The 57,671-nt window shown below is 40.1% G+C and carries 55 protein-coding genes, 2 tRNA genes, 3 rRNA genes and 2 pseudogenes (2 of these 62 cut by a window edge); 23 read left to right on the forward strand and 39 right to left on the reverse strand.

All coding sequences use genetic code 11. The features are described from left to right. The 5 genes from parC to F935_RS14305 all read right to left on the reverse strand — a co-directional run. A protein-coding gene (parC, locus tag F935_RS14285; protein ID WP_016139539.1) for a DNA topoisomerase IV subunit A crosses the window boundary here: on the reverse strand, positions 1-280 show its 5' portion. 1,940 nt of this gene lie to the left of the window's left edge; only the first 280 of its 2,220 coding nucleotides appear in the window; its start codon is at positions 278-280; its stop codon lies off the left edge, out of view. Positions 281-432: 152 nt separating this feature from the next. After that, a complete protein-coding gene (locus F935_RS14290; protein ID WP_016139540.1) occupies positions 433-1,752 on the reverse strand; it encodes a niacin transporter NiaP in 1,320 nt (439 codons plus the stop codon). 79 nt (positions 1,753-1,831) lie between these two features. Next, positions 1,832-2,476, reverse strand: a complete 645-nt coding sequence (locus tag F935_RS14295) for a trimeric intracellular cation channel family protein (RefSeq protein ID WP_016139541.1) — start codon at positions 2,474-2,476, stop codon at positions 1,832-1,834. Positions 2,477-2,521: 45 nt separating this feature from the next. Continuing rightward, a complete protein-coding gene (locus F935_RS14300; protein ID WP_016139542.1) occupies positions 2,522-2,989 on the reverse strand; it encodes a YchJ family protein in 468 nt (155 codons plus the stop codon). A gap of 71 nt (positions 2,990-3,060) precedes the next feature. Further along, a complete protein-coding gene (locus tag F935_RS14305) occupies positions 3,061-4,653 on the reverse strand; it encodes a TerC family protein (protein ID WP_016139543.1) in 1,593 nt (530 codons plus the stop codon). Between the two features lie 326 nt (positions 4,654-4,979). On the opposite strand from F935_RS14305, the gene F935_RS14310 reads away from it, so the two are divergent. From F935_RS14310 to dinB, 4 genes are all read left to right on the forward strand, one after another. Beyond that, a complete protein-coding gene (locus tag F935_RS14310) occupies positions 4,980-5,603 on the forward strand; it encodes an LOG family protein (RefSeq protein ID WP_016139544.1) in 624 nt (207 codons plus the stop codon). 170 nt (positions 5,604-5,773) lie between these two features. Continuing rightward, positions 5,774-7,165: a multidrug transporter subunit MdtD gene (mdtD, locus tag F935_RS14315; RefSeq protein ID WP_016139545.1), complete on the forward strand. Its 1,392-nt coding sequence runs from the start codon at positions 5,774-5,776 to the stop codon at positions 7,163-7,165. 76 nt (positions 7,166-7,241) lie between these two features. Further along, positions 7,242-8,000: a glycoside hydrolase family 25 protein gene (locus tag F935_RS14320; RefSeq protein ID WP_016139546.1), complete on the forward strand. Its 759-nt coding sequence runs from the start codon at positions 7,242-7,244 to the stop codon at positions 7,998-8,000. Between the two features lies 1 nt (position 8,001). Beyond that, complete coding sequence (gene dinB / locus F935_RS14325) at positions 8,002-9,057, forward strand: DNA polymerase IV (RefSeq protein WP_016139547.1); 1,056 nt, start codon at positions 8,002-8,004, stop codon at positions 9,055-9,057. A 4-nt stretch (positions 9,058-9,061) separates the two neighbouring features. On the opposite strand, the pseudogene F935_RS18860 reads toward dinB, so the two are convergent. Next, positions 9,062-9,148 (reverse strand): annotated as a pseudogene (locus tag F935_RS18860) (hypothetical protein). A gap of 224 nt (positions 9,149-9,372) precedes the next feature. Between F935_RS18860 and F935_RS14330 the strand changes: the two are divergent. Then, positions 9,373-9,726 (forward strand): RidA family protein, encoded by a 354-nt coding sequence (locus F935_RS14330; RefSeq protein WP_016139548.1) that lies wholly within the window; start codon positions 9,373-9,375, stop codon positions 9,724-9,726. Between the two features lie 147 nt (positions 9,727-9,873). Here F935_RS14330 and F935_RS14335 read toward each other — a convergent pair whose 3' ends face one another. The 4 genes from F935_RS14335 to F935_RS14350 form a co-directional block, all read right to left on the reverse strand. Next, on the reverse strand, positions 9,874-10,374 hold the full coding sequence (locus F935_RS14335; RefSeq protein ID WP_016139549.1) for a DUF2726 domain-containing protein: 501 nt from the start codon (positions 10,372-10,374) through the stop codon (positions 9,874-9,876). A 312-nt stretch (positions 10,375-10,686) separates the two neighbouring features. Further along, positions 10,687-13,068: a YgiQ family radical SAM protein gene (locus F935_RS14340; RefSeq protein ID WP_035366314.1), complete on the reverse strand. Its 2,382-nt coding sequence runs from the start codon at positions 13,066-13,068 to the stop codon at positions 10,687-10,689. 212 nt (positions 13,069-13,280) lie between these two features. Then, a complete protein-coding gene (locus F935_RS14345; RefSeq protein WP_016139551.1) occupies positions 13,281-14,540 on the reverse strand; it encodes an esterase-like activity of phytase family protein in 1,260 nt (419 codons plus the stop codon). Between the two features lie 147 nt (positions 14,541-14,687). Beyond that, positions 14,688-15,092, reverse strand: coding sequence for a helix-turn-helix domain-containing protein (locus F935_RS14350; protein WP_016139552.1), 405 nt, complete (start codon positions 15,090-15,092; stop codon positions 14,688-14,690). A gap of 81 nt (positions 15,093-15,173) precedes the next feature. On the opposite strand from F935_RS14350, the gene F935_RS14355 reads away from it, so the two are divergent. The 4 genes from F935_RS14355 (at position 15,174) to F935_RS14370 (ending at position 17,361) form a co-directional block, all read left to right on the forward strand. Beyond that, positions 15,174-15,659, forward strand: coding sequence for a DUF2938 domain-containing protein (locus F935_RS14355; protein ID WP_016139553.1), 486 nt, complete (start codon positions 15,174-15,176; stop codon positions 15,657-15,659). Between the two features lie 18 nt (positions 15,660-15,677). Continuing rightward, entirely contained in the window at positions 15,678-16,244 is a 567-nt protein-coding gene (locus tag F935_RS14360) for a flavodoxin family protein (RefSeq protein ID WP_016139554.1), read from the forward strand. Positions 16,245-16,248: 4 nt separating this feature from the next. After that, on the forward strand, positions 16,249-16,461 hold the full coding sequence (locus F935_RS14365) for a DUF2798 domain-containing protein (protein ID WP_035366541.1): 213 nt from the start codon (positions 16,249-16,251) through the stop codon (positions 16,459-16,461). A gap of 291 nt (positions 16,462-16,752) precedes the next feature. Next, a complete protein-coding gene (locus F935_RS14370) occupies positions 16,753-17,361 on the forward strand; it encodes a lytic transglycosylase domain-containing protein (protein ID WP_080645622.1) in 609 nt (202 codons plus the stop codon). A gap of 52 nt (positions 17,362-17,413) precedes the next feature. Here F935_RS14370 and cysK read toward each other — a convergent pair whose 3' ends face one another. The 8 genes and pseudogenes from cysK to F935_RS14410 form a co-directional block, all read right to left on the reverse strand. Then, entirely contained in the window at positions 17,414-18,412 is a 999-nt protein-coding gene (cysK, locus tag F935_RS14375) for a cysteine synthase A (protein ID WP_016139556.1), read from the reverse strand. A 280-nt stretch (positions 18,413-18,692) separates the two neighbouring features. Beyond that, positions 18,693-19,235: a GNAT family N-acetyltransferase gene (locus tag F935_RS14380; RefSeq protein ID WP_016139557.1), complete on the reverse strand. Its 543-nt coding sequence runs from the start codon at positions 19,233-19,235 to the stop codon at positions 18,693-18,695. Between the two features lie 140 nt (positions 19,236-19,375). Beyond that, a 5S ribosomal RNA gene (gene rrf / locus F935_RS14385) occupies positions 19,376-19,490 on the reverse strand. Positions 19,491-19,668: 178 nt separating this feature from the next. Further along, positions 19,669-22,562 (reverse strand): 23S ribosomal RNA (locus F935_RS14390). A 361-nt stretch (positions 22,563-22,923) separates the two neighbouring features. Next, positions 22,924-22,999 (reverse strand) — tRNA-Ala (locus tag F935_RS14395). Between the two features lie 56 nt (positions 23,000-23,055). Further along, a tRNA-Ile gene (locus F935_RS14400) sits at positions 23,056-23,132 on the reverse strand. 59 nt (positions 23,133-23,191) lie between these two features. Further along, positions 23,192-24,729: ribosomal RNA gene (locus tag F935_RS14405) — 16S ribosomal RNA — on the reverse strand. Together the 16S, 23S and 5S rRNA genes with 2 tRNA genes alongside form the textbook arrangement of a ribosomal RNA operon. 520 nt (positions 24,730-25,249) lie before the next feature. Next, positions 25,250-25,820 (reverse strand): annotated as a pseudogene (locus F935_RS14410) (TetR/AcrR family transcriptional regulator). A gap of 88 nt (positions 25,821-25,908) precedes the next feature. Here F935_RS14410 and F935_RS14415 point away from each other — a divergent pair. Further along, positions 25,909-27,123: an oxygenase MpaB family protein gene (locus F935_RS14415; protein WP_016139559.1), complete on the forward strand. Its 1,215-nt coding sequence runs from the start codon at positions 25,909-25,911 to the stop codon at positions 27,121-27,123. Positions 27,124-27,189: 66 nt separating this feature from the next. On the opposite strand, the gene F935_RS14420 is transcribed toward F935_RS14415, so the two are convergent. The 4 genes from F935_RS14420 to def form a co-directional block, all read right to left on the reverse strand. Beyond that, a complete protein-coding gene (locus F935_RS14420) occupies positions 27,190-27,396 on the reverse strand; it encodes a hypothetical protein (RefSeq protein ID WP_016139560.1) in 207 nt (68 codons plus the stop codon). 49 nt (positions 27,397-27,445) lie between these two features. After that, complete coding sequence (locus tag F935_RS14425) at positions 27,446-29,560, reverse strand: TonB-dependent copper receptor (protein WP_016139561.1); 2,115 nt, start codon at positions 29,558-29,560, stop codon at positions 27,446-27,448. Positions 29,561-29,632: 72 nt separating this feature from the next. Continuing rightward, entirely contained in the window at positions 29,633-30,058 is a 426-nt protein-coding gene (locus F935_RS14430; protein ID WP_016139562.1) for a DUF2946 family protein, read from the reverse strand. Positions 30,059-30,101: 43 nt separating this feature from the next. After that, positions 30,102-30,632: a peptide deformylase gene (gene def / locus F935_RS14435; protein WP_004795267.1), complete on the reverse strand. Its 531-nt coding sequence runs from the start codon at positions 30,630-30,632 to the stop codon at positions 30,102-30,104. Positions 30,633-30,754: 122 nt separating this feature from the next. On the opposite strand from def, the gene F935_RS14440 reads away from it, so the two are divergent. From F935_RS14440 to F935_RS14450, 3 genes are read left to right on the forward strand one after another with little or no spacing between them, the layout of a single operon-like run. Beyond that, a complete protein-coding gene (locus tag F935_RS14440) occupies positions 30,755-31,909 on the forward strand; it encodes a LysM peptidoglycan-binding domain-containing protein (RefSeq protein ID WP_016139563.1) in 1,155 nt (384 codons plus the stop codon). 20 nt (positions 31,910-31,929) lie between these two features. Continuing rightward, entirely contained in the window at positions 31,930-33,063 is a 1,134-nt protein-coding gene (gene dprA / locus F935_RS14445) for a DNA-processing protein DprA (protein ID WP_016139564.1), read from the forward strand. Positions 33,064-33,114: 51 nt separating this feature from the next. Next, the gene (locus F935_RS14450; protein ID WP_016139565.1) at positions 33,115-33,684 is read left to right on the forward strand and encodes an L-threonylcarbamoyladenylate synthase type 1 TsaC; all 570 of its coding nucleotides are present in this window, start codon (positions 33,115-33,117) and stop codon (positions 33,682-33,684) included. 390 nt (positions 33,685-34,074) lie between these two features. On the opposite strand, the gene F935_RS14455 is transcribed toward F935_RS14450, so the two are convergent. Together F935_RS14455 and F935_RS14460 are read right to left on the reverse strand one after the other, a co-directional pair. Next, entirely contained in the window at positions 34,075-34,995 is a 921-nt protein-coding gene (locus tag F935_RS14455) for a DMT family transporter (RefSeq protein WP_080645623.1), read from the reverse strand. A 111-nt stretch (positions 34,996-35,106) separates the two neighbouring features. Then, entirely contained in the window at positions 35,107-35,760 is a 654-nt protein-coding gene (locus F935_RS14460; protein WP_080645624.1) for a TetR/AcrR family transcriptional regulator, read from the reverse strand. Positions 35,761-35,895: 135 nt separating this feature from the next. On the opposite strand from F935_RS14460, the gene F935_RS14465 reads away from it, so the two are divergent. The 4 genes from F935_RS14465 (at position 35,896) to F935_RS14480 (ending at position 39,301) form a co-directional block, all read left to right on the forward strand. Next, positions 35,896-37,110 (forward strand): MFS transporter, encoded by a 1,215-nt coding sequence (locus F935_RS14465; RefSeq protein ID WP_016139568.1) that lies wholly within the window; start codon positions 35,896-35,898, stop codon positions 37,108-37,110. A gap of 21 nt (positions 37,111-37,131) precedes the next feature. Continuing rightward, complete coding sequence (locus F935_RS14470) at positions 37,132-37,896, forward strand: AraC family transcriptional regulator (RefSeq protein ID WP_016139569.1); 765 nt, start codon at positions 37,132-37,134, stop codon at positions 37,894-37,896. A gap of 120 nt (positions 37,897-38,016) precedes the next feature. Then, the gene (locus F935_RS14475; RefSeq protein ID WP_016139570.1) at positions 38,017-38,562 is read left to right on the forward strand and encodes a glutathione peroxidase; all 546 of its coding nucleotides are present in this window, start codon (positions 38,017-38,019) and stop codon (positions 38,560-38,562) included. 142 nt (positions 38,563-38,704) lie between these two features. Then, positions 38,705-39,301, forward strand: coding sequence for a hypothetical protein (locus F935_RS14480; protein ID WP_080645785.1), 597 nt, complete (start codon positions 38,705-38,707; stop codon positions 39,299-39,301). Positions 39,302-39,351: 50 nt separating this feature from the next. Here the strand turns inward: F935_RS14480 and F935_RS14485 are convergent, their stop codons facing one another. The 11 genes from F935_RS14485 to F935_RS14535 form a co-directional block, all read right to left on the reverse strand. After that, complete coding sequence (locus tag F935_RS14485) at positions 39,352-39,834, reverse strand: DUF2846 domain-containing protein (RefSeq protein WP_016139572.1); 483 nt, start codon at positions 39,832-39,834, stop codon at positions 39,352-39,354. A 155-nt stretch (positions 39,835-39,989) separates the two neighbouring features. Then, positions 39,990-40,409: a F0F1 ATP synthase subunit epsilon gene (locus F935_RS14490; RefSeq protein ID WP_016139573.1), complete on the reverse strand. Its 420-nt coding sequence runs from the start codon at positions 40,407-40,409 to the stop codon at positions 39,990-39,992. Between the two features lie 17 nt (positions 40,410-40,426). After that, complete coding sequence (gene atpD, locus F935_RS14495; RefSeq protein ID WP_003655528.1) at positions 40,427-41,821, reverse strand: F0F1 ATP synthase subunit beta; 1,395 nt, start codon at positions 41,819-41,821, stop codon at positions 40,427-40,429. 30 nt (positions 41,822-41,851) lie between these two features. Continuing rightward, positions 41,852-42,721: a F0F1 ATP synthase subunit gamma gene (gene atpG / locus F935_RS14500; protein WP_016139574.1), complete on the reverse strand. Its 870-nt coding sequence runs from the start codon at positions 42,719-42,721 to the stop codon at positions 41,852-41,854. Positions 42,722-42,798: 77 nt separating this feature from the next. Then, complete coding sequence (gene atpA, locus F935_RS14505) at positions 42,799-44,343, reverse strand: F0F1 ATP synthase subunit alpha (RefSeq protein WP_016139575.1); 1,545 nt, start codon at positions 44,341-44,343, stop codon at positions 42,799-42,801. A 46-nt stretch (positions 44,344-44,389) separates the two neighbouring features. Beyond that, the gene (locus F935_RS14510) at positions 44,390-44,926 is read right to left on the reverse strand and encodes a F0F1 ATP synthase subunit delta (RefSeq protein ID WP_016139576.1); all 537 of its coding nucleotides are present in this window, start codon (positions 44,924-44,926) and stop codon (positions 44,390-44,392) included. A 12-nt stretch (positions 44,927-44,938) separates the two neighbouring features. Continuing rightward, the gene (locus tag F935_RS14515; RefSeq protein ID WP_016139577.1) at positions 44,939-45,409 is read right to left on the reverse strand and encodes a F0F1 ATP synthase subunit B; all 471 of its coding nucleotides are present in this window, start codon (positions 45,407-45,409) and stop codon (positions 44,939-44,941) included. 38 nt (positions 45,410-45,447) lie between these two features. Then, positions 45,448-45,693: a F0F1 ATP synthase subunit C gene (gene atpE / locus F935_RS14520; protein WP_000424060.1), complete on the reverse strand. Its 246-nt coding sequence runs from the start codon at positions 45,691-45,693 to the stop codon at positions 45,448-45,450. Between the two features lie 84 nt (positions 45,694-45,777). Beyond that, complete coding sequence (atpB, locus tag F935_RS14525) at positions 45,778-46,653, reverse strand: F0F1 ATP synthase subunit A (RefSeq protein ID WP_016139578.1); 876 nt, start codon at positions 46,651-46,653, stop codon at positions 45,778-45,780. A 104-nt stretch (positions 46,654-46,757) separates the two neighbouring features. Continuing rightward, on the reverse strand, positions 46,758-47,156 hold the full coding sequence (locus F935_RS14530) for an ATP synthase subunit I (protein WP_016139579.1): 399 nt from the start codon (positions 47,154-47,156) through the stop codon (positions 46,758-46,760). A 170-nt stretch (positions 47,157-47,326) separates the two neighbouring features. Beyond that, positions 47,327-48,166: a metal ABC transporter solute-binding protein, Zn/Mn family gene (locus F935_RS14535; RefSeq protein WP_016139580.1), complete on the reverse strand. Its 840-nt coding sequence runs from the start codon at positions 48,164-48,166 to the stop codon at positions 47,327-47,329. Positions 48,167-48,293: 127 nt separating this feature from the next. Between F935_RS14535 and F935_RS14540 the strand changes: the two genes are divergently transcribed. Genes F935_RS14540 through znuB form a run of 3 tightly spaced genes read left to right on the forward strand, consistent with a single transcriptional unit; the run spans position 48,294 to position 50,365 of the window. Then, on the forward strand, positions 48,294-48,791 hold the full coding sequence (locus tag F935_RS14540) for a transcriptional repressor (RefSeq protein WP_005309148.1): 498 nt from the start codon (positions 48,294-48,296) through the stop codon (positions 48,789-48,791). Beyond that, positions 48,764-49,552, forward strand: coding sequence for a zinc ABC transporter ATP-binding protein ZnuC (znuC, locus tag F935_RS14545; RefSeq protein ID WP_035366323.1), 789 nt, complete (start codon positions 48,764-48,766; stop codon positions 49,550-49,552). Before F935_RS14540 ends, znuC begins: the two co-directional genes overlap by 28 nt. A gap of 3 nt (positions 49,553-49,555) precedes the next feature. Next, positions 49,556-50,365, forward strand: a complete 810-nt coding sequence (znuB, locus tag F935_RS14550) for a zinc ABC transporter permease subunit ZnuB (RefSeq protein WP_016139582.1) — start codon at positions 49,556-49,558, stop codon at positions 50,363-50,365. A gap of 1 nt (position 50,366) precedes the next feature. Here the strand turns inward: znuB and F935_RS14555 are convergent, their stop codons facing one another. Then, complete coding sequence (locus F935_RS14555) at positions 50,367-50,993, reverse strand: LysE family transporter (protein WP_016139583.1); 627 nt, start codon at positions 50,991-50,993, stop codon at positions 50,367-50,369. Between the two features lie 159 nt (positions 50,994-51,152). On the opposite strand from F935_RS14555, the gene F935_RS14560 reads away from it, so the two are divergent. After that, positions 51,153-52,073: a Dyp-type peroxidase gene (locus F935_RS14560; protein ID WP_016139584.1), complete on the forward strand. Its 921-nt coding sequence runs from the start codon at positions 51,153-51,155 to the stop codon at positions 52,071-52,073. 136 nt (positions 52,074-52,209) lie between these two features. On the opposite strand, the gene F935_RS14565 is transcribed toward F935_RS14560, so the two are convergent. Then, positions 52,210-52,662 carry a hypothetical protein gene (locus F935_RS14565; protein WP_016139585.1) on the reverse strand — a complete coding sequence of 151 codons (453 nt, stop codon included), beginning with the start codon at positions 52,660-52,662 and terminating at the stop codon, positions 52,210-52,212. Between the two features lie 88 nt (positions 52,663-52,750). Beyond that, positions 52,751-54,448 (reverse strand): NAD-dependent malic enzyme, encoded by a 1,698-nt coding sequence (locus F935_RS14570; RefSeq protein ID WP_016139586.1) that lies wholly within the window; start codon positions 54,446-54,448, stop codon positions 52,751-52,753. A gap of 495 nt (positions 54,449-54,943) precedes the next feature. Here F935_RS14570 and argS point away from each other — a divergent pair, with 495 nt between their 5' ends. Further along, positions 54,944-56,734 (forward strand): arginine--tRNA ligase, encoded by a 1,791-nt coding sequence (gene argS / locus F935_RS14575; RefSeq protein ID WP_016139587.1) that lies wholly within the window; start codon positions 54,944-54,946, stop codon positions 56,732-56,734. Between the two features lie 155 nt (positions 56,735-56,889). Then, positions 56,890-57,504 carry an SPOR domain-containing protein gene (locus F935_RS14580; protein WP_016139588.1) on the forward strand — a complete coding sequence of 205 codons (615 nt, stop codon included), beginning with the start codon at positions 56,890-56,892 and terminating at the stop codon, positions 57,502-57,504. Positions 57,505-57,544: 40 nt separating this feature from the next. On the opposite strand, the gene F935_RS14585 is transcribed toward F935_RS14580, so the two are convergent. Beyond that, positions 57,545-57,671: the final stretch of a glutathione S-transferase family protein gene (locus F935_RS14585; protein ID WP_016139589.1), read on the reverse strand. The gene runs 542 nt beyond the window's last position; the window shows 127 of its 669 coding nt (coding positions 543-669); its start codon lies beyond the right edge, outside the window; the stop codon is at positions 57,545-57,547.

Below are 57,671 nucleotides of genomic sequence, written 5' to 3' on the forward strand. Positions count from 1 at the left end.
CCATCAAGACCATCGCCTCATAACATGCCGAGTCACCATGAGGATGGTATTTACCTAGCACATCACCTACTGTACGTGCTGATTTTTTTGGCTTACCACTATTTTTTAAGCCTAGCTCGCTCATGGCAAAGACAATACGGCGCTGTACAGGCTTTAAGCCATCACTGATATGCGGCAATGCACGATCCATAATGACGTACATGGCATAATTCAGGTAAGCCTGTTCAGTAAATTCGGCTACAGAGCGGTTTTCTGTCGCTTGATGCGCAAGGCTGGTCATAGTCAGCTTATCTTCCAAATCAGTCGTTATTTTAAATGAGTCTTATGCTAAGTGGGCTATGTTACAGACACAAGAGGGAGTCTGTCACCTGAGCGTCAAATTATGTCTCATCTCTCTATATTTTTAGTTACTTGCTATAAAGTTAGGCAAAACTAGAGACCTATCGACTCTAGTCTTTTCCCTTGGGTTTCTTCACCTAATATTAAAATTACAGCTGCGACCAAAAGTAAAACAACAGTAAACATCATAAAAACATGGCTAAACCCATGCTTTGCAACCATCATATGGGTAACCACAATCGGCGCTAAAATTCCACCTAAACGCCCCATTGCCGATGCCCAGCCCGAACCAAAAGCTCGAATATTGGCTGGATATTGTTCTGGTGTATAGGTATATAACACTCCCCATGCCCCTAAATTGAAGAACGACATGAGGCAGCCCCAAAACATAATGCTGTTTACGCTGTCAGCTTGTCCAAAGAAATATGCAGACAATGCACAAAACCCGATAAATGAAGCGAGTGTAATTTTTCTACCCAATCGTTCTACAAACCATGCCGCTGCCAAGTAACCTGGTAGTTGTGCCAAAATCATCAGCAAAACATATTCAAAAGATTTAACAATGTCATAGCCCTGTTTTACCAATAAACTTGGCAACCACGTAAAGATACCGTAGTAGGAATATACGATTCCAAACCAGATGAGCCAAAGCATTAAACTACGGCGTGCAAAAGGGCCACTCCAAAGTTGTTTAAAAGAGACCTTTTGTTGTATAGCGACAGGCACAACTTCAATGTGATGAACAATTTGAACACCTGCCTGAGCTTCTAGTTTTTGTACCAATGCATGCGCTTCTTCGATACGACCACGGTTAATCAGGTACGGTATCGATTCGGGCAGTTTTTTCCAAATCACTAGAATATAAATCAGAGGGAAGCCGCCCATTAGAAATGCAATATGCCAGCCAAATTTAGGAATAATAAAATAAGAAATTAACGCAGCAACTAACCAGCCTAAACCCCAAAAACTTTCAAGTAATACAATAAAACGACCACGTACATGTGAGGGTATATATTCACTCACTAATGTCACCGCAACAGGTAGCTGCCCACCAAGTCCAAGGCCAACAATAAAACGAAAAATCAATAACCATTTCAAATCTGGAGCAAAAGCACATAAGGCAGTCGCAATACTATAAATTGCCATGGTCGTGGCAAATATTGTCTTTCGACCAAACCGATCTGCTAAAGCCCCCGAGCAAACTGCTCCAATAGCCATTCCTACAAAGCCAATACTGACAATCCAACCGCTTTGGGCTGGTGTTAATGCCCAGTCTTTAACAAGCGTTGTCATGATAAAAGCAATGATACCGGTGTCCATCGCATCAAACATCCAACCTAACCCAACCACCCACAATAATGTGTAGTGGAATTTGCCAATTGGAAGATTTTGTATACGTGAAACCAGATCCATAAGAAAACTCTACTGGAAAGAATAAGTGAGCAATACAATATTTAATTGTTATAGCATGCTCACATCGCATTCTGCATAATTAATGTTCATCGGTTGATGAAGCTGATTCTGCATCGTCATCTTTATAAATAAACTTAGGCATTTCTAAGCCGAAATAGATCGCAATCAGACGCAGGGTAAAACCGAAAATTAAGGTTGAAACAACAGTTAACTCTAAACTGAATCCCAAATCTAAGCATACCCAGTAGCAAATGACTGCTACAAAAGCAATACTCGCATAAAGTTCGCGACGGAAAACGAATGGGACATCGTTACATAAAATGTCACGTAAAATACCGCCAGAAACTCCAGTTAACACCCCTGCTACAGCCGATACCACAAAACCATGCCCCATTTGCAAGGCAATCTGACAACCAATAATGGTAAATCCGATTAGACCTAAGGCATCGAGCACCAAAAAGATGTTATGTAAGTGACGCATCCATTTGGCGATAATAATTGTGACAAATGCAGCACAACACGTCAGAACCAAATATTCAGGATGTTTTACCCAAGTTAAAGGATAGTGGCCGAGTAATACATCACGTACCGATCCGCCCCCTAAAGCAGTCACACAGGCAATCAGTACGACACCGAACCAGTCCATACTCCGTCGCCCAGCAGACAATGCGCCTGTCATGGCTTCAGCAGTAATCGCAATAATATAAATAACGGTGAGTAACATCGCCCTTTCCCTCAGGCCAAACGGTGCGGGTATTTTAAGGTAAAGTTATATGAATTGTGCACAGCATTGTTTAAATTTTTTTCCAGAGCCACATACACAAGGTTGTTTCATCGTGACATGCATATCTACCGTAGGATCAAGAAAAAAACATTGTTGTTGCTGATATACAAAATGTGAAACTTCATGATGAACCTGAGCTTTTTGCCCATCATGATAATGTGCCTTGAATTCAACCTGTGCATGGGTTTTATCTAGTTTTTCTTTGGTATTAACGACCTCTAAACCCAACCATTGATTTTGTTTACTCCAGTCTGCAATTGCATCTTTATCAAGTGCAGTTTGCTGACCTAAAGCGGTTGTTTTCAAAATATAATCAATTTGCTGTAATGCAAAAGCACTATAACGCGAACGCATCAGCTGCTCTGCTGTCAGGGCTTTTGATATGCCTAAATGTAAAGGCTCACAACATTCTGCATAGCTGCCTTTTCCACATGGACAAGTGTGTTGAGTCATTCTGTGTTTCTCAAATAAAAAATAGCTCAGAGTTGAGCTATTTTATGATGTTTCTAGACTTAAAATGTCATTTAATCTTTTGATTCATCTTGTTCGATAGAAACAATATGAACTTTCTCGATTTTATGACCTTCCATCGTAATCACTTCAAAGCGATAACCATCTGCTTCAACAGCTTCACCATTTTCTGGTAAGCGGCCTAAATGGAATAACAAGTAACCCGACAAAGTTGAATACTGTTCACTTTCATCGACCAAATCACGGCCTAATAAAAGAGATACGTGGCGAATGTCTGTTGAACCTTCAAGTATTAATGAACCATCTGCCAAACTCTCAGCGGCTGCATCTAACTCATCTTCGTCAGGGAATTCACCCGCAATGGCTTCTAAAATATCGATTGGCGTTGCAATACCTTCAATTGAACCGTATTCATTTAAAACGATTGCCATTTGTAACGGTGCTTGACGTAATTGCTCCATCACCATAAGTACTTGAGCATTTTCATGCACAATAACAGGTTCACGTAAATGCTTTTGGAAATCGACCACACCTGTTTCAATAAAGCCATTTAGAACTTTATGAGTGAGTGCAATACCCTCGATATTATCAAGTTCACCACGTGCAACAATCAAACGAGAGTGTGTCATTGACATTAAACGTTCTTTTAAAACTTCCGGTTCGTCATCTAAATCAATCCACTCAAGCTCAGGCCTTGGGGTCATAACAGACTTTACAGGACGTTCTGATAAACCGAGAACACCTTGCACTAACACACTGTGATAAACGCCATTATCTTCATCAAACACTTCATCTGCAAAAGCTTGTGTAGCCAATACATCTTCTTTATCAGAAGATTGTGTATCTGAGCTAGAACCACTGCTTTTGCTTCCTAACATACGTAAAACCGCAGAGGCAGTGCGATAACGCAAGTCTGTGGTTGTAACCATCTTTTCCTGATTACGGCGCATGCTCTGGTTGATAATTTCCACCAAAATTGAGAAACCAATTGCAGCATATAAGTAGCCCTTAGGAATATGGAAACCAAAACCTTCCACCACCAAAGAGAAACCAATCATCATCAAGAAGCCAAGACACAGAATAACCACCGTTGGATGCTTATTCACAAAGTCCATGAGTGGTTTTGATGCCCAGAACATAATTCCGACAGCAACAATCATTGCCAGCATCATGACACTCTTGTCTTTGACCATCCCCACGGCAGTAATCACACTATCTAACGAGAAGACCGCATCAAGTACAACAATCTGGACAATAACCATCCAAAACGCAGCATGAACTGGATTGTCTTCTTTTTGCAGTTGTTTGCCTTCCAAACGCTCGTGCAATTCCATGGTGCCTTTAAAGAGCAAGAACACACCACCGAACAACAAAATCAAATCACGGCCAGAAAAAGCATGATCAAAAATATGGAAGAGTGGATGAGTAAGTGTTACGACCCAAGCAATAGCAGCCAACAAGAGCATACGCATGCCCAAGGCCAATAATAATCCCAGTTTTCGAGCCTTGCCTCGCTGCTCTGGTGGCAGTTTTTCGGCCAAAATAGCGATGAAAACGAGGTTATCAATCCCCAATACAATTTCAAGAACGATTAAAGTTGCTAAACCCACCCAAGCAGATGGATCAGACATCCATTCAAAGATCATCGATCCTGCTCCTGTGCTGACTGGATTTTATCTTTATTTGGCAACACAGCAGGTATGCCCATACAAAGGAGGGAAAATGTTTTTTTAGGACAAGAAATTAAAACGGAGCGACTACAACCACTACCCATATTTGTTCATATGTTGTTAAACGAATTTTTAGTATAGGCAAGATTTAACATAAATTCATCATTTTTATTTGTTCATGACAGGCATTCACCAAACCCATACAAAACATAAGTCTTTACTATAAATCTGCTTATAAAGTTGTCATATCTTTTGCTTAGTGTAGACAAGAAATATGAACGTGATAAGGTGAAAATAAAGCAATGAATAGCGTATTAACAATGGCAGTAAATGATTCACCAATAACAGCTGTAAAAACAAAACAACCTCTTATTGCATTATATTGTGGTTCACGTGCAGGAAATAATCCCATCTACCGAGAAAAGGCAATTGAACTCGCTCATGGAATTGCTGACCAAGGTTTCGGTTTAGTCTATGGCGGCGCCAGTATTGGTTTAATGGGACAAGTTGCTGAAAGCGTTCTCGCAAACGGCGGAGAAGCTGTCGGTGTCATTCCTGAATTTATGCTCGATTATGAAGTAGCCCATGCAGGCTTAACCGAATTACATGTTGTAGAAACAATGCACGAGCGCAAAGCCATGATGGCAGAGCGTGCAAGTGCATTTATTGCATTACCAGGCGGTTTAGGAACATTCGAAGAAATATTGGAAATAGCCACTTGGGGCCAACTTAACCAACACCAAAAACCCATGATTTTATATAACGTAAATGGCTTTTATAATGCATTGATTGCCCAGCTAGACCATGCGGTTCAAGAAGGTTTTCTTCCCCTTCAGCACCGAGCTAAATTAATTGTATGTGATGATGTTAATCAAATTTATAACGTCATTAAAAATTTAAAAATGCCGAAAAGATTTGTTGTTTAGTTACCTACCTACTCTCCATAAAAAAGCGGTTCTGCCGCTTTTTTTGTTTTAACTATTTTACCGCCATCTTCAAAAGCACTTAGATTTAGTAATGGGGTAATCAACATTGTCTTACTTTTTTTACTTTCAATTTGTTTTACACTAGACCAAAACGTTAACTTTCAAATGTTATGAATGCCACGCCGACTCACCAAGCCTTGCAACCTGAATATCGCTTACTGGTTCTTTTGGTTTCCATTGGCTTTTTTATGCAGGCTTTGGACACAACGATTGTAAATACTGCTATTCCTGCAATGGCTCACCATTTAAATGAAGATCCTTTACGCATGCACAGTGTAGTGGTGGCCTATGTCTTATCAGTAGCCGCCTGCATTCCGTTAAGTGGCTGGTTAGCAGACCGCTTTGGTGTTAGAAATATTTTCTTATCGGCAATCGTTATTTTTACTCTAGCCTCTTTGGGTTGTGGTCTTTCTCAGAGCCTCAATGAACTCTTATTTTTCCGAGTCATCCAAGGCGTGGGTGGAGCGTTATTACTTCCTGTTGGCAGACTATCACTTTTAAAAATTATTCCTCGAACTCAGTTCTTAGCTGCAATGAGCTTAATGAGTCTTGCAGGTTTACTCGGGCCTCTGGCGGGTCCAACTTTGGGTGGCTGGTTAGTTGAAGTTGCAACTTGGCACTGGATTTTCCTGATTAACATTCCCATGGGTATCTTAGGCATCTTAATGACATTAAAAGTCATGCCTAATTTAAAAGAACCTTCAGTCAAAACATTTGATTTAGGCGGCTTCATTTTATTAGTAGTGGCAATGATTGGATGGTCTTTGGGTATCGAACATCTAGCCTCACCTGAATATTCAAACTGGTTCAGCATTTCACTTTTAGTCGTCGGCATAATTGCAACACTTTGGTATGCCTACCACTCACACACTCATCAAAATGCATTATTCCGCAGTCGACTCTTTAGAAACAAAATTTATGCGATTGGTATTTTAGGTAATTTCTTTGCTCGTTTTGGTGGTAATGCCTTACCTTTTGTTTTACCACTCATGCTACAAGTCGCTTTTGGTTTTGAGCCTTTTATTGCTGGTTTAATGATGATTCCTTTGGTCTTAGGCTCATTATTTTCAAAGCCAATTGTCAGACCCATTATTCAAAAAATTGGCTATCGACGTTTTTTACTCATCAACACAACGCTAGTCGGGCTATGTATTGCCTCTTTCGCCATCATGACAGTCGATACTCCAACTTGGTTTAGAGCCTTGCACTTTTTCTTATTTGGCACATTAAACTCACTGCAATTTGTAGGTATGAATACACTCACCTTAAAAGATTTGCCTCAACAAGATGCAAGTAGTGGTAATAGCTTTTTATCGATGATCATGATGCTATCAATGAGTATTGGCGTGGCACTGGCAGGTACACTCATTAATATATTTACTAGTTATTATGGAGCTGACCATGTGACTACCGCATTCCATGTCACTTTAATTTGCCTCGGCTGTATCAATGTCATTACAGCGCTTATTTTCTGGCAAATTCCAAAAAATACCCCCGTATAAGTCGTTGCATTTTTAGCGTGGTTTCTCGCTCTTAAATCACGTTATGATGTCGGCTTCAAATTTTAATGAGTTTTACATGACCAAACTGGCTAAAACCTTTTTCACAGCACGGTACAATACCTTTATCGGAATTGGCTTGGGATGTGTTTTGGGAGTTCTGGCTTATTTTGGTCTGTTCTATCAACAAAAAGCCGTTGCACAAGATTATCCTGTTCAAGGGTTCGATGTTTCTCATCATCAAGGTGATATTGACTGGAAAAAAATATCGCCAGAAAAGTTTCAATTCGTCTATTTAAAAGCAACTGAAGGCGGCGATTACAAAGATTCAAAATTCCAAGAAAACTGGCTCAAAGCTCGTGAACATGGACTTCATGTTGGGGCTTACCACTTTTATCGTCTATGTCGTGATGGTAAAACACAAGCAGATAACTTTATTGCGACGGTACCTAAAAAATCAGATGCGCTTCCACCTGTCATTGATCTGGAATATGACGGTAACTGTATTAATTCACATACCAAAGAACAATTACTTAAAGAAATAGGCATCATGCATGATCGCCTAAAACAGCATTATGGCAAACAGCCTATCTTTTATATTTCTAAAACTTTTTACCACATTGTGTTAATAGGTAGTTTTCCTAATACACCACTTTGGGTCAGAGATTACGAAGGAAAACCTGAACTTAAAGACAAGAGAAAATGGCTCTTCTGGCAGCATAGTAATCAGGGTAAAATTGAAGGGATGGTAAAGCCAGTAGACTTAAATGTTTATGATGGTTCAGTCAAAGAATGGCACCAATTCTTACAGCAGCAAAGTATCGTGAAAGCACAATAATATGCGCAAAATCATTCATATCGATATGGATGCCTTTTATGCATCAGTCGAGCTACGGGAACATCCTGAATTAAAGCATTTACCCGTTGTTATTTCATCTCATCATCCGCGAGCTGTGATTGCTGCTGCATCTTATCCTGCCCGCGAATTTGGTTTACGCTCAGCCATGTCGATGACTCAGGCAAGAAAACTATGCCCTCAAGTCGTTATTATTGAGCCAAATTTTGAAAAATACCGTACAGTCTCCACTCAAATTCACTCGATCTTTCAGCACTATACTCTGCTTATTGAACCTTTATCTTTAGATGAAGCTTATTTAGATGTCACTGAAAATTTAAAACAAATTACAAGTGCAACCGAGGTTGCGATGCATATTCGAGAAGATATTTTTAGGTTAACTGGGCTGACTGCATCAGCAGGTGTAGCCCCTAATAAATTTTTGGCAAAAATTGCTTCGGACTGGAACAAACCTAATGGTTTATGTGTAATCAAACCTTCGCAGGTTGCCAATTTCATTCAAGAACTTCCCCTAAAAAAAATCCCTGGCGTCGGTAAAGTCACTCAAGAAAAATTACAACAACTTCAACTACATACTTTGGGCGATTTACAGAAAATTGAAGAGGCTGTTTTAGTTCACCACTTTGGTAAATATGGACAACAACTCTACCTATATGCACAAGGAATTGATCATAGGCCTGTTCAAGCTGAAAGAGCACGCCAACAAATTTCGAAAGAGACCACTTTCGATAGTGATTTTACTTTAGTTCAATGTCAGCCCTACTGGCAGGGATTAGCCGAGAAAGTCTGGCAAAGCTTAGAGAAAAAACAGCTCAATGCACGTGGTGTGAATATTAAGCTTAAACTCAAGAATTTTCAGACTTTACAACATAGTAAAAGCTTTAAAAGGCCCATCCAGTCGCTACAAGACTTAATCCAAGTTTTATTTTTATTATTAAATGAAATGCAGATTCCTGAACATTTCCAGTTTCGCTTAATTGGTATAGGAGTCTATCAGTTACAAACTCAAGCAGATGACTTCCAACTTAACCTTTGGTGATTGTCTATTTTTTACCCACAAGAGCAACTTTTGAACAAAAGCTATTCCCTTTTACTCTAAGTTTAGAGTAACCTAATCAGCGCATATTCATTACCCATGTATTTGCAACATGCCAAAAGCAACCTTTACTTTCGGCATATCGTCCTGTGATTGGCGTGACGACCAAATCCGAATATTACAGGGCCCTTCCAATACATGGCTTATATATTCCTTCATCACAATAATCTACTGAAATTCTTTTCTACTTGCTTGCACCCGCATAGCAACTCTTCATAAAATCAATACTATTAAATAAAGCCACTCTAGAGCATTTTTATGACGGTAAAGCGTTTACACGTGACTTCACGCTACTGCGAAGTTGCGATTTCAGGTAATTTAGTACACTTAGCTGGACAACTCGCAGATGATACGAGCGTAGATGTTACAGCACAGACTAAACAAACTTTAGATAATATTGACCGTCTATTGGCAGAAGCCGGAACAGATAAAACCCACATTCTTTCTGTCATGATTTTTCTAAAAGATATCGACAAAGATTATGCAGCGATGAATGCTGTTTGGGATGCATGGATTAGTGAAGGACATCCACCAGCGCGTACTTGTGTAGAGTCTAAACTTTATGCACCGGACGTACTTGTAGAAATGACAGTTGTTGCCGTACTTCCATAATTTTTATAAATATAAAACGACATTAAATTGAGCAATATATCTAATTATATTGCTCAATTTTTTAGTGGATTTAAAATTTTTAATATCATCATGTTATCTAGATCTTCTTTAAAGAGTTCTCCAATCAATGGCTATAGTCTCTAATTTTTAAGACTTCACAAAAGCATTCGACATTCTTTCGAGTTGCGGCGTTGCATGTAAAGTTGCCATTTCTGTTTCTGGAGACAACAAGTCTCTTCTCAGATCGTGATAATCAGGCACCTCACTGTAATGCAGTACACGATAGCCAGCGAGTTGTAATAGACGACGTTCATATTGTTGATGCGCACGGCGTAAACCATTTTCGCCAAGAACAACCACTACGACAACCTGATAATTTTGATCAAGTACAACAAAATCAGCCGCCATATTTTGATATTTTCGACGTGTATGCGCATATTTTGTAGTTAATAATGCATCAAATGATACATGTGCCAACACGGTAAATTTAGGCAGAACTGTTTGTAGTCTGGTTAATGTCATTTGCTCATGACTGGTTAAGACTGCACGGCGCTTCAAGGCACTATCATGTTGATGCCTTCGCGAAAGACTTTTCACTGCCATCACAACAGCCAGAAATAATAATAAAATCGTAATTAAGTAGTACATGGGTCCAATCCTTTAGGTTTTTTATAATGATTTTGCTAGATCACTTTGTTTTAATTGATAACGACACAGCCGTTTTTTAAAAGGTTCACTTAGTAATTTCACTTGTAGTTATCAAGCTTGGCTTAAATTTAGCCACCCTCACATTATTTATAATCATAGAGTCAACAACAATCAAGTGCAGCTCGTCCGATTTTTGCTATTTATCATTTTTCGTTACGTTTTTTGTACTTTAAATCTGAAAAAATCTCACTATGCGATTTAAACAGACACATTAAAAACAAAACAGGCTCTGTTTAAGAGCCTGTTTTATCACTATCCACGAACCTTGTTTTTCGGTTTACTTTTACCGCCAAATGGTCTTTTCTCACCTGTTTCACGAGGAGGCAAACCTGTATGTTGGGTTAGAACCTGTCCTTTTTGTGGACGTTTTTGCCCTGCTGCCGAGTGAGATTGCCCTTGACCACGTTTTGCGGAATCTCCCGCTACAGACGAGTTCTTCTTACGTGCTGACTTATATTCACCTTCCGCAGTACCTTGTGGCTGATAGGTCGGAATCAAATGCTGCTTTGAATTACCAATTAAATCGGCACGGCCCATTTCTTTTAAAGCCTCACGAAGTAATGGCCAGTTGTTTGGATCATGGTAACGTAAGAATGCTTTATGCAAACGACGACGCTTGTCACCTTTTACAATATCAACTTTTTCAGTATAGCGAGCTACTTTAGCAAGCGGGTTTTTGCCCGAATAATACATAGTTGTTGCGGTTGCCATTGGCGATGGATAGAACGTCTGCACCTGATCGGCACGGAAACCATTCTTTTTCAACCAAATTGCAAGGTGCATCATGTCATAATCTGAAGTACCCGGATGTGCTGCAATAAAGTAAGGAATTAGGTATTGCTCTTTTCCTGCTTCTTTACTAAAGCGGTCAAACATTTGCTTAAAGCGATCATACGTACCAATACCCGGCTTCATCATCTTAGATAAAGGGCCATTTTCAGTATGTTCTGGCGCAATTTTTAAATAACCACCAACGTGATGTTGTACCAACTCTTTCACATATTCAGGGTTCAGTACGGCAAGGTCATAACGCAAACCTGAACCAATCAGAATCTTCTTCACACCTTTAATCGCACGTGCTTTACGATAAAGCTGTACTAAAGGTGCATGATCGGTATGCAGGTTCTGACAAACGCCCGGATATACACAAGAAGGTTTACGGCAATTCTTTTCAATTTCAGGGTCTTTACAATGCAAACGGTACATGTTTGCTGTTGGACCACCTAAGTCTGAAATAATGCCGGTAAAGTTTGGTGCCGTATCACGGATTTTTTCAATCTCACGTAAGATCGAATCTTCCGAACGGTTTTGAATAATACGACCTTCATGTTCTGTAATCGAACAGAAAGTACAACCGCCAAAACAGCCACGCATAATGTTGACCGAGAACTTGATCATATCAAATGCAGGGAAACGAGCATCGCCATAAGTAGGATGTGGCAAACGTGCATATGGAAGATCAAACACATAATCCATTTCCTCAGTGGTTAGAGGAATTGGAGGTGGATTGATCCAGACATCTCGTTCACCATGGCGTTGAACCAAAGCACGTGCATTACCCGGATTAGTTTCAAGGTGCAAAATACGGTTTGCATGCGCGTAAAGCACGTGATCATTTGACACTTCTTCAAAAGAAGGTAAACGAATGACCGCCAACTCGCGTGGAGGCAACTTGTGTTTAATTGCTTTTGACGGTGCCGGCTTTAATTGAACGATTTGAGTGTCATCATCTAATTTGTCGCCTTCACGCACAATCGGGTTCGCAACAAACTCTTTCTGGAAATCTTGATATTGAGCTAATGAGTTACCTTTTTCTTTTTCAACCTCACAGCCATCAATATCTTCAGTCATGACATATGGGTTAATAATTGGGTCAACACGCCCAATCGTATCTACATCATTACTCGCAACTTCAACAAACTTTGCTTTTGATGCTTTGTTATGTTTATTAATAATAAATGCTGTACCACGAACATCTGTAATTTCGTGGATTTTTTCACCTTTAGCCAAACGATGCATCACATCAATAATGGCACGCTCACCATTACCATACATCAGCAAATCGGCTTTTGAATCCATCAAAATCGAACGACGGACTTTATCTGACCAATAATCGTAGTGGGCAATACGACGTAAACTACCTTCAATACCACCTAATAACACTGGTACATCTGGGAATGCTTCACGACAACGTTGGCAATATACAGTCGCAGCACGGTCAGGACGTTTATTCGGCTCATTGTTTGGAGAATAAGCATCATCAGAACGGATTTTACGATCTGCCGTATAACGGTTAATCATCGAATCCATATTACCTGCGGTCACACCCCAAGCAATCGTTGGCTTACCTAAAACGCGAAAGCTTTCAACATTGGTCCAGTCTGGCTGCGCAATAATTCCGACACGGAAACCTTGTGCTTCAAGCACACGCCCAATCACGCCAGATACAAACGATGGATGATCAATATAAGCATCGCCACAGACTAAAATAAAGTCACACGCATCCCAACCAAGTAGATCCATTTCTTCTCGTGACATCGGCAAAAATGGTGCGGGTTCAAAACACGACGCCCAATATTTGTCGTAATCAAACAGCGCTTTGGGCGCAGTCTGCATGGTGTAGGCAGTAGACATGGCTTGCGAATCTCGGCTAGCAGAGGGAGGAGAGACATCTAAAGATGAAAGCCGATCATTTTAACATGAATTTCATTCATTTTCCCTGTTTATAAAACATGCGAAAACAACAATATAGAAATTAATTTGATTAAACTTTACTCAATATTTTATTCTTCGAATAAATGCGACGGAATAAAATTCGTCGCATTTTTAATTTTTACTTATAGGCCTTAGAACAAAGCTTTTGGCAAACGAATTTGAATAATCTCATTATCATCAGCTAATTTTGCATTACGACCTGTAGATCCAGGGAAATTATTATCATTGAAAACGGTAAGCGTTGTGCCATTTTCAATAATCACATCTTCAATGGTTTCAAATGGGAAAGCAAAAACCTGTTCTGTCCCAATATCTCCTGCTCTTGCTGTGCGATACAACAAATTCGGGTTAGCAATTTTAATTAAATCGACTAAATCTTCACGGCTTACTAGTTGGCCTGACTCATTTAATTTAATACGAATTAATTTTTTATATCCGCCTAAATTATTCTGGGTCGCATCACGCTCAATAATAATGCCTTCTTTATCATTAAAGAGTTGGAAATCACCAATATTGGTTGCCTTGCTATCTAATTGGAACCAATAATATTTTCCTGTATACGCTTTTTTCTTCAGGTCAAATTGAGAAATCAGCAACTGTCTTTCTGTTTCTCGAATTGATTTAATAGGCTTTTCTATAAGAGGGTAAAGATACTGCCCATCTGGCGAAATCGCCATTCCTTCAAAACCACCACTTTGCTGAACTAGAGGCTCTACAAAATTAATTTTCGCTTTATTAAACTGATTTTGTGGTGAACGTAACTCTTGAGTCGGGTTTAATGGATTTGGCAGAGCAATTGGTGCATCTAGTAACACGCCATCTGCTGAAAAATGAAGTAAATAAGGCCCAAATTCATCGCCAATCCAGTAAGTCCCATCATTAGTACGTTGCATAGATTCTGGATCGAAATCAGCACCCGTTAATAATCGATCTGCTGTATCACCATTCACGATATTAAATGGAATTAATTTGTTCGGATCACGCAGCTGGATAAAGCTTTGTACAGTCACTTGACCCGTGCCTTTAGCTTTAGTTTTGAAATCAGGCTTTAGTTTATAAATACGAAGTAAAAAATCTGCTGAATTATCTTGAGTCCCAAAACCGTTATCGGCCATTGCCATATAACTGCCATCTTCATTTTTTAATGCAGCAGAAAAGCCTTGTACAGGTTGACCCTTAAATGGAGGATAAATTCCATTTGCACCTTTCACATATGCGCCAGAGTCTGGACCAGCAGCATAGGTTTCTACAGGTAACTTGGCAAAAGAAATTAAGGTCGGTTCGGTAACTTTTTCAGTAGGTGAGGTTTGTTCTTGATCGTTATCATCATTACATGCCGTCAATCCTAAACTGGCACAGCATAATAATGCCACTAATGTTTTTTTGCTCATGGTTTTATACAATCGGTAAAAAATTAAGCAAATTTAATCAAGCTTATATGAAGTTTTTACTTCAAAATGATGAAATCTTTATGGCGAAAATATGACAAACCCAACTGTTCAATACAAACACAAACTAAATAACTTCATCAAAACGAATTAAAGTTTCGTTGGCTGATATTCTCCAGCAATTGCTGCTTTTAAAAAGTTCTGGAAGGTTGGGCATTCCATATGGTTTTCAGCAGGACATACAGCAGCGTGTTCTAATCCTTGACTAATAAAATGTAATCGCTTTGCCATTTGCTCTAATTGTTCAGCTTTATCTTTTAATTTTTGCCGATCAAGCTCTGGTTTACCATCTTGTCCAAACATTGTGGCGATTTCATTTAAAGAAAAACCTGCGGCACGACCTAAAGCAATGAGTGCCAATTGATCAATTACGTGCTTACCATACTGTCGACGCAAACCTTGCCGCCCTATCGATTTAATTAATCCTTTCTCTTCATAAAAACGTAGCGTTGCAGTTGTAACTTTTGCCTTTTTAGCGACTTCACCAATATCCATAACAACCTCTTGACTTCAAGTGAACTTGAACTTGCACAATAAATTTATCACGTTTCAGACGTATAAAAGCAAGGTTTCAAAATGAATCTCTCCACATTGTTCTTTCAAGCTTTATGCCTTGGTGTTGGTGCAACAATTATTATGGATATCTGGCTGTTAGTATTAAAGATATTCAAAATTCCGACCTTAAATTTTTCCTTTCTCGGACGCTGGGTCGGCTGGATATTTCAAGGGAAACTCATCCATCAATCTATTGCCAAAATCCCTCAAATTAAGGGTGAATATTTATTAGGTTGGGTTGCTCACTATAGTGTCGGCATTATCTTCGCATTCAGTTTTATTTTCATTGTTGGGTCAACTTGGCTCGCCCATCCTCGGTTTTACTCAGCACTACTGTTTGGTGTAGTCACCGTTCTCATTCCTTTTTTTATTATGCAACCTGCGATGGGTAGTGGCTTTGCTTCATCAAAAACACCTCATCCTTTTTTGAACTGTCTAAAAAGTTTGCTAAACCATAGTGTTTTTGGTTGTGGCTTATATCTCACTGCAAAACTATTTCAAATTTAAATAAAGAGGAAACTGCCCATGAAAACCGTTGCCATTATTTACTATAGTCGCCAAGGTCACACCCAATTTATTGCTCAGCACATTCAAACTGGCATCTTGAACCAAGGAAATATTGAAGTAGATTTACTCAATGCCGAAGATCTTGTCGAAAACCCAGAAACCCTAATTCAATATGACGGCTTAATTTGGGGATCTCCTACGTATTTAGGTGGTGTATCTTCCAAATTAAAACAACTCATGGATGCAACAGGCCCATTATGGAAAAAACAGAAATTTAAAGGAAAGCTAGCGGCTGGCTTTACCGTATCTTCCCTTCCCGCAGGTGATAAACAATCGACACTAATTTCACTTTTTACCTTTTGCATGCAACACGGCATGTTATGGGTTGGAAACCCGATTATGCCTGAGCAACACCAAGGTATTCCTTATACTCAAGCAGCCAACCGTCTCGGTTCATGGTCCGGCTTAATGGCTCAGGCTGAACATGGCAGTAATGCCGATAAGTTTGATGAAGGAGATATTAAAACTGCTCAACAATTTGGAGAAAATTTTGCATTGGCCTTAAATGCTTATCAAAGAATGTAAATCCATGAAAGCACAGAAACTTTTATTCCTCTTAATTTTATCTGGAATGATGTCTTTTATAATTTCAGGTATTTCAACTTTTAAAGTAGTGGGACTAAATCATCATTTCCTTTCATTGTGGGTATCCGCTTGGATTATTGCATGGATATTAGCTTTTCCAAGTGTATTGATTTGTGCCCCTATAGCCCAGAAACTAGTCGACATCGTATTTAAGTAAGTTGATCTGTAAGTTAAAACGTACAAAACTTGCAGCGATTTGCGGATATTCAACTTTAGTATTTTTTCATAATATATGAAACATAGAGAGACAGGATGTCTCATTGAAGAAGAATAAGAACGCAGGAAGCGGTAGTTGACAGGAGTTAGCTACATAAGCTGAATACGAAAAAACCTCGACAGGATGTCGGGGTTTTTTCATTTTAATTATACAAAATTCTCACTATTTGCTTATGCTGAGCAACAGAACTTATATTGATCCGATGAGTATGGCTGAATACCATGATTTCATTTGAAATTTGATTATCGGTTTTCTATTTTGCTTACCTCATCTTTATCTAACAATTATTTTAAACCGACTCAAATAAACATTTTGAGTCTCAAATTTTTCGTAATTGCTTTAATGACAATAATGACGGGATGTACCAGCTTAGGCCCGAATAGTGGTTCATTTTCATGGCGTTCAAATAAGCTCTCATCAGGTCTACAAAAAGCCTATTCTGTTCCACAAAGCACAGCGAATCGGTTATCTCCACTTATTATTCAAAGTGCTGACCAATATAATGTGCCGCCTCTTTTACTAGCCGCTGTCATAAGACAAGAATCGAGTTACAATACTAATGCTCTCTCACCTACGGGTGCAGTAGGTTTAACTCAAATTATTCCCAGCTATTGGCAACAAACTTGTGCTGGTAATCTGTATGATGAATCTACAAATATTCAATGTGGTGCTTATATCTTAAATCATTATTATCAATCAGCGGATAGTTGGTTTAAGGCTACGGCTTATTATAATGTTGGCCCAACTGGATATGAGCGAAGCTTCTGGACACGGCACAAAGCTAAAAAATATGCTCGGTCTGTTAAACGTCATCAAAAAGCTTTAAAAAGTGCTTTATAAATAAGCTTAAATAAAAGCCCATCAATAGATGGGCTTTTTTATGCGGTTAATTTTATTCGTCAAATAAACCGTCAAACAGAACAGAAGATAAATAACGCTCGCCACTGTCTGGAAGAATAACAACAATCGTTTTACCAGCATTTTCAGGGCGTTCTGCAATTTTAGCCGCCGCAGCCAAAGCTGCTCCACTTGAAATACCCACTAAAATACCTTCTTGGGTTGCACAGTTTCTTGCCCACTGAATTGCTTCTTCGCTAGTCACTGGTAAGACTTCATCAACAAGATCTAAGTCAAGATTCTTTGGAATAAAGTTCGCACCAATTCCCTGAATTTTATGTGGTGCAGGTGTAATGTTCTCTCCATTTCTAGTTTGAGTAATAATTGGAGACTCAGCAGGTTCAACGGCTACAGAATACAAAGGTTTATTTTGAACTTGTTCGAAATAACGAGAAATACCAGTAATTGTGCCGCCAGTACCTACACCCGCAACCAAAATATCCACTTGTCCACCAGTTGCTTGCCAAATTTCAGGACCAGTTGTATCTACATGGATTTGTGGATTGGCTGGATTTTCAAATTGCTGAGGTAAGAAATAAACTTCTGGCTGTTCAGCCGCTAATCGTATAGCTTCATCAACTGCACCTTTCATCCCTTTCGCAGGTTCAGTTAAAACCAAATTGGCACCGAGTGCTTTTAATACTTTTCTACGTTCAAGACTCATACTTGCAGGCATAGTTAAAGTAATTGGATAACCCTTGGCAGCTGCAACAAAAGCTAATGCAATCCCCGTGTTACCACTAGTTGGTTCAATAATATGCATGCCTTCTTTTAACACACCGCGCTTTTCTGCATCTGCAATTAGTGCCGCTCCAATACGACATTTCACAGAGAATGCAGGGTTACGGCTTTCCACTTTTGCTAATACGGTTGCACCAGTTTTAATCAAACGATTAATGCGAACTAAAGGAGTATTACCAATAGCTTCTGCATTATTTGGATAAACTGCTATTCCTAAATTATTGGGTGTTGGAAATTGCTGATCAGTAGACATGTTATATCCTTATTAGATTTGGAATTATTCTGAATCATTATAAGCTTCTAGAGTGAACAGAAAAGTAGAAAAGCTAAGTAATTCCTGAATTCTCAAATGAACAATGTACCTTGTCATAGATTTCTTTTGAAGAAACAAAAAATTAAAAATTATTTTAAAAATCAAATTATTAGATTAAATAAGTTTATTTTCCTATCTATATCTTACATTATTAAGACTACTCTAATCTTCTTATTGAACATTAAAGCTAATGTTTGTTCAATATTTTATGTAATTAGAATTACCAAAGTTCACCCTCTCTCCAATCGGCACAAATAGTATCATCTTCTAACTTATGAGTTAGTCGCTCCTTCAGCTTAGTGCTCAACGGAAATAACATAATTTCATAATCATCGGTCAGATGAGTAGAAGTTTCATGCTTGATGTATAAATCTCCCCACCACGAAATCCAATCTAATTTTTTATAGAATGTCTCATCTTCAGGCTGTAATGCCGCGAGTTCATAACCTAAATCAGTTAAAACATCTGTTAAATATCTTAATAATTTAGATGCGAGACCTTTCCCACGCATATTGAAATCAGTAGTCACATACTCTATATAAGCAGTTTTTACAGTAATACCATCTTTTAAAGTGAACATTCGATCTGCCCATAAAGCATGTGACACAATATTATCATCCAATATGCCTACTAGATGAACAGCATTTTGCATGAAGGCATATTGACTCCAAGGATCTTCATTAAAAGCAGCAAAACACAGCTCAGCAATCTGTTGTCGCTGTTGTTTATTTAGGTCTTGGGCCGCAATGATTTTAAACTGCATATGCAGGAACTCTATTTTAATTGTTTAAATCATAAGCAAAGAACGAAATAATATGAAGTTTTTTAGTTAAAACCTCTTCACCATTTTATTTTTGCATAAAAAAACACCCCCAACTTAGGTTGGGGGTGTTTAGAATAATGAGCTGGCGATGACTTACTCTCACATGGGAAACCCCACACTACCATCAGCGCTAAGAGGTTTCACTTCTGAGTTCGGGAAGGGATCAGGTGGTTCACTCTTGCTATGGTCGCCAGCACAACTGGTATGGATACTAGCATTGGTCTTAATATGCCGATGCGTTTTCCAAATCTTTACAGATGGGCTGATTGAGTCTTGATATTTTGTTCATTTTAGCTAAGCGTATAACTAAATCAAGTTGATTTGTACATTAATGAATCGATTGATGCTATATATACAACTGCTTGGGTGTTGTATAGTCAAGCCTCACGAGCAATTAGTATTGGTCAGCTTCACATATCACTATGCTTCCACATCCAACCTATCAACGTCCTAGTCTCGAACGGCTCTTTAGAGGACATAAAGTCCTAGGGAAATCTTATCTTGAGGTAGGCTTCCCGCTTAGATGCTTTCAGCGGTTATCCCTTCCGAACATAGCTACCCGGCGATGCGACTGGCGTCACAACCGGTACACCAGAGGTTCGTCCACTCTGGTCCTCTCGTACTAGGAGCAGATCCTCTCAAATTTCCAGCGCCCACGGTAGATAGGGACCGAACTGTCTCACGACGTTCTAAACCCAGCTCGCGTACCTCTTTAAATGGCGAACAGCCATACCCTTGGGACCTGCTTCAGCCCCAGGATGAGATGAGCCGACATCGAGGTGCCAAACACCGCCGTCGATATGAACTCTTGGGCGGTATCAGCCTGTTATCCCCAGAGTACCTTTTATCCGTTGAGCGATGGCCCTTCCATACAGAACCACCGGATCACTAAGACCTACTTTCGTACCTGCTCGACTTGTGGGTCTCGCAGTTAAGCGCGCTTTTGCCTTTATACTCTACGCGTGATTTCCGACCACGCTGAGCGCACCTTCGTACTCCTCCGTTACTCTTTAGGAGGAGACCGCCCCAGTCAAACTACCCACCAGACATGGTCCTCGCCCCGGATTACGGGGCAGAGTTAGAACCTCAACATTACCAGGGTGGTATTTCAAGGACGGCTCCATTGGAACTAGCGTTCCAACTTCAAAGCCTCCCACCTATCCTACACAAGTAAGGTCAAAGTTCAATGTCAAGCTGCAGTAAAGGTTCACGGGGTCTTTCCGTCTAGCCGCGGGTACACTGCATCTTCACAGCGATTTCGATTTCACTGAGCCTCTGCTGGAGACAGCGCCGCCATCATTATGCCATTCGTGCAGGTCGGAACTTACCCGACAAGGAATTTCGCTACCTTAGGACCGTTATAGTTACGGCCGCCGTTTACTGGGGCTTCGATCAAGAGCTTCGCTTACGCTAACCCCATCAATTAACCTTCCAGCACCGGGCAGGCATCACACCCTATACGTCCACTTTCGTGTTTGCAGAGTGCTATGTTTTTAATAAACAGTTGCAGCGGCCTGGTTTCTGTGGCTGTCATCAGCTCAGGAAGCAAGTTCCATCACCAACAACAGCGTACCTTCTCCCGAAGTTACGGTACCATTTTGCCTAGTTCCTTCAGCAGAGTTCTCTCAAGCGCCTTGGTCTACTCGACCTGACCACCTGTGTCGGTTTAGGGTACGATTCCTGTGTAACTGAAGCTTAGAGACTTTTCCTGGAAGCATGGTATCAGCCACTTCGCTGTACAAGTACAGCTTGCTATCAGATCTCAGCATAGAGCACCCCGGATTTGCCTAAGATGCATGCCTACTTCCTTTCACCTGGACAACCAACGCCAGGCTGACTTAACCTTCTCCGTCCTCTCATCGCATTACACAGAAGTATTGGAATATTAACCAATTTCCCATCGACTACGCCTTTCGGCCTCGCCTTAGGGGTCGACTCACCCAGCCCCGATTAACGTTGGACTGGAACCCTTGGTCTTTCGGCGAACGGGTTTTTCACCCGTTTTGTCGTTACTCACGTCAGCATTCGCACTTCTGATACCTCCAGCATACTTCTCAATACACCTTCATCGGCTTACAGAACGCTCCCCTACCACTTGACTTAAAAGTCAAATCCGCAGCTTCGGCACATAGTTTTAGCCCCGTTACATCTTCCGCGCAGGCCGACTCGACTAGTGAGCTATTACGCTTTCTTTAAAGGGTGGCTGCTTCTAAGCCAACCTCCTAGCTGTCTATGCCTTCCCACATCGTTTCCCACTTAACTATGATTTTGGGGCCTTAGCTGGCGGTCTGGATTGTTTTCCTCTTGACTACGGACGTTAGCACCCGCAGTCTGTCTCCCGGATAGTACTCATAGGTATTCGGAGTTTGCATCGGTTTGGTAAGTCGGGATGACCCCCTAGCCGAAACAGTGCTCTACCCCCTATGGTATTCGTCCGAGGCGCTACCTAAATAGCTTTCGGGGAGAACCAGCTATCACCAGGCTTGATTAGCCTTTCACCCCTATCCACAAGTCATCCCCTGGCTTTTCAACGACAGTGGGTTCGGTCCTCCAGTTAGTGTTACCCAACCTTCAACCTGCTCATGGATAGATCGCCTGGTTTCGGGTCTATACCCAGCAACTAAACGCCCTATTAAGACTCGATTTCTCTACGGCTCCCCTATACGGTTAACCTCGCTACTGAATATAAGTCGCTGACCCATTATACAAAAGGTACGCAGTCACCGAACAAGTCGGCTCCCACTGCTTGTATGCATGCGGTTTCAGGATCTATTTCACTCCCCTCACAGGGGTTCTTTTCGCCTTTCCCTCACGGTACTGGTTCACTATCGGTCAGTCAGGAGTATTTAGCCTTGGAGGATGGTCCCCCCATATTCAGACAAGGTTTCACGTGCCTCGCCCTACTCGTCATCATTATGTGTGCCCTTTCGTGTACGGGAATATCACCCTCTACGTTCGCACTTCCCAGAGCGTTCCACTAAAACACACATAACTTAATGGGCTGATCCCCGTTCGCTCGCCGCTACTAAGGGAATCTCAATTGATTTCTTTTCCTAAGGGTACTGAGATGTTTCACTTCCCCTCGTTCGCCTTGCAACACTATGTATTCATGTTGCAATACCTACCTTAAAGTAGGTGGGTTCCCCCATTCAGAAATCTCCGGATCACAGGATATTTGCCGCCTCCCCGGAGCTTATCGCAGGCTATTACGTCTTTCATCGCCTCTGACTGCCAAGGCATCCACCACATGCACTTAATTACTTGACTATACAACCCCAAACAGTCGTTATTACCTACAAGGAGTAATAAGACATGATCAATGATTTCTCATCAATCTCTTACAGTTTGAAGTACTGTGTATTTAAACACTGTACAGCTTCAATCTAATTCATATACCAAAACGCTTGATTCAGTTAATTTGCTAGTTCTCAATTCATTTAGATCAATTGCTTAATCTAAACTCTTGAGTGAACAATTTATTTCAGACTCAATTTTGCCAATCTGTTAATGAATAAACATGCCTTCGTCAGGTCATGCTTAATACCGTGATACTTAAATCACAGAAGTTAATAAACTAAGATCTAATCCCTATTTACTAATTTCTGTAATCTGAACTTCTCTTAAGTTCTGGTGGAGACTAGGAGAGTCGAACTCCTGACCTCCTGCGTGCAAAGCAGGCGCTCTACCAACTAAGCTAAGTCCCCAGCTTACATCATCAGTTCTGTATCTTCTTTTCTATAACTTCAACCAGTCAAAGTCATGGTGGGTCTGACAAGACTTGAACTTGTGACCCCACGCTTATCAAGCGTGTGCTCTAACCAACTGAGCTACAGACCCTCAGATACATCTATGAAGAACAACTTGTTGTGGATTCTTACTAATCGTCAATCTTTCGTTAAGGAGGTGATCCAGCCGCAGGTTCCCCTACGGCTACCTTGTTACGACTTCACCCCAGTCATCGGCCACACCGTGGTAAGCGTCCTCCTTGCGGTTAGACTACCTACTTCTGGTGCAACAAACTCCCATGGTGTGACGGGCGGTGTGTACAAGGCCCGGGAACGTATTCACCGCGGCATTCTGATCCGCGATTACTAGCGATTCCGACTTCATGGAGTCGAGTTGCAGACTCCAATCCGGACTACGATCGGCTTTTTGAGATTAGCATCCTATCGCTAGGTAGCAACCCTTTGTACCGACCATTGTAGCACGTGTGTAGCCCTGGCCGTAAGGGCCATGATGACTTGACGTCGTCCCCGCCTTCCTCCAGTTTGTCACTGGCAGTATCCTTAAAGTTCCCGACATTACTCGCTGGCAAATAAGGAAAAGGGTTGCGCTCGTTGCGGGACTTAACCCAACATCTCACGACACGAGCTGACGACAGCCATGCAGCACCTGTATGTAAGTTCCCGAAGGCACCAATCCATCTCTGGAAAGTTCTTACTATGTCAAGGCCAGGTAAGGTTCTTCGCGTTGCATCGAATTAAACCACATGCTCCACCGCTTGTGCGGGCCCCCGTCAATTCATTTGAGTTTTAGTCTTGCGACCGTACTCCCCAGGCGGTCTACTTATCGCGTTAGCTGCGCCACTAAAGCCTCAAAGGCCCCAACGGCTAGTAGACATCGTTTACGGCATGGACTACCAGGGTATCTAATCCTGTTTGCTCCCCATGCTTTCGCACCTCAGCGTCAGTGTTAGGCCAGATGGCTGCCTTCGCCATCGGTATTCCTCCAGATCTCTACGCATTTCACCGCTACACCTGGAATTCTACCATCCTCTCCCACACTCTAGCTAACCAGTATCGAATGCAATTCCCAAGTTAAGCTCGGGGATTTCACATTTGACTTAATTAGCCGCCTACGCGCGCTTTACGCCCAGTAAATCCGATTAACGCTTGCACCCTCTGTATTACCGCGGCTGCTGGCACAGAGTTAGCCGGTGCTTATTCTGCGAGTAACGTCCACTATCTGAAGGTATTAACTTCAGTAGCCTCCTCCTCGCTTAAAGTGCTTTACAACCATAAGGCCTTCTTCACACACGCGGCATGGCTGGATCAGGCTTGCGCCCATTGTCCAATATTCCCCACTGCTGCCTCCCGTAGGAGTCTGGGCCGTGTCTCAGTCCCAGTGTGGCGGATCATCCTCTCAGACCCGCTACAGATCGTCGCCTTGGTAGGCCTTTACCCCACCAACTAGCTAATCCGACTTAGGCTCATCTATTAGCGCAAGGTCCGAAGATCCCCTGCTTTCTCCCGTAGGACGTATGCGGTATTAGCATTCCTTTCGAAATGTTGTCCCCCACTAATAGGCAGATTCCTAAGCATTACTCACCCGTCCGCCGCTAAGTGATAGTGCAAGCACCATCACTCCGCTCGACTTGCATGTGTTAAGCCTGCCGCCAGCGTTCAATCTGAGCCATGATCAAACTCTTCAGTTAAAAATCATTTTGCACCTTATTAAAGACAAGGTGCCAATTCTGGCTCATCAATTTTCTGACTTAAATTTCGCTCAAATAAACTTCGAGTAATTTAAACCAATCAATCAATGATAATATTTCGATCAATCAATCAGTAAAAATCCACACAAGTTGTTCTTCATAATCTCTTAATGATCTTCTTCCTGGTTCGTCACCAGCAAGCTAGGTCGGCTATGTTACTCTTAATCTCTTAAAAGTCAACAGGTAATTTCGATATTTTTAAAACTTATTCTCAAAACCAACTTCTCATCAAATTCACTACTCAAAGTAATCAACTCAATTCCAAGTAACTGTTTTTTAACAAGTTCCTATCTGCATCACCGCCGATGGATGTGCATTATAGAGCATTATTATCCCTTGGCAAGCGAAAATTAGAAACTTATGACTTGAGCGTTCACTTTTAAATCAACAACCAATTTAAGTTATTGTTTTATATTAATAATTATTTTAATTATTTATTTTTGACCTAAATAAGCCAGTATCATGCTCGACAATTCGCGCTTAAGTTGTTGTTCTGATATAAGAAAATTGTTCTGACTCACATATCGCATCATCGTAAAAAGCGTACTATTAATAATTACAAAGGATTTATGCTTCACCTGTTCGAAGTCCCACTGATGAGGATTTCTACTAAATGTATATAGCCCGACTTCAAAAAAATGCTTTTCTAAAATCTGAGCAGCTTGCGAATGGCTATAGTTATGCCAATGTTTCAGTACTTCTATAAAAAATCCATGATCGGCTTTTAATGCATTAAACCCTAGCTCTATTGCCAAGGGGATGAGCAGGTCTAAAGGAATATTTCCTTGCTGCATAACCAGCTCTTTAAGTTGATGTCCTAATAGTTCGCTTTTACGGCGTAATAGTTCTTCTATGATTTGATCTTTATTCTCAAAGTATTGGTAAATCGAACCTACACTTACTCCAGATTTCTCTGCAATTTTAGGAGTCGTAGTATGTAGTAACCCATATTGGGCAATACAGTGTTGTGTCGCCTCTAAAATATGGTCAACAATAATTTTTGAACGCTGTTGCTGTGGGGATTTTCTCATCAGTTTTTTATTCTTTAAATGCGAATTGAATGCGAATAATTATTCATATTAGCCTATTTATTATTCAGTTCAATAAGTAAGTAATGATATGCAAACGATTATTCCAACTCGACTTGCTTCTTTTAATGACATGCAAGACAGTAATTTTTTTACGCAGTTTTTAAATGTCTGTTGCGAAAAACCAGCTCAACCAAACTATACGGAATATGTGTCTTTACAACGTGCTCTTTGTGAAGGGGACGTTGAAATGGATAAGGTGATTGATTGGGTTATGCAAAATCCCAAAGATCATCGCATGATTTTTGAGAAGATATTATTTCAAGGCCGCGATAACCTATCTGAGCCAATACCTACTGAGTTAGAAAATTTCTTTAATTATATTGAACAAAAGCCTAAATGGTTAGACCAGCGCCAAATTGATGAGGCTGTTAAATTTACTCACCGTTTAGGAGTAAATAACGGTTTTATCCTTAGAGATTTATCTTTAATGGCAGGATACTTATATCCGGGATTTAATCAGCCTCTAATTTTAACGGGTGCATTGAAGAAACAAGCGGGTACTCGTTTAGCAGAGACTACAAAATGGTGGGTTGATATTACTGAACCTCAGGGACTTTCTCGTTTAAGCTCAGGTTTCACGTCAACGATTTACGTTCGGTTTATTCATGCTCTTGTTCGCCAACAATTGAAAAAGTCTGATCGCTGGGATAGCGAAGTTTGGGGAATTCCACTTAATCAATTTGATTTAGCAATGACTAATTTGGCTTTTAGCAGTGTAGTTTTACTCGGGATTAGAGCTTTAGGTGTATGGCCAACGAAACAAGAAGCTAAGAGTTTTTTACATTTTTGGCGTTATGTTGGCTGGTTGATGGGTATTGATGAAAAATGGCTTATTCAGTCTGAATCTGAAGGTTGGCGATTATTGTACTGGATGCAGTTTGCTCACCCTCGCTCCGATCACAGTAGTATTGAATTAGGATCAAGCTTATCTAAAGAGCCTTTTGAGAGAAAATATCTACATTTACGCTCTTTGCAGCAGAAGCTTGCTTACCGACAACATTTAGAACTTACCCAATTTTTTATTGGTAAGAAAAGAATGAAACTACTCGGATTGCCTCAGCAATCTGCCTCATGGTTTGCTTATTATCTAATTGTGCGTAATTCATTACTTTATAGTGGTGCAAAGCTTTCACCAAAAGTTGAAATTTTTTTATCCAAATCAGGCCGCAATATACAAAAGCTTGGCTTAAGGCTTTATCAGAATCAAGGTAAGGCAAAAACCTTAGCAAGTATGCATCAATAATTTTTAAAACCTAAAATAAAAAAGGAAGCCCGTTAAGCAGACTTCCTTTTTCAAATATTAAGGCGCTTATTGAGATGATGAACTATGCATTTCAGCGTGATTCATTTGCTCAGGTATCTCCATCATTTGCTTATTTTTTTGACTTGGCATGTAGTCAGGCTCATTGTTGATCGCCAAGTAAAAAATAATCATAAATAATAGACTCAAGATACAGGCCACAATAAGTGACTTCCATCCCCACCACGATTGTTCAGGCGATAATTTATTTGTCATTTCATTTCTCTCATTCAATTAATATTTTCAATTCATTCGCTACGGCTTATTAAAACTTCATGCTCATACGAACCCAGTAATTTCTTCCGATATTGTTGAATTGCTCTTCACTCGCAAATCCAAAACCTGCACTACCCGCTTTATTTAAGTGTTCGGTATAGGTTTTATCTAATACGTTATCGACACCAACAGAGACATCAATATCTTTACGAAGGTTGTAGCTTCCGTTTAGAGAAAGAGTTGAAAAACCTTTACTTGGTTTTAGGTCATACCCCACGATGTTACCTTGATGTAGACTCACGCGGTTTTGCTCAGCAACAGCTCGCCACAATAGACCTAAATTATATTTGTCAGCTACATAGCGAATATTTAAGCGGCCTTCTAAAGGTGAAATTTGAGGTAGTGGTTTGTCATCTGTGGTGTTTTTACCCCATGCATACATCGCACTCAAATCTGCCTGAATATGATCGGTAAATTGATATCCAATACCCGCTTCTGCACCAGCAATGGTTGCATCGACATTTTTGGCACCTGCAGTAATATCATGGCTCATATCATGCCCATCCATTCCCATACTTGGGTGATGGTGATAATTCATTAAAATGTAGTCATCTACTAAGCCTGCATAAGCAGAAACCCATGTATTTAAATCACCATATTGCTGCTGAAAGCCTAGATCTAACTGTAATGTTTTCTCAGGATTCACACCGTTAAACGTATTGGTTGAGCCAGCATTACCGTGTTTAGGCGAGAAAAGCTCCCAATAATCAGGCATACGCTCTACATAACCTAAACCGATATAGCTTTTTAGATCATGCTCAGGATGTTGATTTTCCCAGCGTACAAATGCACTTGGTAAAGTCTTTTCAAGTTTAGTATTAAAGCCTTTTGCCTGAGAGTCGGCACGTTCATCTTCAACTGTGACTCGATCTAAACGAACACCTGTAACCAATTTGTTAAGATCGTTCCATTGATAACCAAGTTCACCAAAAGCACCGTATGATTGAAAACGCATATCTTGACGATATGGAACATTCATAGAAGGCATTGTTGGCGATGACATGCTACCGCCATGTTTATTGAATTGAGAATCTATACCTGTAATTAAACTCCACTTATTCCATTCAGATGTCATGGCCAAACGTGAGTTTAATGTACGGCGCGTTACTTGCATTGCCATCGCATTTGGCATCAACATGGTCATACCACCATGATTCATTTCAACTAATGGCGGAGTACGTAAGCTAAAGTTATCCATAATATGATCGTTATAACTATAGTTCACCTGCCCTTCAATTTTCTTAATGACATCAGTGATATTTTTCTTTTCGAACCGCAGACCTAAGCTTTCACGCGCAAACTGAGATCCGTCCATTGAACGTCCAGCATAAAGCGATTCACCATCAGATTTCCCCCCCGTGAGCTCAATCCAAGTGTCTTCATCTGGAGTAAAGCCAAGTGCTACATCAGCATTCCACTTTTTCCATGCTGAAGGCACGGTATTGCCGTCACCATCTTGATAACTATTAGACTCTGAACGGTTGGCATTTAAACGAATATATTTCTTTTCATCGCCAATTGCCGCCTCAACATTATGGTCAATACGTCCATATGAACCTAGCAAGACACTCGCTTGCCCACGATAAGGTTTTTCAGAGGTAAGTTTCTCAGGCTGACGTTCAAAAAGGACTGTGGCAGCAGAACCTGTATTGGCATATTGAACAGTTTGCGGACCTTTAATGACAGAAATACGATCATAACTTTCTGGTGAAATATAAGAGGTCGGAGCATCCATACGGTTTGGGCAGGCACCTAAGTTCTCTGTACCATCCGTTAGAATTTTGATGCGTGAACCAAACATGCCTCGGAATGTCACATCACCATTTGTTCCACCGCTTTGTATTGAGTTAAACCCCATAATACTTTGTAGATAGTCTGCCCCATCTGTAGCAGGTACTGGCTGAATGGGCTGCTTTGGATCTGCATGTACGATCAAGCCATTTGCATCATTGCCTTGCTGTGCTGTAACAACAATGGGTGCCAATGAGTGAAGTGAATTTGTATCGGTATTATTTTTTTCTGAATCAGCAAAAACTAGACCCGAATGAGAGACAGCAAACATCGCAACCCATAAAGGTTGTAGTAAGAATTTAGAATGTGGCATTTTTATACGCTCTAAAACATAAATAAAGTGATATTGAAGTCAGTTAAGACCCCAACAAAAAACTGCTTTTATTTATGCAAATAGAGGCGGTGCGCGCCCTTGCGGGAGTAGGAAAAGTCGCTGTAGCGCAAAGTAAACATGTCGAAATGCTTGTTGATAGGCAACTAAGCGGACTTGTATGCGGACTAAAACTTCTTTTACGCCGAATTCAGGCGGTAAAACCAGATTGGCATAGACGGTACAATATTGACACTGGTGATTTGCATCATGGTGATCATGATGCCCAGAGGCTTGTGCCTGTTCAATATGATGATCATGATGCATGTGTATGGTATGTGACATGGTTTCCATCTGTGCTTTGGGTTTAAGCAAAGCACGAGTAATAGTTTCACAGACCGGAGCAATTTGATATTGCTTCGGTAATAGCGGCTGTAGAAATACCGCAACCTGTAAAAATACTGCTGCACATGCAAGCAACAGACCACTACGAAAAATCAAAAATCACATCCACACTATATTAATGTTTCAAGAATAGAAATTTTTAACGTTTTACTGCAACTTTTTCACGCTCACGTTGACGAACAACTTTTTCGACTTTTTCTCGAGCACGCTGACGTTTAAGTGGCGACAAATAATCCACAAATAATTTGCCATTTAAGTGATCCATTTCATGTTGGATACAAACAGCGAGAAGTCCATCAGCTTCTATCTCAAATGCTTGCCCTTCAAGGTTAATTGCCTCAATTTTCACACGTGACGGGCGCTCAACTTTGTCGTATATTTGTGGCACCGATAGGCAGCCTTCTTCGTACTGCTGCTTATCTTCTGTCAGTGGAGTGATTTTGGGGTTAATAAAAACCAAAGGTTCATCTTTAGCTTCAGATAAATCTATAACGATTAACTGAATATGACGATCTACTTGTGAAGCTGCTAAACCAATACCTGGTGCGGCATACATGGTTTCAAGCATATCTGCTGCAAGTTGACGAATTTCATCAGTAACTTCTTCAACAGGCTTAGCAATGGTACGAAGACGGGGATCAGGAAAACTTAAAATAGGTAATAAGGCCATACTGACGTCCTCACTTATGCCATTGATTGAAAAACCAAATGAAGGAAATACTTCATCGAAAAATTGTGTGTTAGCCGCCTATTATAACGCATCTGCACGCATAATTTTTAGGAATTATCATAATGAAAAAGGTTTTTAACGGCATGGTTGAATTTCATGCTTTGGGGATAAAAAAGCATTTACTTGCTTTCGCACTTTTTACAGGGGTTGCAATAGGTACAGTAGCAGAAGTTCATGCTGCTAGTCCGAACCATAATCCACCCTCTCTTAAAAGTAATGCGCCACATGTCTACGTTGTAAAACGAGGAGATACGCTCTGGGATATTTCCGGTCATTTCCTGAGTAAACCTTGGCGCTGGCCAGAAATCTGGGCAAATAATCAGCATGTCAAAAATCCACACTGGATTTATCCTGGTGACCGATTATTGTTATGCAGTTTAGCTGGTCGACCCTTGATCGGTAAGGATGAGGGAGATGGTTGTGTTGGCATTATTCGTCGCTACACAGGTCAAATGACAAACTTACAACCTCAAGTTCGTGTGGAGTCACTTAACGACAATGTGCCTGTTATTCCACTTGAACATATCAAACAGTGGTTAGAACACAGCACAATTTTGCCAGCCGATGCAATTGAACATACCCCTTATATAGTGGGAACTGCTGATCAACGTGTGCTTGCGGCAAAAGGCCAAACTATTTATGCGCGTGGACAAGGTTTAGTGAATGGCCAACGTTATGCAGTCTACCGTGAAGGTGAACCTTACTATTTCACAGACAGTAAAGGTAAAAAGCACAGCCTAGGTATTGAACTACAACAAGTTGCCTCAGGGATTGCGATCTCTTCTGAAAAAGACATAACAACGCTTGAGTTAACGGATAGCTACGATTCCGAAGTACGTCGTGGCGATCGGGTTATGCCAGAAGAAGAAGCAACACTGCCTACTTTATTTTATCCAGTAGATGCCCAACAAGTTACAGATGCCGGCAAGATCATTCGTGTAATGGGTTCAATTGGTAGCGCCGCCAAAAATAGTGTGGTGACCTTAAACCGAGGTACGGCTCAAGGGATTCAGGTAGGACAAGTTTTTGATATTACCCAAAAAGGTGAAACCATTCGAGATCCTAAAACCAAAGAACCAATACAGTTACCTGGACAACAAATTGGTAGTCTGATGGTTTTTAGAACCTTTGATCAGCTTAGCTATGCCTATGTATTAGAAAGTGACTTACCTATTAAAGTAGGTTCAAGTATTCAGCCACCTCGTTTTGATGATTAACGCTGGATATACTCTTTACAATGCTTATTCAACTTTCTTCCCACCATTACCACACGCTTAAAGTGTGGTATTTGGTGCAGCACTCTTTAGTTAGTTTCAAAAAAATTGTCGATTATTTTGGTAGCTGTGAAAAGGCAGTCCAACCTGCGGGATTGTCCCAATGGCGCAATCTCGGATTACATGCTAATCATTTAAAACGTGTAGATGAATTTCAAACTGCTCAGGGTCAAGCTCAGTTTGAAAAACTGGTTGAGCAAATCCAGCAACATACTGACTTTATTTTAACCTCAGATGATTCTGGCTATCCTACGCAATTACTACCGTATACAGACCATCCGCCCATCATTTTTGGCAAAGGCCAAGCTCAAGCCTTATTGCAACCACAAGTGGCTATTGTAGGTAGCCGAAAACCCAGCCCACATGGTCGTCAAGTTGCTTATGATTTTGCCTATTATTTAAGTGAAAAAGGATTTTATGTAAGTAGTGGCTTGGCATATGGCATTGACGAGGCTGCTCACCAAGGAGCTTCAGCACATCAACGTACGATTGCAGTAACGGGAACAGGTTTAGATAGCACCTACCCCGCTCAAAATAAAAAACTTGCAGAACAGATTTTGGCTCAAAACGGCGCCATCATTACTGAGTTTTTACCCGGTACGCTCCCCTTACAACAGCACTTTCCTCGTAGAAACAGAATTGTCAGTGGTCTGAGTTTAGGCGTATTAGTGGTAGAAGCAACTTTAAAAAGTGGCTCATTGATTACTGCCAACAAAGCTGCCGAGCAAGGTAAAACCGTATTTGCCATTCCTGGCCATATTTACAGTGAGTTTCATCAAGGCTGTCATCAGCTCATTCGTGAGGGAGCTATTTTAGTTGATCATCCGGAACAAATTATTGAAGACCTTGCTTTACCTACTCAATGGCAAAGCCAGCAACAAAACTCAACTGAGGAGGTAGTCGTTGCTTGCGCCCCAGAAATTCCTGAGCATTTAATTAACCTTTATCAGTCCTTAGACTGGGTCGGACAAAATATTGATCAGCTTGTCATACACCACTCTCAACCTGTGGCAGAACTCACCTCTTCACTCATGGAACTAGAACTACTTGGTTTATGTATGCAACAATCAGGGCTGTATTTACGTTGTCGCTCTTAGTACTGGAGTGCACAACAGCAATTCTGTCTGATTGAAAGGAAGAGTATTACCATGATTACCACCTCAGTTACCGAAGCAGCCGAAAGTTTACATCAAGGTCAAGTCTTGGCGTATCCAACCGAGGCAGTTTGGGGACTAGGTTGCGACCCTTTTAACGAACAAGCTTTCCAAAAAATTCTAGAGCTGAAACAAAGACCTATTGAAAAAGGGGTCATTTTATTAGCAGGTCATATTAGTCAAGTGGAACACCTGTTGACCTCTTTACCTGAAGCGACTCAACACGAAATTATTGATTGTTGGACGAATCATCAACCTTCAGAAAGAGCCACAACTTGGCTATTACCTGCTGGTGAACATATTCCTTCATGGATTAAAGGCGAACATCCTCTTGTCGCCGTTCGAGTGACCACACATCCTTTGTGTGTGGCATTATGCAATGCTTTTCATGGTTTTATTGTCTCGACGAGTGCGAACCCAAGTGGCCAAGAACCTGCTCATTCACTACAAGATGCCTGCCAATACTTTGGTTCACAATTAAACTATCTCAATGGTGACTTAGGCCAAAGTCAGCAGCCAAGTAGAATTATTAATGCTCTCACTGGAGAGATTATTCGCGCCTAATTTCAGACAAAAAAAAGCTCAGTTATATAGGGATAACTGAGCATAAAAAAGGATGGGTATATACCGCATCCAGAGGGTTTGGATATCTCTGCAACGAAAGATAATTTGCAAAAAAAGCATGTCTTTCGTAGTGGTCGCTATTATGTGGTAAGTGATCAAATGAGAGAAATATCTTATTTCTCTAAAAAAAGCATGAAAAGTGTAGGGAATTTACGATTTTTCTTTTAAAAGTTAAAATTATATTAATATTTTTACTCGGCTTTTTTAATATTTATATTTCAATCTCTTTTTATAAACTATTTATAAATCATATAGAAAAACTTTAAGTAAGAAAAAAATGGCATATTTTCATCAGTTTTTTCAAAATATGCCATAGTTTTTTTAACCGCTTTAGTTTTGTTCTTGTATGAGTTCACTCTTTTTAGAGCTCACCTTCTTTTGAGCCATAACGATACCAGTTAAAATTATTATGCCGCCTAGTGTGTGATAAATGGTCCACTGTTCAGACAACCAAACACTCGCAATAATTGCAGTAAACACAGGTACCAGATTCATGAAAATACTTGTTCTATTCGGGCCAAGTTGCTGAACAGCTAACATCCAAACTAACGGCGCAATGAGTGAAGCAAATACGCCTGCATAAATAGCACTTGGCGCATTTTGTGCATTTAAAGCATCTAGCCCGAACCAAAAAATTAAAGGCAGATGAAACACAACAGAAAAACCAATCTGGACATATAAGCTCGTCATGATTGGGAGAGGCAACTGCCATTTTTTAAGGAAAACCCCATAAAATGCATAGAAGAACACAGCAATAATCATTAATGCATCGCCAAGATGTCCACCACCATTTAATAAGTGGCTAATATTTCCTTGGGACATGACATATAGCAAACCTGCGAAAGATAAAATACTGCCAAAAACTGCATATCGATTAGGTACATCTTTCAAAATGGCAAGCGAAACAAAAATCGTAAAGATAGGGATAAATGCATTCACAATTCCCATATTGGTTGCACTAGTATAGTGGGCAGCTGTATAAGCAAGTCCTTGATAAAGCACCATTCCAAATGCACTTAAAATTGCAAGCTTAGGCAGATATGGTTTGATTAGATATCGCTGTTTCCAAACGGGTAACAACATAAATGGGGTTAAAATAATAAATGCGATTAACCAACGGTAAAAACTGATACTTACCGGAGAGATATAATCCGAGACATAGCGGGTGACTACAATATTCAAAGACCAAATCAGTACTGCCAAAATGGGAAATATAAATGCCCATTTGTGATATTTCATGACCTGACTCATAGTAATACACCATCTACAAAAGAGATTTTATTTTGAAGAATGTCTTAATAAATTGAAATATCGTATTTCCGACATTGATATTGAACTTAGGACATCATCTTTTTCTAGAATCTAAAATAATGTCCAAGCTTTCACGGCATGACCTACGACTTTATGTAATTGCTCGCTACTCGCACCATCTCTCGCTTGAATAGTCAGCCCTTGAATGACAGTGGTATAAAAATCAGTCATTTCCTGTAAAGGTGCATGAGAAGATAAATCACCCTCCTCTACACCTTGCTGAAGGCGTTTTAATAATTTTTCTTTTGTCTTTATGCGCTTATCTAATAGGTTTTGCTGTACATCTTGAGTTGCATCAGAGCAATTCATAGCAGCAACAACCACCATACAACCTGCTGGCTTATTCGGCTGAACCAATCTTTTAACAATGTCATAAAGATATAACTCAACAGCAATTTTTGCAGTTTTTGCTTCTACAAATATTGTGTCAATCGGACATCCTTCATGAGCTAAATAGTAATCAACACTTCTATAAAACAGTCCTTCTTTGTCGCCAAAAGTACTGTACAAGCTTGGTGCCGTAATTTCCAAAGCCTGGGTTAAATCACTAATAGAGGTTGCTTCATAGCCATGCTCCCAAAAGAGCAACATTGCTTTTTGCAAAACCTGTTGTTCGTCAAAGCATTTAGGGCGTCCACGCTTTTTTTTCAGCGCGTCTTCTGCAACAGCTAAATTCATTTCATGCCTATTTGTCATAAAGATCACATCTATTTTTATAACAATCGTTATTAAATTAATTGACGTTCGATTTATTATCAACTATTTTATTTTCATAATGATCGTTAGTTAATTAAAAAATTGCCTTTCTTCACTTCAAATTTAGCCAAGTCAGGATTTCTTATGGACCAATCTTCTATCTCTAAAGCGCGACCCACGACCTCCCCTCAAGGAAGTTGGTTTGCCATTTTGGCCGTTGCGATTGCAGCGTTTGCATTAGTAACAAGTGAATTTTTACCTGTTGGTGTTTTAAATAGTGTTGCAACAGATTTAAATATTTCTGTAGGTACAGCAGGTCTTATTATTACTGTACCCGGCATTATGGCGGCAATTGCCGCTCCTCTATTACCTGTTTCTGTGAAACAACTTGATCGGCGTTATGTACTTATCTTACTGACAGCCATTATGGTTATTGCTAATACCATTACTGCTTTCGCTGAAAATTTCCATATTTTATTGCTCAGTCGTTTAATTTTAGGAATTTCGATTGGGGGGTTCTGGGCAACAGCGATTGCTTTAAGTGGGAAATTAGCTCCCTCACATCTTCCTATCGCTAAAGCAACCGCTGTAGTGATGGCAGGTGTAACTTTTGCGACAGTTTTAGGGGTTCCTATTGGAACATGGTTAAGTGAATTTTATGGCTGGCGCAGTGCTTTTGGAATTACAGCAGGAATTGGCGTAATTGTTTTAATCTTACAATTAATCTTTTTACCTAAACTTATTCCAGACTCGCCAATCCATATGAGGGACTTACCAGCATTATTACGTACGCCAAAAGCACGTAGTGGTATGTTGATTGTTTTACTGATCGGACTTGCTCATTTTTGTGCATATAGCTATTTAGCACCTTTCTTCAAAAATATTGCAGGTTTTAACGGTACAACGATTAGTTCATTACTATTGCTGTATGGAATTGCAGGTATTTTCGGAAATGCATTTGCTGGCTATAGCGGTAATTTAAATGTCAGATATACTCTTGCCTTTGTTAGTGCTTGTTTTGCAATTGTATTTTTTGGATTTCCACTTTTTGCCATTCATGAATTTGGTGCTATTGTCTTAACGGCATTATGGGGCTTCGCATTTGGTGCTTTCCCTACTTCAGCAAATATTTGGATGTTTGTACATGCGCCAAACGCAGTTGAAAAAGGTATGCCTCTTTTTGTAGGTATGTTTCAGGTCATGATTGCGACCGGTTCATTATTAGGTGGATATGTGGTTGATCATTTCAATGAAAATACTTTAATTTATGGTGTATTAAGCTTCGTTGCCCTAGCATTACTGAGTACATTTACCTTAGCAAAGGGCTTAAACAATCCTAAAGCTACTTGTGAAAATTAAAATATAAGTCAGAGTACATAAATGAAAAATGAGGATCAACAATTTTCTTTATTGAACAGTATAGAAGTTCATGAATTTCTATATCAAAAAGAAGATATTGTTCGTCCTCATGCATCTCTCTGGGGAGATTTTAATTTCAGTTTAAATGGCATATTAGAAATAGAGATTGAAGAACAGTTATATCTTTCTCCACCTAGCTATGGACTTTGGATTCCGCCACAAATCGTTCATCAATCTACTCATATCGATCACGAAATTCACTATATCTGTATTCGATTGCACCCTCGTCTATGCTCTATTTTAGGCGATATCTGTCGATGCTTTAGTATTCAACCTTTTCTGCGCACCTTAGTTTTGCAAATTCTCGAACAGCAAAAACAAACCGAAAAACCTGAATATTTAGAGCATCTTTTACAGGTTCTATTCGATCAATTAAAACAAGCTCCTGCATATTCACATTATTTACCGCAAACACGCCATCCTGTTTTATTGCCTATTTTAGAAAAACTTTCAGACCCATTACTTTTTGATCACTCTTTACAGCAGTTGCTTCAAAATTTCCCGGTCAGTGATCGCCACTTATTACGTTTGAGCCAACAAGAGCTTCAGCTTTCATTGTCGGAATGGCGTAACCGAGCCAAAATTGTTTATGCTATTCATCAGATTCGCCAAGGGACACCCATTAAGCGTTTAGCATATGATTTAGGTTATCAACATAGCTCAAGTTTTATCGAGTTTTTTAAACGTTATACTGGGCAAACGCCTATTCAAATCAGAAATAACTAGAATTCAGTTTATCTTTAAAAACTTTTTCTTTTTTGAACACGAATATTATTGCACTACCCCTCAATAGCAGTTAAAACAAATGCGTTACTTGATATCAATTAAAATCTTTAGGAAAGACTCATGACACAATCTGTATATCACATTCCAGTAAAAGCTATTTCAGGCGAAACGGTTGATCTTGAACAATACAAAGGTAAGGTTTTACTTATTGTAAATACTGCTTCTAAATGTGGTTTAACTCCTCAATACGAAGGCCTAGAAAAGCTTTATCAAGCAAAGAAAGATCAAGGTCTAGAAATTTTAGGTTTCCCTGCAAACAACTTTAAAGAGCAAGAACCAGGTTCTGATGAAGAGATTCAGCAATTCTGTTCATTAAATTACGATGTTCACTTCCCTTTGTTTTCTAAAGTATCTGTTGCAGGTGAAGATAAACACCCACTCTATGAAACTTTGACAGCCGCTCAACCAGAACGTGCTGGTGAAGGTCCATTCCGTGAGCGTTTAGAAGGCTTAGGTATTCCAACTAATCCAGCTCCAGAAGTTTTATGGAACTTTGAAAAATTCTTGATTAATAAAAATGGTGAAGTCGTGGCTCGCTTTGCTCCAAACATAACTGCAGATGATGAACAAATCGTTAAAGCAGTTGAAGCAGAATTAGCAAAATAACGTTTTAAAAACGTGAAAAAGAGCGTTTTATACGCTCTTTTTTATTATCTGATCAAAGTGTTGTTTGTTTGCAAAAATACAATCTTTCTCCATATTTTATGCCTATAGTACCTATTTGCTTTATTTGATGTTGTTTGTAGTTATGAAAAAAGTTTTACAGGGTGCATTTCTTCCTTTTGTAATTTTTGCCTCAGGCATGCTTTTACTTGGGTGTGATCAGGCACAAGACCATGCTACTGAACAAGATAATACTGAAATAACTGAACAGGCATCTGATCAAGCTACTGAAAGACAAGATTCAGATATCGCTCAGAGCAAAAATGAACTTAAAAGCGGTAATATTTTTTATATGGTTCGAGATGCAGCTAATTTACAGCTTAAAGCTGGAGATTATGTTGAACAACTGAAAGACACTCAACTTGACGTTGAACAAGCAATTCAAGATAAAAATCAAAATGAATTAAAAACAACTGTTGCAACCTTAAAACAGCAATTACAAGGTTTAAATCAAGCTCTTCTCACTTTGGATATCAAAAGTCAGGAAATTGAGAATATACGCCAAAGTTTATTACAGGCCAATCAACAAGCTCTTAGTATGCCGTTATTAAACGGGAAATTAGATCAAATCAATTTTGATAAAATTGAAAAACAGTTGAATACCATTCAAATGGATATGGTTAAACTCGCAGCTATGATTATGGCTGGAGATGAAAAATCAGCTTCAAAAACTGACTCTTAATCTAAAATCCATATCATAAAAAAAGCCACCTTACGGTGGCTTTTTATCGTTTATTTAGCAAGTACTATTGTTGTTTTACTACATTTACCTGTTTCAGCTAAATGGTATTCACTAATTGCTTTTTGACCTTGTGTATCATCTACTAATTTTAGGTTAGCCCCACCTACAAAAACGCCTGGTTTAATATATTGTTGTACAAAATAATTTTTCCCTGCCTCCGTTTTAAACTTCAAATGATTTGGAGAAAATTCTGATTCGGTTGAAACAGTATGTTCTTCATTAGCTGTAACTTCTTTATAAAAGAAGATACCTCTTGCCGTTTCTCCTAAACACTCCCCATCAACCCAGACATCTTTTTTCAAAGCACTACCTACTACATTGTTAGAGCGATATACATAAATTACCGCATTTCCATTTGTTGGTGCTTTTAATTGTTTTGCTTGCTGAGCTAACTGCGGATTGGCCTGTGGTACTGATGCACAGCCAACAAAAGTAGTAGAAACAAGAATAGGTAACCAATATTTGATATTCATTTTAAGTGTCTCTTATTTATGATGATTTAAGTTTTGAAATGCGAATTTACATTAAAAATATATTATTTTAAATAAAAATATTAATTTATTTTCTACCTGAAAATTACAATAAAAAAAGCCACCTTTCGGTGGCTTTTTTTATCTCAAACCAACACTTAAAGTGCGCGGTTTTTGATTTTACGAATAGTTTCAAGCTGTGCAGCTGTTTCTGCCAAGGCAGCCAAAGCAGCAGCAGAGTCCAAATCACTCTTTTGGTTCGCAAGCAATTGTTCAGCATGTTTACGTGCTTCTAAAATTGCAGCTTCATCCAAATTGTCTGCACGGATTGCAGTATCTGCAAGAACCGTCACAACATGAGGTTGAACTTCTAAAACACCGCCAGATACATAGACGATTTCTTCTGTACCATTTTCCAACTGAACACGAATCGGGCCCGGTTGAAGCAAGGTTACGAGTGGAGCGTGTCCTGGCAAAATACCAAGCTCACCACCAGCACCTTTCGCGATTAACATCGTTACTGCGCCAGAGTAAATAGACTCTTTAACACTTACGACATCACATTGCATAGTCGCCATGAGATGATCTCCTTAAATTAGAGTTTCTCAGCTTTAGCAATCACTTCGTCAATACCACCAACCATATAGAACGCTTGTTCTGGGATGTGATCGTATTCACCAGCTAATAGACCTTTAAAGCCACGAATCGTTTCTTTAAGCGATACTAATTTACCAGGAGCACCAGTAAACACTTCAGCTACGTGGAAGGGTTGAGAGAAGAAACGTTGGATTTTACGCGCACGGTAAACAACCAATTTATCTTCTTCAGCTAACTCATCCATACCCAAGATTGCGATGATGTCTTTAAGCTCTTTATAACGTTGCAAAATGTTCTGTACAGAACGTGCAATTTCATAATGCTCTTGACCAACAACTAATGGGTCTAACTGACGTGAAGTTGAGTCAAGTGGATCGATCGCTGGATAGATACCAGAAGATGCGATGTCACGGCTCAATACTACTGTTGCATCTAAGTGAGCAAATGTAGTTGCAGGCGATGGATCTGTTAAGTCATCGGCAGGTACGTATACTGCTTGGATCGATGTGATCGAACCAGATTTAGTAGACGTAATACGCTCTTGAAGAACACCCATTTCTTCTGCAAGTGTAGGTTGGTAACCTACCGCAGATGGCATACGACCTAACAATGCTGATACTTCAGTACCTGCAAGTGTATAACGGTAGATGTTGTCGACGAATAATAATACGTCACGACCTTTACCATTTTCGTCTTTTTGATCACGGAAGTATTCAGCCATAGTCAAACCAGTTAACGCTACGCGTAAACGGTTACCTGGTGGCTCGTTCATCTGACCGTAGACCATTGCTACTTTGTCAAGAACGTTAGAATCTTTCATTTCGTGATAGAAGTCGTTACCTTCACGAGTACGCTCACCAACACCAGCAAACACAGATAAACCTGAGTGAGCTTTCGCGATGTTGTTGATCAACTCCATCATGTTAACGGTTTTACCAACACCAGCACCGCCGAACAAACCAACTTTACCACCTTTTGCAAACGGGCAAAGTAAGTCGATGACTTTAATACCAGTTTCTAAAAGATCAGTAGAAGCTGCTTGTTCAGCATAAGAAGGTGCTTGACGGTGAATCGGCAAACGCTCTTCAGTCGCTACAGGACCTGCTTCATCAATTGGGCGACCCAAAACGTCCATGATACGACCAAGCGTAGCTGGACCTACTGGAACAGAAATCGGTGCATTTGTGCTGGTTACATTAAGGCCACGTTTAAGACCTTCTGTAGAACCCATTGCGATGGTACGAACAACACCATCGCCAAGCTGTTGCTGAACTTCTAATGTAGTTTCAGTACCGTCAACTTGGAGAGCGTCATAGATCTTAGGAACGCTATTGCGCTCAAACTCGACGTCGATAACCGCGCCGATGATCTGAATGATACGACCGCTACTCATTGCTGTCTCCTCAATTCAAACTTAATAATGTTAAACGGCAGCGGCACCGCCAACGATCTCGGAAATTTCCTGAGTAATCGCGGCTTGACGCAGCTTGTTGTAAATGAGTTGTAGGTCTTTAATCAGTTGTCCTGCGTTGTCTGTCGCTGCTTTCATCGCGACCATACGAGCTGACTGCTCACATGCAACGTTTTCAATCACACCTTGATAAACCATAGACTCGATATAGCGAACCAACAAACCATTTAACAATTCTTCTGCTTCTGGTTCGTAGATATAGTCCCAACCATAAGTACGGTTGAGATCATCGCCTTCTTCTGCTGGTGCTAAAGGAACAAGTTGTTCTACTTTAGGCTGCTGAGTCATCGCATTAATGAAGCCATTTGATACGAGGTAGATACGATCTAATTCGCCCTTATCAAATGCATCAAGCATAACTTGAACTGAGCCAGTTAACTGTTCCAAACTCGGCGCATCGCCAAGTTGGGTAGTTGCACCAAGCACTTTACCGCCGTAATTCTTAAAAAACGAAACCGCTTTTTGACCAATTAAAGCAAATTCAACTTCAATTGACTGCTGTTGTTGTGCTTTGACATGCTGCACAACTTTCTTGAACAAGTTAATGTTCAAGCCACCTGCCAAACCACGATCTGAAGACACTACGATATAGCCAACGCGCTTAACTGGGCGATCAACCATATAGCGGTGTTTGTATTCAGGGTTTGCTTGGACTAAGTGAGCAATTACACGGCGCATATTATCGGCATACGGACGGCCCTGAGCCATGCGCTCTTGCGCACGACGCATTTTAGAAGCAGCTACCATTTGCATCGCGCGAGTAATCTTTTGCGTGCTCTTGATACTAGCTACTTTGGCGCGAATTTCTTTTAAATTTGCCATACGCTTAACCTAGTATTCGAAAGCTCTTTCGAGCTTCCGAAGGTTGATCCGTGAACCAAACTTAACTAAAACTGAACTTAGTAAGTTTGAGTCGCTTTAAAGCTTTCAATACCTGCTTTGATTGCTGCTTCGATGTCTTTGTTATAATCACCAGTTTCATCGATTTGTTTCATCAACGGAGCATATTCTGAGCGGAAGTAAGAAATTAACGCAGTATCAAAGTCTACGATTTTCTTAACTTCTACGTCAGACATATAGCCTTCGTTAGATGCATAAACAGAAACAGCCTGGTCAGCAATTGAGTAAGGAGCATATTGCTTTTGCTTCATTAACTCAGTTACACGTTGACCATGTTCAAGTTGTTTACGAGTTGCTTCATCAAGGTCAGAAGCGAACTGAGCAAACGCAGCCAATTCACGGTATTGTGCTAAAGCAGTACGGATACCACCAGACAATTTTTTGATGATCTTAGTTTGAGCAGAACCACCAACACGAGATACAGAGATACCCGCGTTCACAGCAGGACGAATACCTGCGTTGAATAATGATGTTTCTAAGAAGATCTGACCGTCAGTAATCGAAATTACGTTCGTTGGTACGAATGCAGATACGTCACCTGCTTGAGTTTCAATAATTGGCAATGCAGTTAAAGAACCAGTTTTACCAGTTACTGCGCCATTAGTGAATTTCTCAACGTAGTCAGCAGATACACGAGAAGCACGTTCAAGAAGACGTGAGTGAAGATAGAATACGTCACCCGGATACGCTTCACGACCTGGTGGACGACGTAAAAGCAATGAAATTTGACGGTAAGCAACTGCTTGCTTAGACAAATCATCATAAATAATAAGAGCGTCTTCACCGCGATCACGGAAGTATTCACCCATTGTACAGCCAGAGTACGGAGCTAAGTACTGCATTGCAGCAGGATCAGCAGCCGCAGCAGCGACAACAGTTGTATACGCCATAGCACCAGTTTCTTCTAGCTTACGTACAACGTTTGCAATTGTTGATTGTTTTTGACCAATCGCAACGTATACACATTTAATGCCAGAATTTTTCTGAGCGATAATCGCATCGATCGCCATCGCTGTTTTACCAGTTTGACGGTCACCAATAATCAACTCACGCTGACCACGACCCACAGGAATCATGGTATCAACTGATTTATAACCAGTTTGAACAGGTTCGTCTACAGACTGACGCCAAATTACGCCTGGTGCTACTTTTTCAACAGCATCAGTTAATTTTGCATCAATTGGGCCTTTGCCATCAATTGGGTTACCCAAAGCGTCGACAACACGGCCAAGAAGTTCCGGACCAACTGGAACTTCAAGTACACGACCTGTACAACGAGCTTTTTGACCTTCTTGAAGGCTTAAGTAGTTACCTAAGACAACGGCACCCACTGAATCCTGTTCTAGGTTCAGTGCCATACCAAATAAGCCGCCGTCAAATTCGATCATTTCACCGTACATTGCATCAGCAAGACCGTGAATGCGCACGATACCGTCGGATACCATAACAATGGTACCTTCGTTTTTAGCGGTCGCGCTGGTGTCCAGATCGCTGATACGCTGTTTAATGAGCGCACTGATCTCGGATGGATTCAGTTGTTGCATTGCGCTATTCCTCAATCTTTTATTAGTTCAGTCTTCATCATTTGCATTATGCAAGAAGACGAGTACGCATTTTTTCAAGCTTGTTAAGCGCAGAATCATCTATCACTTGATCGCCTGCACGAATTACAACACCTGCAATAAGCTCAGGTTTAACTTCAACTGAAACAGTTACAGTACTGTTGAAACGCTTTTCTAAAGCAGATTTCAACAATTGCTCTTGTTCAGCAGTTAATGGGAAAGCCGATTCAATCACGACATCCACATTGTTGTTATTCTGTGATTTAAGCTGTTCATATTCTGCTTCAATTTCAGGTAACAACATTAAACGATCGTTATCTGCAAGAAGTGTCAAAAAGTTAGACACTGCTTGAGATTGACCTTCACCTAAAACTTTAGCAAAAAGCTTCACTTGCTCCACAGGAGTAAGTTCAGGGCGATTTAAATAAGCGGAAAATGCTTCGTCTTGCACCGCAGCACTGAGCACTTGTAACGCATTCGACCAATTGTCTGTTGCACCTTGCTCAGAAGCATAAGCAAATACTGCTTTGGCATACGGACGTGCCAACGTCAAGAGTTCAGCCATGATTCGCCTCTCTTAAAGTTTAGCAGCCAGCTGAGACAGCATGGCATTATGAGCTTCTGCGTCAACTTGCTGGTTCAGGATTTTTTCTGCGCCAGTTACTGCCAAAGCAGCTACTTGTTGACGTAATTCTTCGCGAGCAGAATTGATATCTTGATCAACAGCTTCTTTAGCCTGTTGACGAATACGCTCACCTTCAGCCGCAGCTTGAGTACGCGCTTCTTCGATCAATTGTGCTGCACGACGGTTCGCTTGTTCGATCAATTGAGCCGCTTGTGCTTTAGCTGCATCAAGTTCTTGCTTTACTTGCGATTGTGCATCGGCAAGGTCAGCTTTCGCTTTTTCTGCTGCATTTAAGCCATCAGCAATTTTACGCTGACGCTCACTAATCGCATTGATTAGTGGTGGCCAAACAAACTTCATGCAGAATGCAACAAAGCATGCAAACGCAATCGCTTGACCAATCAATGTGAGGTTGATATTCATTGCAATTCCTCAAATAGTGGATTTAGGAATTAAGATGATTAACCTACAAATGGATTAGCGAAGATGAAGAACAAGCCAATACCAACACCGATCATAGGCACAGCATCAAGAAGACCCGCGATTAAGAACATACGAGTTTGAAGTTGTGGAGCCAATTCTGGTTGACGAGCTACAGCTTCTAGAAAGCGACCACCCAAAAGACCAAAACCAATCGCAGTACCTAAAGCACCGAAAGCGATCAAGATAGCAGATGCAATTGCAACTAGACCTAAAGTGAGTTCCATGAAAAATTCCTCAGAGGTTAGGTTATTACCAAATTAAATTAAAAAAATTCAGCCCAACCATCGTTTGATAGTTAGGCAATACCATTAATGTTTTTCGCTTGCCATGCTCAAGTAAACGATGGTAAGCATCATAAAGATGAATGCCTGCAACGTGATTACAAGAATGTGGAAGATCGCCCAAGGCACAGATAACGCCCATTGAATCCAGAACGGCAATAAAGCAATTAGGATAAAGATCAGCTCACCAGCATACATGTTACCGAATAGTCGGAGAGCTAATGAAATAGGACGAGCAAGGAATGTTACCAATTCCAAAATCAAGTTCACTGGAATAAGCAACGCTTTTGCAACTGGATTACTTGGGTTAAATGGGTTAAGTGCCAACTCGCCAACGAAACCACTAACACCCTTTTCGCGGATGCTGTAGAACAAAATCAGTACAAATACAGATAAAGACATACCTAAGGTAATGTTTGGATCTGTAGATGGAACGATCTTGAAGTAAACGTGGTGAGGGTTCATACCAAATACGTTTGCGCCTACAAATGCTGCAACTTGAGGAATCCAGTCAACTGGAATCAAGTCCATTAAGTTCATGAGGAAAATCCACACAAAAATAGTGAGAGCAAGTGGAGCAATTAAACGTGATTTGCCATGAAAGGTGTCACGGACACTTGAGTCAACAAACTCAATGATCATTTCAATTGCAGACTGGAATTTAGTTGGAACACCTGCTTTTGCAGTTTTCGCAACAATCCAGAATAACAAACAGAAAATAACACCAAGGCCAATTGACCAACCCATTGAATCCAAGTGAATTGCAGTGAACCCCATCGAATGAGCTTCTTCAGCAGTCTCAGCCAATTTCCATGTACCGTCTGGCATTTTGCCATAGGTCATATTGGTCAAGTGATGCTTGATATACTCTGTCGAAGTGAGGGCATGTTCTTCAGCAGCCATAAATCACACCTGGTCAATGTCAATTACTAAAAAGAAGGGTTACGAACATCGGCGTACTGTCGATATCTCGCCACCCTCCAAAAAATCTTCAATTCTTCTTGTTTCTACACCCGTTTTTGTTGACGTGACACCCAAAACGGAGCGACCCACGACATTGCCTGAACGAGAATAAAACCAAACAGCAATGCTAACGGTGATAAAGGTTTAACATTGCTCAAAATCAAAATAAATCCAACGATCATGATTGCAAATTTGCCTAACATGCCCCTATACATGTTAGACAGCACTTGTTTTGATGCTCTCGCACCTGCTGTTCTGAAGGATTGCCACGAGAAATAACTCATAGCAAGCCAGCAAACCAGTGCACCAAGTGCCGCACTTAATGCTGCTGTCATGTCTTTTATGCTCCACGCCACGAGGGCGGAAACAGGGATCATACATGCTTGTAAGAAGACCAAAGCTTTTGCTAATCGTCGGTCAATCAAGCGACTAGTTCGGCTCATTATTTATCCACTCACAGCATAAATGCTTGACAAGTTTAGCTGATGATCGCTTTTAATCGCAGGCATTATAGAGTTACACCCCTGAACATGCAATCTTTTCCCGACTTTAGTCGGGGTTTTTCATGACAGGTGGTGCTGACGCTACAGTCAGCCTTTGTTTGTTTTTTATCTTATTTTTGCGTACTTAATACACATTTATCTGTTTTTATAGCCAGTTTCTTCCATGCAGTGACGAAATCATCCTCGTTATTCATGCTCTCGTCTACGGGTTGAAAAGTAATGTTACCTAATTTTTGATACTGGCTTTTAGTGGTAAAACTTTCTGCCAATAAACACATCTGATCTTTTGGCCGATTATCATTAAGATACTTAATTTGAGCCGCTGTTGGTGCAACATGAGGATCATCTGTCAAAGCGCCTGCAAACTTTAAGTTTAAAGAGCGTTCTAAATATTGATAAGCATCATGATATGACCAATATGGTTTGCCATTACTTGTACTGTCGTAAACTTGTGCAGCCTGAAACATCTTACGAGCAAAGATATTGGCATTATTCCAATATTTAGCCTTATTTTCAGGATGCTGCTGAGAACGTAAAGCTGCAATAAAGAAACCGATTCGAACTGCGTTGTTAGGTTCTAACCACACATGGGTATCTACCGTATTAGGTAAAGCCGCCCCACGTGTACTACGCAGAGGTAAAACAGAAACTATACCACTATCTAATAAGGCAATTGCTTTCTTATTATTACCTAACAATTTATTTAGAGGGGCTTCATGAGCCTTACCCAGCCAGATTACTAAAGATGCATCATTAATTGCTTTACGGTGAGCTGGGGTTAATTGTACGTCATGCCCAGTTTGTCCCTTTAATAAGAGTTGTGGTTCTTCAACACCCTGAGTGACTTCTTTTGCAATCAGATAGATCGGGTGTGTAGAAACCACCAACCCCTGACTCCACCCTAACGTACTCAAAAGAGAGAACATACTGAAAACAAAAAAACGGAACATGACAGACCATCAATTAAAATTAGCTTGAAGCATGTTATAATATAACAAAGTTACAAAAATACCTAAGATTAATCGAATGAAGCATCGCTTCATGCTAATATTCCGTTAAAAATTCGAGGTTATTTCTATGAGTTCCTGCTCGCATGAACATCATGATTCTTTGCATGGGGTGCATGATCACCATAATGTCGCAAACCGTTTAGCTGAAGCAGAAAATTTATGTTCTGCGACTGGCGCACGACTTACGCCTTTGCGCAAAGAAGTTTTGGAACTCATTTTAAATGCTTCGGGCCCAATGGGTGCTTATGACTTACTCGCACGCATAAAAAGTCAAACTGATCGCCCAGCTGCTCCTCCAACTGTATATAGAACTTTAGATTTTTTATTAGAAAAAGGTTTGATCCATCGCCTAACTTCTATTAACGCCTATATTCCCTGTTGCCATCCTCGCGAAGGTCATCAAGCAGCATTCTTAATTTGCACCGAATGTCACATGGTTAAAGAAGCCTCTTCTCAAGGCTTAACTCACCAGCTTGATCAACTTGCAGCGTCAGATGAGTTCGTGGCTCAACATAGCATCATTGAAATTTCGGGGAAATGCCAACAGTGCCGCACAACTCGCTAGATCCTGTATTAATTCAGCTTGAGCAGGTTTCTGTTCATCGTGATAATCGGGAAATTTTAAAAAAAGTTGATTTTGCTCTACATCAAAATGAAATTGTGTCTTTGATCGGGCCAAATGGTGCTGGCAAATCAACACTGATTAAAGTTCTACTTGGTATTCTCCAACCGAGTAGTGGACGCATTGTTAATTATAAAAAGCTTAAAATGGCGTATGTGCCACAAAAATTCAATCCTTCACACAGTCTACCCTTACGTGTGCAGGATCTACTTGATTTAGAAAAATGCACCCCTGCCCTGCGTCAGGAAATTATTCAAGACACCGGTATTTCCAAGTTACAACAATCAAAAGTACAACAACTTTCCGGTGGTGAACGCCAACGGGTACTACTAGCGCGCGCCCTACTTCGCCAACCAGATATTTTAGTTCTCGATGAACCGATGCAAGGCTTAGATATTCAGTCAGAAGCTGAACTTTATGAGTATGTCCGTAGTTTGCCGGAACGATATGGCTGTGCAATCTTAATTGTTTCCCATGACTTACAATGGGTGATGGAAGGAACACACCGTGTAGTATGTTTAAATAAACATATTTGCTGTAGTGGACTCCCAGAGAATATTCAACAACATCCTGAATATCAGGCTATCTTTGGAACTCAACGGGTTTTCTATCAACATCATCATGATCATTGTGCTCATGGTGATGCAGCACACCCCTGCCCTCATAATGACCGTCCTCACATCCACCCAGAACCGGAAGCTTAAGCCATGATGGAATGGTTACAATTATTGTTGCCCGCATGGATTATGGGAATCTTGCTGGTATTTTTAACCGCACCTCTGGGTTGTCTAATGCTGTGGAGACGCATGTCTTTTTTTGCTGACACCATGGCACACGGAACACTACTTGGGGTTGCTATCGCAGGTGCTTTAAGTCTTCCTCTTTGGCTTGGTGTTGCAGGCACTGCTGTTTTACTGGTCGCAATTTTATGGGCCCTACATGACAACCGTTTACCCAATGACGCGCTCTTAGCCTTATGTTCAGCGACATTACTCTGTAGCGGTTTGTTGTTTATTCAACATGTTCCAAGTTTAAGACCAGAGCTTTTAAGTTATTTATTTGGCGATTTGCTCAGTATTGATTGGCCCGACTTACCCGTTTTCACTTTAATTATTGCGCTATCCCTCGTGATTCTTTACCGTTTTTGGCAGCCGCAAATACAGTTTGCAATTGATCCAGATATTGCAATTAGTGAAGGGGTAAATGCGAACTGGCAACGTCTTATTTTTATGCTTTTATTGGCTTTATTTACTGTCTTGGCTTTGCGTGCTGTAGGTTCTTTACTTATGGGTGCCTTACTGGTAATACCTGCTTTAAGTGCTCGCTTATTAGCAAATTCACCAAAGCAAATGGTCATTTGGGCGTTTGTATTAGCTCAAGTTGGGGTTAGTGTAGGCCTATGGTCAAGCGCAGCACTCAATATCTCTACAGGCTTGAGTATTGTTTTATGCATGGCGTTAACTTTCGCTGTTATTTTTATAACTCAAAAGCTAAAAAATCAAACACAGGCGGCCTAAATTAGGACGCCTGATGAACTGTACTTAATAATAAAGCTGCACAGCTAAACATCACAGCAAAACCCCGATTCAAATATTTTTGCTGTTTAGGAGAACGAAGTAATCTTAGAACCTTTGATGCGAGCCCCGTATATCCAGCCATTACAATCAAATCAATCGTGATCATTGTTACAGCCATAATCAGGTACTGTATCCATTGAGGCTTACCCAAATCTAGAAACTGGGGTAAAACAGCTAATAGAAATACAATCGCTTTGGGATTACTAATATTGACCACAAAACCATTTAGTAATAGCGCAAATACAGATTTATCTCTTTTTTCTTGTTGAATTTCTATATCTTTTACAGGGGCTGTCCACTGTAAATAAGCAAGATATAACAAATAAATCACACCAAACCATTTAACAAACTGAAAAGCCAAAGGTGTCGTTGCAAATAAAACGCCCACACCTGCCGCCACCACCATAATTTGAAGTAGCAAAGCAATTTGCAAACCTATTGCATTCCAATAGCCATGCCTAAAACCATAGTTTAGACCACTCGACATTGAAGCAATTGCTCCCGCACCCGGTGAGATACTAATGACCCAACAGGCCAACATATAAGCGAACCAAACTTGCAGAGACATAGCGAAAAATAGACTATAAAAGTGGAATTATACTGTTTTATAAAGCTATCTTAGTCAGAATTCAAACAATAAAATCAAGAAATAGACTACTAACAGCTCTTCGCATCAGGCACAATAATTCAAGCTCATACTAAATTATAATTGAGGAGATACCTTCCAATGACTGCTCAATCTGTCATTTTACCATTGCCATCAGATCATGCTCGTTTCATTGTTCTTCGTTTAAAAGACTTATCCATTGATGAATTAAAAAAACAAATTGAAGCTTTATTTGAAGCTCGTGACCGCCTCATGACTCAGCATTCTGATGCTCAAATTAAAACAGCAGTCGCTTTTGGTCCCGAACTATGGAAACAGCTCCATTCGCAAACTCCTGAAGGATTTAAACAGCTTGAGCCAGAACAAGGTGCATTCAATATGCCAGCCGTGCCAGCAGATGTGCTTATTCACATTGCCAGCATGCGCTCTGATATTTGTTTTGCATTAAGCCAAGCATTTTTTGAAGGTATTAAAGATAAAGTCGAAGTTCTTGATGAGCGTGTTTGCTTCCGCTATTTCGATGGTCGAGATATGACAGGTTTTATAGACGGCACGGAAAATCCTCAGTTCCCTGATGACCGTGCAGAAACAGCTCTCCTACCCGAAGAGGCTGGAGTATTTGCCGATGGCAGTTTTATATTTGCACAGCGCTATGCACACGACTTAGAAAAATGGAAAAAATTGAAAGTTGATGCGCAAGAAAATGTTATGGGCCGCACCAAACTTGAATCTATTGAATTAGATGATGACGTAAAACCAGAAAATGCTCATGTTGCTCGCACTGTTGTTGAGGATGATGAAGGCGAAGAAATGGAAATCCTACGTCATAGCCTTCCTTATGGTGATGGTCGAGGCGATCAAGGCTTATTTTTCATTGCCTATACTAAAGACCTTAGCATTATTGATGCCATGTTAAAGCGCATGTTCGGCACAAGTGGAGATGGTATTCATGACCGCTTATTGCACTTCGTGACCCCACTTGATGGCGCTTATTACTTTGCACCAAGTGAAGAATTGCTAGAAGAAATTCTAGAAGGTTAATTTTTAAAAAAGTAGCTATTATGGTAGCTACTTTTTTTATTTAAAACCAAAGAACAAGAAATAAGTACTTTGACATTTCACAAAGATATTATGCTTTATCTTTATAAATTAATAAAAATCACTCTTAAATATAAACTTAAGGCCCATTCGCATTTCTTATTTCAAGCACTTCATTACAGTCTTTAGAGGTTGAATAAACGAAAATTCTTTTATCTTGATTTTCTAGCAAAATGGCATCTTTATTTTCACCAAAAGCATTTTTAGAAATATCACACTTATAAGCTGACAGTTGAAAGCTCTTTACGACTTCACATTTAGACTCAACAATGTTGTCATTAAAACCATACCATTCTGTAATATTTGGATTTGAACAAGAAATTTGAGCTATTTGATCAGCTTCTTTTGTTTTAATCGTATTCTCTTTCTTTTCACTTACAGGTAAAGCCTCACTTACAGCAGAATTTGATTTATTCGCCTCAGTCTGTACCACACCAGATTCATGATTAGAATCATTTTGCATTTTATGCGGACCTTTATCACTACAAGCCATTAAAGCGCCCATAAAAATTAAAATACAAATATTCTTCATGAAAAATTTCTCATAATTATGTGTTATTTAAACTGAGACATATTAATAAAAAAGAGGAGCTTAAGCTCCTCTTTCCACCTTCGCATTCTTAGAAAGGAATACGCTTATATTTGCGGTATTCAGGTTTCCAGAATGATTGATCAATTTTCTGTTTCAACAAATCATCACTAATCGTTACAGCCACACCATCTGCCATTGCAGCTTTCGCAACTTCGAATGCAATAACTCTAGATACTTGTTGAATTTCACCCAACGGCGGCAACAAATCAGCTTGTGGATCTTTAAGCAATGGAGAACAATTTGCTAAAGCACTACTTGATGCCATTAACATATTTTCTGTAACACGCTTAGCACCCGATGCAATCACACCTAAGCCAATGCCTGGGAAAATGTACGAGTTATTACACTGCGAAATATTGTAAAGTTTGCCGTGATGATTCACAGGAGCAAACGGACTACCTGTTGCAATTAATGCTTTGCCTTCAGTCCACTCCACAATATCAGCAGGTACAGCTTCAACACGTGAAGTTGGGTTAGACAATGGCATAACAATTGGACGTTCACAATTTGCAGCTAAAGTCTTAATGATTTCTTCTGTGAACAAGCCAGGCTGACCAGAAACACCAATTAACACTGTAGGCTTAGCATTTTTAACAACATCAAGTAGTGAAATCACTTCTTCAATATTGCCCCACTGATCAACCACCTCAGCTTTTTGTGCCAACTTACGTTGGAAGTCGAGCAAGTTTGGTTGATTCTCAGTGATCAAACCAAAACGGTCTACCATATAAACGCGAGCACGTGCTTCTGCATCAGTTAGACCTTCTGCAACCATTTGAGCAACAATTTGCTCAGCGATACCACAACCTGCCGAACCTGCACCTAAGAAAGCAATTTTTTGATCTTTTAATTGTTTGCCCGCTGCACGACTCGCAGCAATCAAACTACCAACAGATACCGCTGCTGTTCCTTGAATATCATCGTTAAAACAGCAAATTTTATCGCGATATTTTTCTAAAAGTGGCATCGCATTTTTTTGTGCGAAATCTTCAAACTGAATTAATGCTTTTGGCCAACGACGCTTCACAGCATCAATCACCATATCTACAAATGCGTAATATTCATCGCCACTAATACGTGGCTGACGCCAACCCATATAGATCGGATCATTTAACAGTTGTGTGTTATTCGTACCTACATCAATTGTGATTGGCAATGTATAGGCTGGGCTAATTCCACCACAAGCCGTGTAAAGCGAAAGTTTTCCAATAGGAATCCCCATTCCGCCAATACCTTGGTCACCAAGACCTAAAATACGTTCACCATCAGTGATCACGATTACTTTTACATTATTTTTATTTACGTTCTGCAAAATATCATCAATCACATCACGATCTGGATATGAAATAAAAACACCACGATGACGACGATAGATATCAGAGAAACGCTGACATGCTTCACCCACAGTTGGGGTGTAAATAATCGGCATCATTTCTTCAAGATGATTTTCGATTAAATGATAAAACAAAGTTTCATTGGTATCTTGGATATTACGCAGATAGATATGTCGATTGATATCATCAGTGAAAGCGCAATATTGCTGATAAGAGCGCTGGCTCTGCTCTTCAATAGTTTCAATAATATGGGGGAGTAAACCGTGTAAGTTAAAGTTACTTCTTTCTTCTTCAGTGAAAGCCGAACCTTTATTTAAAAGTGGTAACTCTAAAAGTGTAAAACCTGCATATGGGATATAAAGGGGATGTTTACTTGGGTGTCCTGATATCATTGCCTATCTCATTTTCCAGCTTAGAGTAGAGAAAAACACGTTTTGTATGGTCTCTAAAACTCTTTGTGTATATAAGCTTAAGGCTATTTTCATCGAAATAGGTATTTTAAACCGTGATGTTAAAATTAAACACTATTTAGTTAATACATACATAAAAATAAGTAATAAATATCAATATTTTAATAACTTTATATTTTTAAGAAATCTTTTCTTATCTTAAGTTTTAAAGCCCAAACTATATATTTTAATACTACTATATATTTCTATAGGAAATAATAGTGAATTTACCATCTAATTTATTGATCAAAAATCTCCAGAAGGCTTGTATTTGTTTGTTTTTAGAATAGGGAAGTAATCTACCCTACAATATTCATTTAAGAAATAATCCCCAGTAAGTTGCACAAAAAGAATTACTGGAATATTAAATCCACTCCCCTAACGCATAGGAAATTTGCTATATTTGACGTTTTTCTGCGACATCTATTTTCGATTGATATGAATACGGCAATACAAGCAGCTCTCGACCATGCAGTGCAAAATCTTCAACAAGAAGGCGTGCTTCCTTCCGACTGGAATAACACAAGCAACTTAACGCGCACCAAAGACCGAAGCCATGGCGACTTTGCTTCTAATATTGCCATGATCGGCTCGAAAGCTGCTGGTATGAAACCACGCGATTTAGCTGAGAAAGTTCTAGCTGCATTACCAGAAGTAGCAGATATCAGCAAAGCTGAAATCGCAGGCCCTGGTTTTATTAACTTCTTTTTAAATGCAGATCAGCGCTTTGCTATTCTTGACCAAATTCAAGCACAAAAAGAAATTTTTGGTCGCAGTCAGGTAAATGCAGCGAAAAAGATCCAAGTCGAATTTGTTTCTGCAAACCCAACGTCTAGCCTACATGTAGGTCATGGCCGTGGTGCTGCATATGGTATGACTGTTGCCAAGTTACTTGAAGCAACTGGTGCAAAAGTTGACCGCGAATACTATGTAAATGATGCTGGCCGTCAAATGGATATTTTGGCGACTTCTACTTATTTACGTTATTTAGAATTACTTGGCCAAAGCCTTGTATTTCCTAAAAATGCCTACCAAGGCGATTACGTTAAAGAAATAGCACAGACTATTATTGATAAAGATGGCAATGCCCACCTTCGTGAAGTGGCTGATGTCTATAAAGATGTACCAGAAGACGTGCAATATGCAGAAGAACTAGATAGCGATGGCAATAAAGTTGTTTTGTCTGGCGACAAAGAAAAACATATTGATGGCCTTATTGCGAATTCACAACAATTACTAGGTGAAGGCTACCGCGTATTCCACCAAGCAGCTCTTCATGCCATTTTAGATGATATTAAAGATGACCTTGCTGACTTCGGTGTAACCTTCAATCAATGGTTTAGTGAAGCATCTCTTAGTGCAAAAATTGATGAAGCTTTAGAAACACTTGATCAACGTGGCTTCCTTTATGAAAAAGATGGCAACATCTGGTTTAAATCGACTGAATTTGGCGATGAAAAAGACCGTGTTGTTAAACGTCGTAATGGCCAAACTACATATTTTGCATCAGACATTGCATACCACTTAAATAAATTACAACGTGGTTATACCGACCTAATCGATATTTGGGGTTCTGACCACCACGGCTATATTTCTCGCGTAAAAGCAGCAATTGATGCGATGGGTTACGACTCTAAAAAATTAACTGTACTTTTGGTTCAGTTCGTAAGTTTATGGCGTGGCGGCGAGATGGTTCAAATGTCATCTCGTTCAGGCCAGTTCGTGACTTTACGTGACTTACGCAAAGAAGTAGGTAATGACGCCGCTCGTTTCTACTACGTGATGCGCAAGAGTGAACAACACATTGACTTTGACCTTGACCTTGCTGTTTCACAAAGTAAAGACAATGCTGTGTATTACATCCAATATGCACATGCACGTATTTGCCGTATGTTAGAAAAAGCGCTCAGCACAGGCTTACAATTCGATGTAAATGCTGCACGTACACATGCCACTCGCCTATCTCTTGATGCTGAAACTGAGATTCTTGCTAAATTAGCAGCTTATCCAGACGCAGTATTAAGAGCTGCAAATGCATATGAACCACATCAGGTCGGCAACTACCTAAAAGAGTTAGCTGCCTTGTTCCACGCTTGGTACAATGAACATAAAGTATTAAGCGATGATGCTGAGCTTACACAAGCACGTTTATTACTTTCAATCAATGTACAACAAGTGTTGCGCAATGGTTTAGAATTGCTTGGTGTATCTGCACCAGAATCTATGTAAAAATTATATTGCATGGCAGTAAAATAAAGGTCATGCAACATATAGTAAGCAGTGGTTTGTAGAGTTAAAATAGCTAATACGAACCACTGTTTCGGCATCGTAATACGAGAATCAAACTCGAATTAAAACAATCAAAATACAGAGGAATAATCCACGTGTTTGGCAAAACGCAACGCGGTGTATCTGAAAGACCTAATAAGCCTAAAAAACCCCTAATTCCCAAGTGGTTAGGGACACTTGTCGCTATTTTGGCGGTCTTATGTATCGCTGTAATGCTTATGCTTTGGAAACCTTGGCAACCTGTTCCTGCAAAAAATCAGATTACTTCTGAACACTATCAAGAAGAAGACACAAATAAAGACTATCGTTTCTACGATCTATTACCCCAACAGCAAGTCACACCTATTCCGGAACAAGCGATTCCTGAAAGCAAAAATCAAGGTACGGCCATGATTGTTGAGGCACCAAGTGCAGCTCAACCAGCAGCTTCAGAAAGTGCAGGAATTGATGACAATCAAGCAGCTGCAACTCCTCAGCAACCTACTTATATTTTACAGGTTCGCAGCTATAATGACCCAGATCAGGCTGATGCTCGCCGTGCAGAAATCATTTTAAATGGCTTATCTGCAGATGTAGTTAAGAATACTGAAAATGGAAAAATATGGTACCGTGTCATTTCAGGACCTTATGACTCCCAAGATGCTGCATTGGCTGCTCAACAGACCTTACAACATAGCGGCATTGATTCTATCGTGATCAAACGCAAGTAAACTGCAAATAAAAAAGGAACAAGTGATTGTTCCTTTTCTTTTATATATCAGCACAATTCCTTTCATTAGAACCCATTCCCTTTTGTTTCGCCTTCTGAAACGCGGGTCTTTGCTGAATACGATGTAAAAAAGCCTGAATATTAGGGTATTTCCCCTGCAAACGTGAT

The organism is Acinetobacter calcoaceticus ANC 3811, from assembly GCF_000399665.1.
Classification (GTDB): domain Bacteria; phylum Pseudomonadota; class Gammaproteobacteria; order Pseudomonadales; family Moraxellaceae; genus Acinetobacter; species Acinetobacter calcoaceticus_B.

What these genes read in the sequence shown, in the direction of transcription:
- F935_RS14465 (WP_016139568.1), top strand. Translation starts at nt 35,896, where the DNA reads ATGGACCAATCTTCTATCTCTAAAGCGCGACCCACGACCTCCCCTCAA.
- F935_RS14415 (WP_016139559.1), top strand. Translation starts at nt 25,909, where the DNA reads ATGCAAACGATTATTCCAACTCGACTTGCTTCTTTTAATGACATGCAA.
- F935_RS14570 (WP_016139586.1), bottom strand. Translation starts at nt 54,448, where the DNA reads ATGATATCAGGACACCCAAGTAAACATCCCCTTTATATCCCATATGCA.
- F935_RS14350 (WP_016139552.1), bottom strand. Translation starts at nt 15,092, where the DNA reads ATGGATATTGGTGAAGTCGCTAAAAAGGCAAAAGTTACAACTGCAACG.
- dprA (WP_016139564.1), top strand. Translation starts at nt 31,930, where the DNA reads ATGCTTATTCAACTTTCTTCCCACCATTACCACACGCTTAAAGTGTGG.
- F935_RS14345 (WP_016139551.1), bottom strand. Translation starts at nt 14,540, where the DNA reads ATGAGCAAAAAAACATTAGTGGCATTATTATGCTGTGCCAGTTTAGGA.
- F935_RS14365 (WP_035366541.1), top strand. Translation starts at nt 16,249, where the DNA reads ATGAAAGCACAGAAACTTTTATTCCTCTTAATTTTATCTGGAATGATG.
- F935_RS14450 (WP_016139565.1), top strand. Translation starts at nt 33,115, where the DNA reads ATGATTACCACCTCAGTTACCGAAGCAGCCGAAAGTTTACATCAAGGT.
- atpD (WP_003655528.1), bottom strand. Translation starts at nt 41,821, where the DNA reads ATGAGTAGCGGTCGTATCATTCAGATCATCGGCGCGGTTATCGACGTC.
- F935_RS14320 (WP_016139546.1), top strand. Translation starts at nt 7,242, where the DNA reads ATGACCAAACTGGCTAAAACCTTTTTCACAGCACGGTACAATACCTTT.
- F935_RS14540 (WP_005309148.1), top strand. Translation starts at nt 48,294, where the DNA reads ATGAGTTCCTGCTCGCATGAACATCATGATTCTTTGCATGGGGTGCAT.
- F935_RS14380 (WP_016139557.1), bottom strand. Translation starts at nt 19,235, where the DNA reads ATGCAGTTTAAAATCATTGCGGCCCAAGACCTAAATAAACAACAGCGA.
- F935_RS14485 (WP_016139572.1), bottom strand. Translation starts at nt 39,834, where the DNA reads ATGAATATCAAATATTGGTTACCTATTCTTGTTTCTACTACTTTTGTT.
- argS (WP_016139587.1), top strand. Translation starts at nt 54,944, where the DNA reads ATGAATACGGCAATACAAGCAGCTCTCGACCATGCAGTGCAAAATCTT.
- F935_RS14300 (WP_016139542.1), bottom strand. Translation starts at nt 2,989, where the DNA reads ATGACTCAACACACTTGTCCATGTGGAAAAGGCAGCTATGCAGAATGT.
- F935_RS14290 (WP_016139540.1), bottom strand. Translation starts at nt 1,752, where the DNA reads ATGGATCTGGTTTCACGTATACAAAATCTTCCAATTGGCAAATTCCAC.
- F935_RS14305 (WP_016139543.1), bottom strand. Translation starts at nt 4,653, where the DNA reads ATGATCTTTGAATGGATGTCTGATCCATCTGCTTGGGTGGGTTTAGCA.
- F935_RS14470 (WP_016139569.1), top strand. Translation starts at nt 37,132, where the DNA reads ATGAAAAATGAGGATCAACAATTTTCTTTATTGAACAGTATAGAAGTT.
- F935_RS14310 (WP_016139544.1), top strand. Translation starts at nt 4,980, where the DNA reads ATGAATAGCGTATTAACAATGGCAGTAAATGATTCACCAATAACAGCT.
- atpA (WP_016139575.1), bottom strand. Translation starts at nt 44,343, where the DNA reads ATGCAACAACTGAATCCATCCGAGATCAGTGCGCTCATTAAACAGCGT.
- mdtD (WP_016139545.1), top strand. Translation starts at nt 5,774, where the DNA reads ATGAATGCCACGCCGACTCACCAAGCCTTGCAACCTGAATATCGCTTA.
- F935_RS14555 (WP_016139583.1), bottom strand. Translation starts at nt 50,993, where the DNA reads ATGTCTCTGCAAGTTTGGTTCGCTTATATGTTGGCCTGTTGGGTCATT.
- F935_RS14455 (WP_080645623.1), bottom strand. Translation starts at nt 34,995, where the DNA reads ATGAGTCAGGTCATGAAATATCACAAATGGGCATTTATATTTCCCATT.
- F935_RS14420 (WP_016139560.1), bottom strand. Translation starts at nt 27,396, where the DNA reads ATGACAAATAAATTATCGCCTGAACAATCGTGGTGGGGATGGAAGTCA.
- F935_RS14355 (WP_016139553.1), top strand. Translation starts at nt 15,174, where the DNA reads ATGAATCTCTCCACATTGTTCTTTCAAGCTTTATGCCTTGGTGTTGGT.
- znuC (WP_035366323.1), top strand. Translation starts at nt 48,764, where the DNA reads ATGCCAACAGTGCCGCACAACTCGCTAGATCCTGTATTAATTCAGCTT.
- F935_RS14340 (WP_035366314.1), bottom strand. Translation starts at nt 13,068, where the DNA reads ATGTCTACTGCCTACACCATGCAGACTGCGCCCAAAGCGCTGTTTGAT.
- F935_RS14510 (WP_016139576.1), bottom strand. Translation starts at nt 44,926, where the DNA reads ATGGCTGAACTCTTGACGTTGGCACGTCCGTATGCCAAAGCAGTATTT.
- F935_RS14330 (WP_016139548.1), top strand. Translation starts at nt 9,373, where the DNA reads ATGACGGTAAAGCGTTTACACGTGACTTCACGCTACTGCGAAGTTGCG.
- F935_RS14490 (WP_016139573.1), bottom strand. Translation starts at nt 40,409, where the DNA reads ATGGCGACTATGCAATGTGATGTCGTAAGTGTTAAAGAGTCTATTTAC.
- F935_RS14335 (WP_016139549.1), bottom strand. Translation starts at nt 10,374, where the DNA reads ATGTACTACTTAATTACGATTTTATTATTATTTCTGGCTGTTGTGATG.
- F935_RS14440 (WP_016139563.1), top strand. Translation starts at nt 30,755, where the DNA reads ATGAAAAAGGTTTTTAACGGCATGGTTGAATTTCATGCTTTGGGGATA.
- F935_RS14515 (WP_016139577.1), bottom strand. Translation starts at nt 45,409, where the DNA reads ATGAATATCAACCTCACATTGATTGGTCAAGCGATTGCGTTTGCATGC.
- F935_RS14530 (WP_016139579.1), bottom strand. Translation starts at nt 47,156, where the DNA reads ATGAGCCGAACTAGTCGCTTGATTGACCGACGATTAGCAAAAGCTTTG.
- def (WP_004795267.1), bottom strand. Translation starts at nt 30,632, where the DNA reads ATGGCCTTATTACCTATTTTAAGTTTTCCTGATCCCCGTCTTCGTACC.
- F935_RS14295 (WP_016139541.1), bottom strand. Translation starts at nt 2,476, where the DNA reads ATGTTACTCACCGTTATTTATATTATTGCGATTACTGCTGAAGCCATG.
- atpB (WP_016139578.1), bottom strand. Translation starts at nt 46,653, where the DNA reads ATGGCTGCTGAAGAACATGCCCTCACTTCGACAGAGTATATCAAGCAT.
- dinB (WP_016139547.1), top strand. Translation starts at nt 8,002, where the DNA reads ATGCGCAAAATCATTCATATCGATATGGATGCCTTTTATGCATCAGTC.
- F935_RS14480 (WP_080645785.1), top strand. Translation starts at nt 38,705, where the DNA reads ATGAAAAAAGTTTTACAGGGTGCATTTCTTCCTTTTGTAATTTTTGCC.
- atpG (WP_016139574.1), bottom strand. Translation starts at nt 42,721, where the DNA reads ATGGCAAATTTAAAAGAAATTCGCGCCAAAGTAGCTAGTATCAAGAGC.
- F935_RS14565 (WP_016139585.1), bottom strand. Translation starts at nt 52,662, where the DNA reads ATGAAGAATATTTGTATTTTAATTTTTATGGGCGCTTTAATGGCTTGT.
- F935_RS14535 (WP_016139580.1), bottom strand. Translation starts at nt 48,166, where the DNA reads ATGTTCCGTTTTTTTGTTTTCAGTATGTTCTCTCTTTTGAGTACGTTA.
- F935_RS14360 (WP_016139554.1), top strand. Translation starts at nt 15,678, where the DNA reads ATGAAAACCGTTGCCATTATTTACTATAGTCGCCAAGGTCACACCCAA.
- F935_RS14560 (WP_016139584.1), top strand. Translation starts at nt 51,153, where the DNA reads ATGACTGCTCAATCTGTCATTTTACCATTGCCATCAGATCATGCTCGT.
- znuB (WP_016139582.1), top strand. Translation starts at nt 49,556, where the DNA reads ATGATGGAATGGTTACAATTATTGTTGCCCGCATGGATTATGGGAATC.
- F935_RS14475 (WP_016139570.1), top strand. Translation starts at nt 38,017, where the DNA reads ATGACACAATCTGTATATCACATTCCAGTAAAAGCTATTTCAGGCGAA.
- cysK (WP_016139556.1), bottom strand. Translation starts at nt 18,412, where the DNA reads ATGTCTACTGATCAGCAATTTCCAACACCCAATAATTTAGGAATAGCA.
- F935_RS14425 (WP_016139561.1), bottom strand. Translation starts at nt 29,560, where the DNA reads ATGCCACATTCTAAATTCTTACTACAACCTTTATGGGTTGCGATGTTT.
- atpE (WP_000424060.1), bottom strand. Translation starts at nt 45,693, where the DNA reads ATGGAACTCACTTTAGGTCTAGTTGCAATTGCATCTGCTATCTTGATC.